This window comes from Streptomyces sp. NPDC008238 (assembly GCF_042956445.1).
In the GTDB taxonomy this organism is placed as follows: domain Bacteria; phylum Actinomycetota; class Actinomycetes; order Streptomycetales; family Streptomycetaceae; genus Actinacidiphila.
Genome location: NZ_JBIBGK010000025.1, coordinates 53,886 through 111,556, shown reverse-complemented (window position 1 = coordinate 111,556; position 57,671 = coordinate 53,886). Strand labels below are relative to the sequence as shown.

General features: G+C 74.7%; 41 protein-coding genes and 2 pseudogenes (2 of these 43 cut by a window edge). 15 read left to right on the top strand and 28 right to left on the bottom strand.

The genetic code is table 11. From position 1 onward, the window contains the following. Positions 1 to 210: the 5' portion of an MFS transporter gene (locus tag ACFZAU_RS33860; protein WP_500555348.1), read on the bottom strand. 1,140 nt of this gene lie to the left of the window's left edge; the window shows 210 of its 1,350 coding nt (coding positions 1-210); the start codon lies at positions 208 to 210; its stop codon lies beyond the left edge, outside the window. Between the two features lie 47 nt (positions 211 to 257). Between ACFZAU_RS33860 and ACFZAU_RS33855 the strand changes: the two genes are divergently transcribed. Next, positions 258 to 1,580: an aminotransferase class I/II-fold pyridoxal phosphate-dependent enzyme gene (locus tag ACFZAU_RS33855; protein WP_500555347.1), complete on the top strand. Its 1,323-nt coding sequence runs from the start codon at positions 258 to 260 to the stop codon at positions 1,578 to 1,580. Between the two features lie 30 nt (positions 1,581 to 1,610). Here the strand turns inward: ACFZAU_RS33855 and ACFZAU_RS33850 are convergent, their stop codons facing one another. Further along, positions 1,611 to 3,626, bottom strand: a complete 2,016-nt coding sequence (locus ACFZAU_RS33850) for an acetoacetate--CoA ligase (RefSeq protein WP_500555346.1) — start codon at positions 3,624 to 3,626, stop codon at positions 1,611 to 1,613. Between the two features lie 220 nt (positions 3,627 to 3,846). Between ACFZAU_RS33850 and ACFZAU_RS33845 the strand changes: the two genes are divergently transcribed. Next, on the top strand, positions 3,847 to 6,201 hold the full coding sequence (locus tag ACFZAU_RS33845; protein ID WP_500555345.1) for a glycoside hydrolase family 31 protein: 2,355 nt from the start codon (positions 3,847 to 3,849) through the stop codon (positions 6,199 to 6,201). 63 nt (positions 6,202 to 6,264) lie between these two features. Here the strand turns inward: ACFZAU_RS33845 and ACFZAU_RS33840 are convergent, their stop codons facing one another. Continuing rightward, entirely contained in the window at positions 6,265 to 6,774 is a 510-nt protein-coding gene (locus ACFZAU_RS33840) for an NUDIX domain-containing protein (protein ID WP_500555344.1), read from the bottom strand. A 117-nt stretch (positions 6,775 to 6,891) separates the two neighbouring features. Between ACFZAU_RS33840 and ACFZAU_RS33835 the strand changes: the two genes are divergently transcribed. Beyond that, positions 6,892 to 8,367, top strand: coding sequence for a VWA domain-containing protein (locus tag ACFZAU_RS33835; RefSeq protein WP_500555343.1), 1,476 nt, complete (start codon positions 6,892 to 6,894; stop codon positions 8,365 to 8,367). Here ACFZAU_RS33835 and ACFZAU_RS33830 read toward each other — a convergent pair. The 4 genes from ACFZAU_RS33830 to ACFZAU_RS33815 are packed head-to-tail and all read right to left on the bottom strand — an operon-like array spanning position 8,298 to position 12,623. Further along, positions 8,298 to 9,605 carry an adenylosuccinate synthetase gene (locus ACFZAU_RS33830; RefSeq protein WP_500555342.1) on the bottom strand — a complete coding sequence of 436 codons (1,308 nt, stop codon included), beginning with the start codon at positions 9,603 to 9,605 and terminating at the stop codon, positions 8,298 to 8,300. The two genes, ACFZAU_RS33835 and ACFZAU_RS33830, sit on opposite strands and share 70 nt — an antisense overlap. Positions 9,606 to 9,624: 19 nt before the next feature. Continuing rightward, on the bottom strand, positions 9,625 to 10,647 hold the full coding sequence (locus ACFZAU_RS33825) for a hypothetical protein (RefSeq protein ID WP_500555341.1): 1,023 nt from the start codon (positions 10,645 to 10,647) through the stop codon (positions 9,625 to 9,627). 54 nt (positions 10,648 to 10,701) lie between these two features. Continuing rightward, entirely contained in the window at positions 10,702 to 11,718 is a 1,017-nt protein-coding gene (locus ACFZAU_RS33820; protein ID WP_500555340.1) for a J domain-containing protein, read from the bottom strand. Next, complete coding sequence (locus ACFZAU_RS33815; RefSeq protein ID WP_500555339.1) at positions 11,715 to 12,623, bottom strand: NUDIX hydrolase; 909 nt, start codon at positions 12,621 to 12,623, stop codon at positions 11,715 to 11,717. Before ACFZAU_RS33815 ends, ACFZAU_RS33820 begins: the two co-directional genes overlap by 4 nt. A 168-nt stretch (positions 12,624 to 12,791) precedes the next feature. On the opposite strand from ACFZAU_RS33815, the gene ACFZAU_RS33810 reads away from it, so the two are divergent. The 4 genes from ACFZAU_RS33810 (at position 12,792) to glpK (ending at position 16,893) form a co-directional block, all read left to right on the top strand. Beyond that, entirely contained in the window at positions 12,792 to 13,259 is a 468-nt protein-coding gene (locus ACFZAU_RS33810; RefSeq protein WP_499607275.1) for a Zn-ribbon domain-containing OB-fold protein, read from the top strand. After that, on the top strand, positions 13,249 to 14,445 hold the full coding sequence (locus ACFZAU_RS33805) for a lipid-transfer protein (RefSeq protein ID WP_500555338.1): 1,197 nt from the start codon (positions 13,249 to 13,251) through the stop codon (positions 14,443 to 14,445). Before ACFZAU_RS33810 ends, ACFZAU_RS33805 begins: the two co-directional genes overlap by 11 nt. A 152-nt stretch (positions 14,446 to 14,597) precedes the next feature. Then, the gene (locus ACFZAU_RS33800; RefSeq protein ID WP_500555337.1) at positions 14,598 to 15,329 is read left to right on the top strand and encodes an MIP/aquaporin family protein; all 732 of its coding nucleotides are present in this window, start codon (positions 14,598 to 14,600) and stop codon (positions 15,327 to 15,329) included. 7 nt (positions 15,330 to 15,336) lie between these two features. Next, positions 15,337 to 16,893 carry a glycerol kinase GlpK gene (gene glpK, locus ACFZAU_RS33795; RefSeq protein WP_500555336.1) on the top strand — a complete coding sequence of 519 codons (1,557 nt, stop codon included), beginning with the start codon at positions 15,337 to 15,339 and terminating at the stop codon, positions 16,891 to 16,893. A gap of 28 nt (positions 16,894 to 16,921) precedes the next feature. On the opposite strand, the gene ACFZAU_RS33790 is transcribed toward glpK, so the two are convergent. From ACFZAU_RS33790 to ACFZAU_RS33775, 4 genes are all read right to left on the bottom strand, one after another. Then, positions 16,922 to 17,527 (bottom strand): GTP-binding protein, encoded by a 606-nt coding sequence (locus ACFZAU_RS33790; protein ID WP_499607284.1) that lies wholly within the window; start codon positions 17,525 to 17,527, stop codon positions 16,922 to 16,924. 245 nt (positions 17,528 to 17,772) lie between these two features. Further along, the gene (locus tag ACFZAU_RS33785; RefSeq protein ID WP_500462960.1) at positions 17,773 to 18,165 is read right to left on the bottom strand and encodes a DUF742 domain-containing protein; all 393 of its coding nucleotides are present in this window, start codon (positions 18,163 to 18,165) and stop codon (positions 17,773 to 17,775) included. 10 nt (positions 18,166 to 18,175) lie between these two features. Continuing rightward, positions 18,176 to 18,598: a roadblock/LC7 domain-containing protein gene (locus tag ACFZAU_RS33780; RefSeq protein WP_499607290.1), complete on the bottom strand. Its 423-nt coding sequence runs from the start codon at positions 18,596 to 18,598 to the stop codon at positions 18,176 to 18,178. Beyond that, a complete protein-coding gene (locus ACFZAU_RS33775) occupies positions 18,595 to 21,204 on the bottom strand; it encodes a sensor histidine kinase (RefSeq protein ID WP_500555335.1) in 2,610 nt (869 codons plus the stop codon). The genes ACFZAU_RS33780 and ACFZAU_RS33775 overlap by 4 nt, the downstream gene beginning before the upstream one ends. Positions 21,205 to 21,529: 325 nt before the next feature. On the opposite strand from ACFZAU_RS33775, the gene ACFZAU_RS33770 reads away from it, so the two are divergent. Next, entirely contained in the window at positions 21,530 to 21,970 is a 441-nt protein-coding gene (locus ACFZAU_RS33770; protein ID WP_499607294.1) for a hypothetical protein, read from the top strand. A gap of 65 nt (positions 21,971 to 22,035) precedes the next feature. On the opposite strand, the gene ACFZAU_RS33765 is transcribed toward ACFZAU_RS33770, so the two are convergent. From ACFZAU_RS33765 to ACFZAU_RS33730, 8 genes are all read right to left on the bottom strand, one after another. Beyond that, positions 22,036 to 26,754 (bottom strand): coiled-coil domain-containing protein, encoded by a 4,719-nt coding sequence (locus tag ACFZAU_RS33765; protein WP_500555334.1) that lies wholly within the window; start codon positions 26,752 to 26,754, stop codon positions 22,036 to 22,038. A gap of 80 nt (positions 26,755 to 26,834) precedes the next feature. Continuing rightward, a complete protein-coding gene (locus tag ACFZAU_RS33760; protein WP_500555333.1) occupies positions 26,835 to 27,716 on the bottom strand; it encodes a hypothetical protein in 882 nt (293 codons plus the stop codon). A gap of 40 nt (positions 27,717 to 27,756) precedes the next feature. Further along, on the bottom strand, positions 27,757 to 29,277 hold the full coding sequence (locus ACFZAU_RS33755; protein ID WP_500462965.1) for a hypothetical protein: 1,521 nt from the start codon (positions 29,275 to 29,277) through the stop codon (positions 27,757 to 27,759). Between the two features lie 74 nt (positions 29,278 to 29,351). After that, positions 29,352 to 32,954 (bottom strand): hydantoinase B/oxoprolinase family protein, encoded by a 3,603-nt coding sequence (locus ACFZAU_RS33750; RefSeq protein WP_500555332.1) that lies wholly within the window; start codon positions 32,952 to 32,954, stop codon positions 29,352 to 29,354. A gap of 4 nt (positions 32,955 to 32,958) precedes the next feature. After that, entirely contained in the window at positions 32,959 to 33,993 is a 1,035-nt protein-coding gene (locus ACFZAU_RS33745) for an SGNH/GDSL hydrolase family protein (RefSeq protein WP_500555331.1), read from the bottom strand. Beyond that, positions 33,990 to 35,144: a glycosyltransferase gene (locus ACFZAU_RS33740; protein ID WP_500462968.1), complete on the bottom strand. Its 1,155-nt coding sequence runs from the start codon at positions 35,142 to 35,144 to the stop codon at positions 33,990 to 33,992. Before ACFZAU_RS33740 ends, ACFZAU_RS33745 begins: the two co-directional genes overlap by 4 nt. Next, entirely contained in the window at positions 35,141 to 36,262 is a 1,122-nt protein-coding gene (locus ACFZAU_RS33735; RefSeq protein ID WP_500555330.1) for a glycosyltransferase family 4 protein, read from the bottom strand. The genes ACFZAU_RS33740 and ACFZAU_RS33735 overlap by 4 nt, the downstream gene beginning before the upstream one ends. Before the next feature lie 476 nt (positions 36,263 to 36,738). Next, positions 36,739 to 38,163: a HEAT repeat domain-containing protein gene (locus ACFZAU_RS33730; RefSeq protein ID WP_500555329.1), complete on the bottom strand. Its 1,425-nt coding sequence runs from the start codon at positions 38,161 to 38,163 to the stop codon at positions 36,739 to 36,741. A gap of 347 nt (positions 38,164 to 38,510) precedes the next feature. On the opposite strand from ACFZAU_RS33730, the gene ACFZAU_RS33725 reads away from it, so the two are divergent. Continuing rightward, positions 38,511 to 40,004 (top strand): PP2C family protein-serine/threonine phosphatase, encoded by a 1,494-nt coding sequence (locus tag ACFZAU_RS33725; protein ID WP_500555328.1) that lies wholly within the window; start codon positions 38,511 to 38,513, stop codon positions 40,002 to 40,004. Between the two features lie 252 nt (positions 40,005 to 40,256). On the opposite strand, the gene ACFZAU_RS33720 is transcribed toward ACFZAU_RS33725, so the two are convergent. Continuing rightward, positions 40,257 to 41,732 (bottom strand): DNA-binding protein NsdB, encoded by a 1,476-nt coding sequence (locus ACFZAU_RS33720; RefSeq protein WP_499607319.1) that lies wholly within the window; start codon positions 41,730 to 41,732, stop codon positions 40,257 to 40,259. A gap of 395 nt (positions 41,733 to 42,127) precedes the next feature. Between ACFZAU_RS33720 and ACFZAU_RS33715 the strand changes: the two genes are divergently transcribed. Together ACFZAU_RS33715 and ACFZAU_RS33710 are read left to right on the top strand one after the other, a co-directional pair. After that, positions 42,128 to 43,222: an aminoglycoside phosphotransferase family protein gene (locus ACFZAU_RS33715; protein WP_500555327.1), complete on the top strand. Its 1,095-nt coding sequence runs from the start codon at positions 42,128 to 42,130 to the stop codon at positions 43,220 to 43,222. Positions 43,223 to 43,540: 318 nt separating this feature from the next. Continuing rightward, a complete protein-coding gene (locus ACFZAU_RS33710; protein ID WP_500555326.1) occupies positions 43,541 to 45,550 on the top strand; it encodes an N-acetylmuramoyl-L-alanine amidase in 2,010 nt (669 codons plus the stop codon). On the opposite strand, the gene ACFZAU_RS33705 is transcribed toward ACFZAU_RS33710, so the two are convergent. From ACFZAU_RS33705 to ACFZAU_RS33675, 7 genes and pseudogenes are all read right to left on the bottom strand, one after another. Next, positions 45,513 to 46,013 carry a hypothetical protein gene (locus tag ACFZAU_RS33705; RefSeq protein WP_500555325.1) on the bottom strand — a complete coding sequence of 167 codons (501 nt, stop codon included), beginning with the start codon at positions 46,011 to 46,013 and terminating at the stop codon, positions 45,513 to 45,515. The genes ACFZAU_RS33710 and ACFZAU_RS33705 overlap by 38 nt on opposite strands. A gap of 168 nt (positions 46,014 to 46,181) precedes the next feature. Then, the gene (locus ACFZAU_RS33700) at positions 46,182 to 49,064 is read right to left on the bottom strand and encodes an ATP-binding protein (protein WP_500555324.1); all 2,883 of its coding nucleotides are present in this window, start codon (positions 49,062 to 49,064) and stop codon (positions 46,182 to 46,184) included. Positions 49,065 to 49,437: 373 nt separating this feature from the next. Next, positions 49,438 to 49,677: a DUF397 domain-containing protein gene (locus tag ACFZAU_RS33695; RefSeq protein ID WP_018561140.1), complete on the bottom strand. Its 240-nt coding sequence runs from the start codon at positions 49,675 to 49,677 to the stop codon at positions 49,438 to 49,440. A gap of 108 nt (positions 49,678 to 49,785) precedes the next feature. Further along, positions 49,786 to 50,964, bottom strand: coding sequence for a thiolase family protein (locus ACFZAU_RS33690; protein WP_500555323.1), 1,179 nt, complete (start codon positions 50,962 to 50,964; stop codon positions 49,786 to 49,788). Then, positions 50,961 to 52,034, bottom strand: a complete 1,074-nt coding sequence (locus ACFZAU_RS33685; protein WP_500555322.1) for a thiolase family protein — start codon at positions 52,032 to 52,034, stop codon at positions 50,961 to 50,963. Before ACFZAU_RS33685 ends, ACFZAU_RS33690 begins: the two co-directional genes overlap by 4 nt. After that, entirely contained in the window at positions 52,031 to 52,981 is a 951-nt protein-coding gene (locus ACFZAU_RS33680; protein WP_500555321.1) for a Zn-ribbon domain-containing OB-fold protein, read from the bottom strand. Before ACFZAU_RS33680 ends, ACFZAU_RS33685 begins: the two co-directional genes overlap by 4 nt. A gap of 19 nt (positions 52,982 to 53,000) precedes the next feature. Continuing rightward, a pseudogene (locus ACFZAU_RS33675) lies at positions 53,001 to 53,803 on the bottom strand (crotonase/enoyl-CoA hydratase family protein). A gap of 192 nt (positions 53,804 to 53,995) precedes the next feature. Between ACFZAU_RS33675 and ACFZAU_RS33670 the strand changes: the two are divergent. The 4 genes from ACFZAU_RS33670 to ACFZAU_RS33655 all read left to right on the top strand — a co-directional run bounded on the left by ACFZAU_RS33670 (position 53,996) and on the right by ACFZAU_RS33655 (position 57,552). Next, positions 53,996 to 55,627: an acyl-CoA synthetase gene (locus ACFZAU_RS33670; protein ID WP_500555320.1), complete on the top strand. Its 1,632-nt coding sequence runs from the start codon at positions 53,996 to 53,998 to the stop codon at positions 55,625 to 55,627. Between the two features lie 40 nt (positions 55,628 to 55,667). Next, positions 55,668 to 56,291 (top strand): hypothetical protein, encoded by a 624-nt coding sequence (locus ACFZAU_RS33665; RefSeq protein ID WP_500555319.1) that lies wholly within the window; start codon positions 55,668 to 55,670, stop codon positions 56,289 to 56,291. Positions 56,292 to 56,359: 68 nt separating this feature from the next. Further along, positions 56,360 to 56,881 (top strand): isochorismatase family protein, encoded by a 522-nt coding sequence (locus ACFZAU_RS33660; RefSeq protein ID WP_500462983.1) that lies wholly within the window; start codon positions 56,360 to 56,362, stop codon positions 56,879 to 56,881. Beyond that, on the top strand, positions 56,872 to 57,552 hold the full coding sequence (locus ACFZAU_RS33655) for a phosphotransferase (RefSeq protein ID WP_500555318.1): 681 nt from the start codon (positions 56,872 to 56,874) through the stop codon (positions 57,550 to 57,552). Before ACFZAU_RS33660 ends, ACFZAU_RS33655 begins: the two co-directional genes overlap by 10 nt. A gap of 24 nt (positions 57,553 to 57,576) precedes the next feature. Here the strand turns inward: ACFZAU_RS33655 and ACFZAU_RS33650 are convergent. Beyond that, positions 57,577 to 57,671 (bottom strand): annotated as a pseudogene (locus tag ACFZAU_RS33650) (MFS transporter) (its annotated part continues 142 nt past the right edge of the window); the annotation flags it as partial.

Genomic DNA, 57,671 nt, shown 5'->3' with positions numbered 1-57,671 from the left:
GCCCGCGACCCCGACGGCTCCGGCGACGCCGAGCAGGAGGCCGATCTCGTGCGGGGCGAGTCCGGCGACGTAGGTGTAGTAGAGCGCCGAAGTGCCGTACCAGAGGCCGGATCCTGCCTTGTCGGTGAGGCTGACCCAGAGCATGCGGCGGCCGTCGGGGCCGCCCGGTACGAGGTCCTCGATGTCGCTGCGGCTGCGAGGGAATCGCATGTACTGCCCCCTTGACCCGAAGTTTGTATCGATACATACTTATGAATGTGGCAGCACAATATGCGATCAGTGGTACGACCGCCAAGGGCATCGCCGCGTCCGTCGAACGGGGCGTGGCCGAAGGGGCGTTGTCCCCCGGGGCCGCGCTCCCGCCGGTGCGGGCGCTGGCCGAGCGTCTGGGGATCAGCCCCGGCACGGTGGCGACCGCCTACAAGGAGCTGCGGCGGCGCGGGATCGTCGTCACCCGCGGGCGGGGCGGCACCGTCGTCGCGGAGGCGCCGGCGGTGGCGTCCAGGAGGCCGCCGAAGGTGCCCGCGGGACTGCGGGACCTGGCGGGCGGCCATCCGGACCCGGCGTTCCTCCCGGAGCTGCCACGGTCGGTGCGCGTGACGCCCGGGGCGCGCTCGCACCGGTCGGCGCCGCGCCTTCCCGAACTGGAGGCGCTGACCCGGGCCTGGTTCGACCGCGACGGGGTGCCGGCGCGGGACGTGACCTTCGCGCACGGCGCCCTCGACTGCGTGGGTCGGCTGCTCTCCGTCGAACTGCGGCCGGGCGACGCCGTGGCGATGGAGGACCCGGGCTACCACCACCTGCTCGACCTGGTGCCCGCGCTGGGGCTGCGGATGGTGCCCGTCGCGGTGGACGACGAGGGCATGCGGCCCGACGCGCTGCGCGACGCGCTGCGGGCCGGGGCCCGTGCGGTGGTGTGCAGTCCGCGCTCCCAGAACCCGTACGGCGGGTGCTTCTCGCCCGAGCGACGGGACGCGCTGGTCGAGGTGCTGCGGGAGGCGCCCGACGTGCTCGTCGTGGAGAACGACCACGCCGCGGAGATCGCCGGTGTGCCGCTGAACAGCCTGACGTCGGGGGGTGCGCTGCCGCGCTGGGCGCAGGTGCGCACCGTCACCAAGTACCTGGGCACGGACCTGCGGTGGGCGGCCCTGGCCTGCGACCCGACGACGCTGGCGCGGCACGACGGGCGGCTGCTGCTCACCTCGGGGTGGGTCAGTCATGTGCTGCAGGGGATGGCCGCGCGGCTGATGACGGACGCGGCGGCGCGGCTGCTGGTGGACGCCGCGCGGGACGCGTACACGGAGCGGCGGGAGGCGCTCGTCGCGGAGCTCGGTGCGCACGGCATCGCCGCGCACGGGGCCAGCGGGCTGAACGTGTGGGTACCGGTGCGGGACGAGGCGGCGGTGGTGAACGGCCTGCGCTCGCGCGGGTGGTGGGTGGCGGCGGGGGCGAGGTTCCGGCTCGCGGCGGGGCCCGGGGTGCGGATCACGACCGCCGGGCTGCGGCCCGCCGAGGCGGAAGCCCTGGCCGCCGACTTCGCGGGCGTCCTCGGCGAGTTCGGCGCCACGTACGGGGGGTGAGGCAGGGCCCGCGCCACCCCCCGCGGGCGGTCAGCCTCGGGTGCGGGCCAGATCCTCGTAGAACCGCAGCAGCCGCACGTCGTCGACGGAGCCGGGGTTGACGGCCTTGTCCATCGGCGTGCCCTGCAGCAGCTTCTTCACCGGGACCTCGATGCGCTTGCCGGTGAGGGTGTGCGGGATGCCGGGGACCGGGATGATCTCGTCCGGGACGTGGCGCGGCGAGAGCTGTTCGCGGATCGTGCGCTTGACCTTGTCGCGCAGGGCGTCGTCGAGGACCGCGCCCTCGGCGAGCTGCACGAACAGCGGCATCCAGTAGCCGCCGTCGGCCTGCTCGACACCGATGACCAGCGACTCGCGGATCTCCGGGAGCCGTTCGACGGCCTCGTAGATGTCGGCGGAGCCCATGCGGACGCCCTGCCGGTTGAGGGTGGAGTCGGAACGGCCGTGGATGACGACGGTGCCGCGCGAGGTCAGGGTGATCCAGTCGCCGTGCCGCCAGACGCCGGGGAACATCTCGAAGTAGCTGTCGCGGTAGCGGCTGCCGTCGGGGTCGTTCCAGAAGTGGATCGGCATCGACGGCATGGGGTTGGTGACGACCAGTTCGCCGACCTCGTCGGTGACCGGCTTGCCGTACGGGTCCCAGGCCTGCAGGTCGGTGCCGAGGCAGGGGGCCTGGAGCTCGCCGATGTACACCGGGAGGGTCGGGACGCCGCCCGCGAAGCAGCTGCACACGTCGGTGCCGCCGCTGACGGAGGCGATCCAGAGGTCCTCCTTGACCTCGTCGTGGATCCAGCGGAAGCCGTCCGGCGGGAGGGGGGAGCCGGTGGTGGCCACGCAGGTGACCGCCGACAGGTCGTGGTCGCGGCCGGGCTGGACGCCGGCCTTGCGGCAGGCGATGACGTATGCGGCGGAGGTGCCGAAGACGGTGGTGCCGGTGCGTTCGGCCACGCCCCACTGGGCGCCGGTGTCGGGGAAGCCGGGGCTGCCGTCGTAGAGGACGATCGTGGAGCCCGCGAGCAGGCCGCCGACGAGGAAGTTCCACATCATCCAGCCGGTGGAGGTGTACCAGAAGAAACGGTCCCCGGGCCCGAGGTCGAGGTGCAGGCCGGTCTGCTTGAGGTGCTCCAGCAGGATGCCGCCCTGGGACTGGACGATGGCCTTGGGCAGGCCCGTCGTACCGGAGGAGTAGAGCACCCACAGCGGGTGGTCGAAGGGGACCTGCTCGTACACCGGCTCGGGGTCGCCGGAGACCAGGGACTCCCACTCCAGGGCGCCCTCGGGGGCGGGCGTGCCCAGCAGCGGGATGTGCACGACGGCCCGCAGCGAGGGCAGTTCGGCGCGCAGCTCGGCGACGACGCCGGTGCGGTCGTGCTCCTTGCCGCCGTAGCGGTAGCCGTCGACGGTGAACAGGACGACGGGCTCGACCTGCTGGAAGCGGTCCAGCACGCTGCGCGCGCCGAAGTCCGGGGCGCAGGACGTCCACACGCCGCCCACGGCGGCGGTGGCCAGCAGGGCGACCACGGCCTGGGGGACGTTGGGGAGGTAGCCGCTGACCCGGTCGCCGGGGCGGACGCCGAGGACGCGCAGCTCGTGGGCGAGGGAGGCGACCTGGCGGCGCAGTTCGCCCCAGCCGATGGCACCGATCTCGTGGCGTTCGTCGAGGTGGAGGAGGGCGGGCTCACCGGCCCTCGCCGCGTCGCCGGCGGGACGCAGGGCGTGCTCGGCGTAGTTGAGGGTGGCCCCGGGGAACCACTGCGCGCCGGGCATGGAGGCGTCGGCGAGGACGGTCTCGTACGGCGTGGAGAAGCGCACGTCGAACCACTCGACGACGGACCGCCAGAAGGTCTCGCTCTCGCGCACCGACCACGCGTGCAGCGCCTGGTAGCCGGCGACGGGGTCGGCGGGGTCGGGCGCGGGCGCCCCGTGGTGCTCGGCCGCCCAGGCCTGGAAGCGGGTCACCTGGGCACCGGATACCCGGTCCGGGCCGGGCTGCCAGAGGGGCTGCTCGGTCACCGGGTCGGCGGTGGGCTCAGGTGTGGTGCTCATGGGGCGGCTCCCGGACGGTACGCGACGCTGCGTGATGTGCGGCTGGACCCCGGCCGGGCGGAATGTCCCCGGTCGCGGCTGGGCAGGACGATGCCACGTGATCGTCTCCGGCGCCAGGGCACCCCCCACACATTCGGGGGTGCGAGCATGTGCCCGGCCGCCAGGTGGAAGGTGGCCGGCCGGCGGCGGGGCGGGCGGGAACGGTGAAAGGGTGGGGCTTATGGATGCTCGGGACCTGGTGCGACAGGTACGGCAGGTCGGATCGGCGAACGGGCTGAGGGCGGTGCGCGCGGCATGGCGCCGGCAGCGCACGGACGCGCGGGACCTCCCGCGGCGGGGACCGGAGCGGGCGCGGGTGCCGGGTCCCGCCGAGGGCGCGGACCCGCTGCCGGGCGGCGGGCTGGTGCGCTTCGCCCGCTCGACCCTGCGGGTGCGGGTCGCGGCGGGCGGCGCGGTGTTCTGCGGCTGGGACGGTGCCGAGCCCGAGCCCTCGTACGCGCTGGACGGCGGCTGCCCCGACGCCGACACACGGGCCGTCATCGAGCCCGACAAGGACGGCTGGCGGGTGGTGTCGGAGCGGATCAGGGTGCTGGTCTCCCGGCACGGCGCGGTGGAGTTCCGCACCCCTGGGGGCGTGCTGCTGCGGCGCGACCTGCCGCCGCGCTGGTGGGACCCGGTGAACCGGGCGGAGGGCACGGAACCGCGCTGGGTGCAGCGCTCGGAGACGGCGGCGGACGCGGCCGTGTTCGGGCTCGGCGGGCGGGCCTCGGGGCCGCGGCTGGGCGAGGGCACCTACCGGCTGTGGAACACCGACCCCGGCGGCGCCTTCGAGCCGGAGACCGATCCCCTCTACATCACCATGCCGCTGCAGCTGGTCGTCGCCGACGCGGGCAGCCACCTGGTCTTCCACGACAACACCTGGGACGGCCGGGTGACCCTGCGCGAGGGCGAGGAGGGCGCGGGCTCCGGCCACGACCGCCCGGGCGGCTGCGAGACGCGGATGGACGGCGGCCCGTTGCGCTACTGGGTGATCCCCGGCACACCCGCACGGATCCTGTCCTCCTGGACGGCGCTGACCGGCCGGCCGGCCCTGCCGCCGCGCTGGGCGCTGGGGTACCAGCACTCCCGCTGGGGCTTCGGCACGGCGGCGGAGGTGCGGCGGGTCGCGGCGGGCTACCGGGAGCGCGAACTGCCGCTGTCGGCGCTGCACCTGGACATCGACCACTACGACGGCCACCGGGTCTTCACCGTCGACCGGGAACGCTTCCCCGACCTGCCCGCGCTCGCCGAGGAGCTGCGGGGGCAGGGGGTGCGCCTGGTGTCGATCGTCGACCCGGCGGTGAAGCTGGAACCGGGCAATCCCGTCCACGACAGCGGGGCGGCCGCCGACGCCTTCGTACGGGACGCGCAGGGGCGCACGGTGCACGGGGTGGTGTGGCCGGGCGACGCGGTCTTCCCCGACTTCACCGACCCGCGGGTGCGCAAGTGGTGGGGCGGCCTCTACGCCGAACGCCTCACGCAGGGCTTCGCCGGGGTGTGGCACGACATGAACGAGCCGGTCTCCTTCGCGACGTTCGGGGACACCACCCTCCCCCGCTCCGCCCGGCACGCCCTGGAGGGCCGCGGCGGCGACCACCGCGAGGCGCACAACGTGTACGCGCTGGCCATGGCCCGGGCCGGCCACGAGGCGCTGCGCGAACTGCGGCCCGGCTCCCGGCCGTTCCTGTTCTCCCGCTCCGGCTGGGCGGGCATGCAGCGGTACGGCGGCACGTGGTCGGGCGACGTGTCGACCGGCTGGCCCGGGCTGCGCTCCTCGCTGGCACTGGTGCTGGGGCTGGGCCTGTGCGGGGTGCCCTACTCGGGTCCGGACGTCGGCGGCTTCACCGGGAGCCCGTCGCCGGAGCTGTACCTGCGCTGGTTCCAGATGGCCGCGTACTTCCCGTTCTTCCGCACGCACTCGGCGATCGACGCCGGGCACCGCGAGCCGTGGGAGTTCGGGCCGCAGGTGCTGGCGGCGGCCGGCGCGGCGATGCGCGGGCGCGAGCGGCTCATGCCGTACCTGTACACGCTGGCGCACATCGCGCGGAGTTCGGGCGCGCCCTATGTGCGGCCGCTGTGGTGGGGCGATCCGGAGGACCGCAAGCTCCGTGCCTGCTCGGACGCCTTCCTGCTGGGCGACGCGCTGCTGGTGGCGCCGGTGATGGAGCGGGGCGCGACGGAACGGGCGGTGCGGCTGCCCCGGGGCCTGTGGTACGACACCGCGACCGGGGAGGCGTACCAGGGGCCCGGGCAGGTGCTGTTGCCCGCGCCCTTGGAGCGCGTCCCGGTGCTGGCGAGGGCCGGCGCCGTGGTGCCGGTGGCGGAGGAGGACGGCACGGTGGCCCTGGAGGTGTGGGCGCCGCCGCCCGGGCGCGGCGGGGGCGGCACCTTGGTGACGGACGCCGGGGACGGCTGGGCGGACCCGCGCGTGGAGCGCTTCACCTCACGAGTGGTGGACGGTGAGGTGGTCGTCGTGCGCGAGGAGGGTGGCGACGTGGGGTACCGGGTGCGGGTGCGCGGTACCGCCGTCCGGTAGGCCGGTTCAGTAGCGGCGGCTCAGTAGCGGCGGGTTCAGTGGCGCCGGTTCATTAGCGGCGGTTCAGTAGCGGCCGCCGAACCAGTTGCGGGCCGCCTCGGTGTGCAGCGGGAACGCCAGTTCCGCGGGGGCGAGGAGGATCTCCCGGCCGTCGGTCTCGTCGGTGGCGACGGCGGACGGGAGCTCCTCGGCGGCGCGCTCCGGCAGGAGGCCGAAGACCAGCAGGTGCCCGGTGTCGCCGCTGAGGGCGTCCGCGAGCCGTACGTCGGCGGCGGCGGCCTTGATGCCGGTCTCCTCGTCGAGTTCGCGGACCACGGCCTCCTGCCACGTCTCGCCGAGGTCCACGAAGCCGCCGGGAAGGGCGAGCAGTCCGCGCCGCGGCTCGATGGACCGGCGGATGACGGTCAGGCCGGTGCCGTCACCGGTGCGGACCGGGAGCAGCGCGATGGCGACGGGGAGCGGATTGCGGTACGCGACGCCACCGCAGGCGGCGCAGGTGCGCGGCCATCCCGCGCCGGGGGCGAACTCCGTACCGCAGTAGGAGCAGTGGCTGTCCTTCTGACGAGTGGTCACGCGCGGACTGTAGCGGACGGTGCGCGGGGAGCCGGCCGGGCCGGCACGGGCCGCCCGGGCACGAGGGTCGTGCGGAGCCCTGTCCGTCGCGGCGGGTGAGGGGGCACACTGGCGTCCGTGACACCCGAATCCCTCGGAAAAGGCGCCAATCTGCCGGTTCCCGTGCCCGCCGTCCGGGCCGTGCTCGACTGGACCGCGGGTCCCGGCGTGCCCGACGTCGACGCTTCGGCGCTGCTGCTGACCGGCGACGGACGGGTCCGTTCGGACGCCGACTTCGTCTTCTACAACCAGCCCGCGCACGCCTCCGGCGCCGTGCGGCACGCCGGCAAGCAGGCGGCGGGCCCCGGGCAGGCCTCGGACGCGCTCGACGTCGACCTGGCCCGGGTCGAGCCGGCGGTCGAGCGGATCGTGCTGTGCGCCTCGGCGGACGGCGGCACCTTCGGGCAGGTTCCGGGGTTGCGGCTGCGGTTGCTGGACGCCCGCAACGGGGCCGAGATCGCGCGGTTCGACATGCAGGCGACCACGGAGACGGCGTTCCTGGGCGGCGAGCTGTACCGGCGCAACGGGGTCTGGAAGTTCCGCGCCGTCGGGCAGGGCTGGAACTCCGGACTGGCCGGGCTGGCCACGGACTTCGGGATCACCGTCGACGTGCCGCAGCCGCCGCCCGCGGCACCGGTCGCACCTCAGGCTCCGCCCGTCCAGCCCCGACCCCAGTACCCGCGGCCCGCGTTGCCCGTGACGGTGCCCCCGCCGCCGTTCCCGTTCCCGGCGGCGGCTCCCCAGCCCCAGGCCCAGCCGCAGCCGCAGCCCCAGCCGGCCCCACGGCTCACCAAGGGCGAGGAGCAACTGCCTCCCGACATGCGCCAACGGCTGAGCCTGCGCAAGGAGCAGGTCGCCGTCAGCCTGCGCAAACACGGGGCGGCGGGCGTCGTGGCGCGCGTGATCCTCGTCCTGGACGCCTCGGGCTCGATGAGCGGCCTGTACGCCCGCGGGGTCGTCGCCGACGTGGTCGAGCGCATGGCGGCGGTCGCGGCGCAACTGGACGACGACGGCGACATGCAGGCATGGACCTTCGCCTCGCACCCGGCGCGCCTGCCGGACCTGCGGATCGCGGAACTCCCGCTGTGGCTGCAGCTGCACGTCCGGGTCGGGGAGCTGAGCCTGTTCGGCCGCCCGAAGAAGCCCCGGCACGGACTAGCGCCGGGGCAGGTCGACATGCGGTTCGTCGGCATCCAGAACGAGGAGCAGAAGGTCATCGCCGAGGTCCGGGGGTTCGTGCGGGCGTACCCGACGGCGGTGCCGACGCTCGTGCTGTTCTTCTCCGACGGGGGCGTCTACCGCAACGCCCAGATCGAGCAGCAGTTGCGGGAGGCGGTGGAGGAACCGGTGTTCTGGCAGTTCGTCGGTCTGGGCCGGGCCAACTACGGGGTGCTGGAGCGCTTCGACACCCTGCCGGGCCGGCGCGTGGACAACGTCGGGTTCTTCGCCGTGGACGACATCGCCACCGTGCCGGACGCGGAGCTCTACGACCGGCTCCTCTCGGAGTTCCCCTCCTGGATCACGGCCGCGCGGCAGGCCGGGATCCTGCGCTGAACCTCCCGCTTGTCGGCGGCCGTCGGGCCGTGGGACTCCAGCACGACCGGAGCGCCCAGGGCCTCGCCGACCGCCTCCGTCCAGGCGGCCGGGTCGGGGCCCGGCACGTCCCAGCGGGCCGGACGGGCCTTCAGCAGGCTTCCGGTGAGGGCGGCCTGGCGGGCCAGGTCCCCGGGCAGGCCGGTGGGCAGCCGCGTCTCGCCGGTGTCGTACGCGCGGACCAGCCGCAGCCACGGGACGCGGCGGGGGGCGTCGAGGTGGGTGACGGCGAGGGCGTCCACGCCCCCGCAGACGTCGACGGCGTAGCGGTGGGCGACGGCGTCGAAGTGGCCGGTGCGGAAGGCGCCCTGCCAGCGGCCGTCGCCGTTGTGCGGTTCGGGCAGCAGCGGGGCGAGCTCCCGGTCCTCGGTGACGTGCGGTCCGGGGCCGTGCCGGGTGGTGTACGTCCGTACGACGCCGAGCCTGCGGGCCTCCTGCCCGGCCTCCGCCAGCAGGGCCTCGGCGCCCTCGAACGTGGTCGTGGACCAGGTGGTGTACGGGTGGAAGCCGTGCCACTCGTCCAGGAGCACGCCCTGGGCGCCCTCCAGGACGACGGCGCCCTCGCGCAGGACGCGGGCGAGGTGGCCGTCCGCGGTGAGGGTGACGGCACGGGCGAAGGCCGTGAAGGCGTCGGCGCAGTCCTCGGGCGGGGGTGCGGGCAGCCGTCGCCCGAACTCGTCCGCCAGGCGGTCGCGCAGCAGGCGGAGCTTGCGCAGCAGCCGGGGGCGTGAGGCGCAGTCCCCCGCGGTGGGGGCGTCCCCGGGGTGGGCGAGGGCGTAGGCGGCGGTCTCGCCGATGCCCATGCCGCACGAACCGTGGCGGGCCGCGCCCCGGGCCTGCTCCCGCAGCCGGTTGGCGGCGGCGTGGTACGGCGTCGTCAGGCGCGCCTCGCGGTCGACGCTGAGCAGCGCGAACGGCGCGGGGACCCCGAGGGCGGCGAGGTGGTCGGCCTCGGCGGCCAGCGCGAGCGGGTCCACCAGCATGGAGCGCGACAGGTGGGTGGGGACGCCCTGGAGGGTGCCGGAGCCGAACTGGGCGAAGGTGTGGTGGCGTCCGTCCGTGGTGACGACGTTGTGCGCCGCTTGGGCTCCGCCGTTGAAGCGGACGACCGCGCGGACCGGCCCGCTCGCGCAGAGCCGGTCCACGACGGTGCCCTTGCCGGCGTCGCCGTAGCCGAGGTCGACGACGATGGTGTGCACGGGGTCCTCCGGGAGGTGCCTACAGGCGGGTGGTGCCGGTGGCGGGACCGTCGCCGGGACCTGCACCGGTGGCGCCGCCGTCGCCGTCGATCAGGGGCGCGTCGGTCACCGCGACGCCCGCGCGGTCGCGGTCGAGGGCGGCGAGGGCCTTGCCCACCGTGCCCGCGGCGGTGGAGCCGAGGTCGGCGAGGTCGTCGAGGCCCTCGGCGAGGTCGATGGCCTCCTCGCCGAGTCCGATGGTGAGGGCGATGGTCTCGCAGACGGCGTCGAGGTCGTCGAGCTCGATGACGTTCTGGCCGAGGAGCCCCCGCCAGGTGCCGAGGACCTCGGTGTTGCCGACGTAGGACGAGCCCGCCGGGAGGATGTAGTAGACGTCGAACTTCTGCTTGAGCTCGGCGACGATCCGCGTGACGGGGATGTCCTCGGCGAGGTCGTCCCCGATGACCTCGCGCACCTCACGGGCCTTGACCTTGCCGTAGGGCAGCTCGTCGCCGATCAGGAAGAGGTAGCCGCGGCGGCCGCGCTTCTCGTGGCAGTCGATCGAGGTGTGCCGGGCCATCGCGTACAGGGCGAGCTCGTAGGACTCGGTCATCTGGCCGCCGCCACCGCCCTCGAGCAGGATGTTGCCGAGGTCGTCGTCCATGCGGTTGTCCGACTCGAACTGCCCGAGCTGCAGCGGGACCCGGTCGCAGGTGGCGTCGCCGACCGCGCCGAACAGGATCTGCGGGTGCTCGGTGTAGCCCTTGCGCAGGAGCAGGCCGAAGAGCTCGGGGAGCTTGGTCTGCAGGACCTGCGGGACGGTGCGCATGGAGCCGGTGACGTCGAACAGGACGGAGATGGCGAGCGAGGTGGGGTGCTCGTCGGAGTCCCGGCTCTCGCGGACGCCGATGTCCTTGGGGTCGAGCGAGGGGTGCGCGGTCCAGGAACCGCGTGGGGCGGACGAGGTGACGCGGTCGCTGTAGGCGAAGGCGCCGGTGCCGCTGGCTGCGCGGTAGCGCGAGGCGGCGTCGTAGACGTTGGTGGACCAGCTTCCGCTGCCCATGGTGGTTCCCCCTTGGTGTGTCAGGTGTGTCAGGTACGTCGGTTGTGCCGGGTGTCAGGTGCCGGTGCCCGGCATGGTGAACGGGCGGAAGGCGCGCGGGCCGTAGAGGCGTTCCAGGACGTCGTCGAGTTCCGCGAGCAGCCGCCAGGCGTCGTGCGGACGGCGGGCCTCGGAGGGGAGCGTGCAGCCGCGCAGGAAGGCGCTCAACGGGCGCGGCGCGCGGTCCCCCATCAGCTGCTCGACGCAGCGCGAGGCGAGGTGGATGTCGGTGGCCTCGGTGGCGGGGCGCCGGCCGGGGACCTCGGGCGGGTAGAGGGCGCGGTGCCGCTCCACGAGGGCGGGGACGGTCCCGCCGCGTTCGGTGGAGTGGCACCAGCCGACCAGGACGAGACCGTGCTCGGCGGGGTGGATCAGGACGTGCTCGGGCAGCACGGCGCCGTGGACGACCCCGGCCCGGTGTGCCCAGCCGACGGCCACCAGCAGACGGCGCCACATCCAGGCGGCGTCGCGCGGGTCGAGGCCGCCGGGATGGAGTGCCCGGACCGCGGCGAGGGTGTGGAATCCGCCCAACCGCTGGAGGGCGTTGACGCGGCGCTCGGTGCCGTGGGGGCCGCGGTGGCGGAAGGACTCGACGAGGCGCGGCGCGTAGGCGCGGTGCCGGGCGTCGGCGACGGTGTGCAGCCGGGTGAGGGCGTCGGCCTCACGCTCCATCAGGTCGTTGTCCGCGGGGCGGCGCGGGATCTTCAGTACGGTGCCGGGCCCCGCGGCGCGCAGCACGGCGAGGTCGCCCTCGGCGAGGACGGGCCCCAGCGGGTACGTGCCGCGGGCGGTGGTGAGGGTCGGGCCGTCGCCTGTGTGCCGCCGCCACAGGGCGGTGAGGCGGACGAAGGCGGCCTCGGCCTCGTCCGCGCGGCCAGGCGGTGCGGTGTCGGGGTGCAGGAGGCGGGCGAGCCGGCGGTAGTGGCGGGCGGCTTCGGTGGTGCCGGCCGGGAAGGGCCGGCCGAGGGCGGCCAGGGCGTCGTCGAAGGTACGGACCCGGTGGGCGGACGCGGAGGGCGTCGTGGCGGTCATCGGACACTGTCCTCACGGTCGGGACGGAGCAGTGCGGGGTGCAGGAGGCGGGCGTCGCCGGCGCGGTAGAGCCGGGCCCGGGGGCCGCCCTTGGAGCCGCCGCGGCCCGCGGTGGTGCCGGTGGACTCGACGAAGCCCGGCACCGACAGGACCTTGCGGTGGAAGTTCCCGGCGTGCAGGGTGCGGCCCCAGACCGCCTCGTAGACCGAGCGGAGCTCGGTGACGGTGAACTCCTCGCCGAGGAAGGCGGTGGCCAGCGGGGTGTACTCGATCTTGGCGCGGGCCCGGTCGAGGCCTTCGGCGAGGATCGTGCCGTGGTCGAAGGCGAGACCGGCGCCGGGGCCGGACGCCCGACCGGACCTCAGGCCGGGCGGGCCGGACAGGTCGGACCGGCGGCCGGAACCACCCCCGTGGATCCCGGCCGGCCGGTCCTGCTCCTTGGGACGCACAGGGGCGGCGTCAGGGTTCCCCCACGGCGCGACCGCCTCGACGGGCACCCACTCGGCCGCCGCGGCGTCGCTGCCCGCCTGCGCCTCGGGCAGGTCCGGGGCGAAGGCGAGGTAGGCGACGGAGACGACGTGCATGCGCGGGTCGCGGTCGGGACGGCCGTAGGTGCCGAGCTGTTCGAGGTGGACGCGGCCGAGGCCGTGCGCCGCGTCGAGCCCGGTCTCCTCGGCCAGTTCGCGGGCCGCCGCCTCGTCCAGGGACTCACGGCCGGCCCGTACGAAGCCGCCGGGCAGCGCCCAGGCTCCCTCGTACGGCGGTCCGCCGCGACGCACCAGCAGCACGTGCAGCCCGCCTTGACGCAGCGTCAGGGCGACGACGTCCACGGTCACGGCGATGGGCTCGAAGGCGCGCGGGTCATAGGCGGCGAGGAACGCGTCCTCACCCTGCCGGTCTGCCATCGTGCGCCACCCCTCGCCAGTTGTTCTCACTTCGAGTATTTCTCGTTTCGAGAATAACTTAGCAGCCGGCACCGACACCGTCCACCCCGTTCCGCGGTACGGCCCACCCGTGACAGACTTCTGACGAATCGTCAGATTGCGGCAGGGGTCGATGGGGAGGGGCCGGACGTGGGGCGCTCACGGAAGCCCGTGGTGGCGGGCTGGTTCACGCAGGACACGGCGGACGGCGCCGGCTTCCGGCTGCTCGGCACCCGTTGCCGCGGCTGCGGCGCGGTGTTCTTCCCGCGCGAGGACGACGCCTGCCGCAACCCGGCCTGCGACGGCGGCGCGGCGGAGCTGGAGGAGGTACCGCTGTCCCGGCGGGGCAGGGTCTGGTCGTACACCGACGCCCGCTACCGCCCGCCCGCCCCGTACGTCTCCGACCCCGCGCGCCCCTGGGAGCCGTACGCCCTGGTGGCGGTGGAGCTGACGGCGGAACGGATGATCGTGCTCGGGCAGGCCGCGCCCGGGACGGGCGTGGCCGACCTGGCCGTCGGCATGGAGGTCGAGCTGGTCCCCGGCGTGCTGCACGAGGACGCGGAGCACCTCTGGACCACCTGGCACTGGCGCCCCGTGGAGGCGGACGATGAACCGTGACGTGGCCGTCCTCGGCGTCGGCATGCACCCATGGGGCAAGTGGGGCCACCCCTTCACGCGGTACGGGGTCGCGGCTGCGCACGCCGCGCTCGCCGACGCCGGACTGGACTGGCGCGACGTCGGTCTGGTCGTCGGCGCGGACACCGTACGCGGCGGCTACCCCGGCTACGTCGCGGGCGCCGCCTTCGCGCAGGCGCTGGGCTGGCAGGGCGCCCGGGTGGCCAGCGTGTACGCCGCCTGCGCCTCCGGGGCGCAGGCCCTGGACACCGCCCGGGCGCGGATCCTGGCCGGCCTGGTGGACACCGCGCTGGTCGTCGGCGCGGACGCGGCCCCCAAGGGCTTCTTCGCGCCCGCCGGCGGCGACCGGCCCGACGACCCGGACTGGCTGCGCTTCCGCGTCCTGGGCGCCACCAACCCGGCGTACTTCGGGCTGTACGCGCGCCGCCGGATGGCGCTGCACGGCGACACGCCGGAGGACTTCGCCCGGGTGAAGGTGAAGAACGCCGCCGCCGGGGCCGCCAACCCGCTCGCCCGCTACCGGGCACCGGTCACGGCCGCCGAGGTGGCGGCCTCCCCCGTCGTCGCCGACCCCCTGCGGCTGCTCGACGTCTGCGCCACCTCGGACGGGGGCGCCGCCGTCGTCCTGTCCAGCCTGGACTTCGCCCGGCGCCGCGCGACGGCGGACCCGGTGCGGATCCGCGCGGTCTCCACCGTCACGCCGGTCTACCCGCGCACGGTGCCGGACCTCCCGGACATCGCCACCGACTCCGCCCTCGCCGCCGCGCCCGGGGAGCCGGCCGCGGGCTTCCGGGCGGCCGTCGTCCGCGCGGCCTACGAGGAGGCGGGCATCGGCCCCGAGGACCTGGACCTGGCGGAGGTCTACGACCTGTCGACGGCGCTGGAACTGGACTGGTACGAGGACCTGGGCCTGTGCCCGCCGGGCGGGGCGGTGAAGCTGCTGCGCGACGGGGCCACGGCGATCGGGGGGGGGATCCCGGTCAACCCGAGCGGCGGCCTCGCCTCCTTCGGCGAGGCCGTGCCCGCTCAGGCGCTCGCCCAGGTGTGCGAACTGACCTGGCAGTTGCGCGGCCGGTCGGGGCAGCGGCAGACCGCGGGGGCCCGCGTCGGGGTGACGGCGAACCAGGGCCTGTTCGGGCACGGCTCGTCGGTGGTCGTAATCAGGTGATCTGTCCGATACCTTGACGCTCCATCACCCCGGGACAACACTTCCGGGTGGCGCGGAGGCCGGGCGGGAGGCGGGACCTCCGTACCCGCGTCCGCGTGCGCCATTCTCTGGCGGCGCATGCCCGACACGTGCGCCCGCACGAAGGAGCCGTCATGTATTCCAACGGAGACGTCTTTGTCGGCGAGATCATCGGAACGGCGATCCTGATCCTGTTCGGCGCCGGCGTGGTGGCCGGGGTCCTCCTGCACCACTCGAAGGCGCGGGCATCCGGGTGGATCGTGATCTCCTTCGGGTGGGGCCTCGCGGTCCTGGCCGGCGCGTACACCGCGGGTCCCCTGTCGGGCGGGCAACTGAACCCCGCCGTCACGCTCGGGGTCGCCATCAGCAGCGGCAAGTGGAGCCAGGTGCCGGTCTACCTCGCCGGGCAGATCATCGGCGCGATGCTGGGCGCCGTCCTGTGCTGGCTGGTGTACTACGGCCAGTTCGCGGCGAACCGCGCCGAGGAGACCCGCCAGCCCACGCTCGCCGTCTTCTCCACCGTCCCCGAGATCCGCGTCTGGTGGCAGAACCTGATCACCGAGGCGATCGCCACCATGGGCCTGGTCCTGCCGATCCTGGCCTTCGGCCTCAGCAAGGGCCTCGGCGAGACCGGCACCGGCACCCTGATCGTGGCGCTGCTCGTGACCGGCATCGGGCTCTCCCTGGGCGGCCCCACCGGCTACGCCATCAACCCGGCGCGCGACCTCGGGCCGCGCATCGTCCACTCCGTGCTGCCGATCCCCTTCAAGGGCACCTCCGACTGGGCGTACGCCTGGATCCCGGTGGCCGGTCCGCTGCTCGGCGGCGCCCTGTCCGGTCTCATCTACAACGTCGCGTTCAAGTGAGGCGGTCATGACCGAAACGTCCGGTACGGCGACCCGCTACGTGGCCGCCATCGACCAGGGAACGACCTCCAGCCGCTGCATCGTCTTCGACTCCGACGGGTCGATCGTGGCGCTCGACCAGCGCGAGCACCGCCAGATCTTCCCCAAGCCGGGCTGGGTGGAGCACGACGCCACCGAGATCTGGTCCAAGGTGCAGGCCGTGGTGGCGGGCGCGCTCGCCAAGGCCCGGCTCCACCCGGACCAGCTCAGTGCGCTCGGCATCACCAACCAGCGCGAGACCACCGTGCTGTGGGACCGCACCACCGGCCGCCCGGTGCACAACGCGATCGTGTGGCAGGACACCCGTACCGCCGCGCTGTGCGACCGGCTCGGCGGCCAGGACGGCCAGGACCGCTTCCGCGAGTCCACGGGACTGCCGCTCGCCAGCTACTTCTCCGGCCCCAAGGTGGCGTGGCTGCTGGACAACGTACCGGGTCTGCGCCGCCGCGCGGAGAACGGCGAGATCGCCTTCGGCACCATCGACTCCTGGCTGATCTGGAACCTGACGGGCGGTACGGAGGGCGGCGTCCACGTCACGGACGTCACCAATGCGAGCCGCACGATGCTGATGAACCTGGAGTCGCTGGAGTGGGACCCGGCGATCCTCGCCGCGATGAACGTCCCCGAGGCGCTGCTCCCGGAGATCCGCTCCTCCTCCGAGGTGTACGGCACGGCGGTCGGCCAGCTCGGCGGGGTGCCCGTGGCCTCGGCCCTCGGCGACCAGCAGGCCGCGATCTTCGGCCAGGCCTGCTACGGGACGGGAGACGCCAAGAACACCTACGGGACGGGCAGCTTCCTGCTGCTCAACACCGGGAACCGGCCGGTGCCGTCGAAGAACGGCCTGCTCACGACCATGGGCTACCGGCTGGGCGGGCAGGCCCCGGTCTACTGCCTGGAGGGGTCGATCGCCATCACCGGCGCCCTGGTGCAGTGGTTCCGCGACAGCCTCGGCATCATCACCGCCGCGGACGAGATCGAGGCCCTCGCGGCGAGCGTCCCGGACAACGGGGGCGCCTACATCGTCCCCGCCTTCTCCGGGCTCTTCGCCCCGTACTGGCGCTCCGACGCGCGCGGGGTGATCACCGGCCTCACCCGGTACGTCACCAAGGCGCACCTGGCGCGGGCGGTGCTGGAGGCGACCAGCTGGCAGACCCGCGAGGTCGTCGACGCGATGTACCAGGACTCCGGGGTGCACATCACCGGGCTCAAGGTCGACGGCGGCATGACGGCGAACGGCCTGCTGATGCAGCACCAGGCGGACGTGCTGGGCGTCCCGGTGGTGCGGCCGCGGATCTCGGAGACCACGGCGCTGGGGGCGGCCTACGCCGCCGGCCTCGCCACCGGGGTGTGGGACGGCCTGGACACGCTCAAGGCGCACTGGCAGAAGGACGCCGAGTGGCAGCCCCGGATGGACGCCAATACCCGTGAGAAGGAGTACCGCCGCTGGAAGAAGGCGGTCGAGCGCAGCTTCGGCTGGCAGGACGACGACGAGGACGAGGGCCCCGCGCCGGCCGCCGGGGGCTGACCGGCCCGCACCGTACGTGCCGTGCGGCTCAGTTGGCGGCGGCGGCCCTGCGGTCGCCGGCCACCTGGGCCGCGTGCTCGACCACCGTGATCAGCACCTTCTTCGCGGAGGCGCGGTCCCGGGCGTCGCACATCACCAGCGGCACCTCGGGGTCGAGGTCGAGCGCGTCGCGCACGGTGTCGGCGGGGTGCCGCTCGGCGTCGTCGAAGACGTTGACGGCCACGGCGAAGGGGATGCCGCGGCGCTCGAAGTAGTCGACCGCGGAGAAGCAGTCCTCCAGGCGCCGGGTGTCGGCGAGGACGACCGCGCCGAGGGCGCCCTGCGCCAGCTCGTCCCACAGGAACCAGAAGCGGTCCTGGCCCGGCGTGCCGAACAGGTAGAGCACCAGGTCGTCGCGGAGGGTGATCCGGCCGAAGTCCATGGCCACGGTGGTGGTGCGCTTGGCCTCGACGCCCGCGGTGTCGTCGACGGGCCGCCCGGCCTCGCTGAGCGTCTCCTCGGTACGCAGCGGGCGGATCTCGCTGACCGCGCCGACGAGCGTGGTCTTGCCGACGCCGAAGCCGCCGGCCACCAGGATCTTCAGCGTGACGGGCTCGACGGGGGAAAGACGGCTCTCAGAGCGTCCGAAGGCCATGGCTCACTCCTCCGGTCGTGCCGTTTACACAGGTCAGAGGCATCCTGGGTCCTAGGGACTGCGTCGGGCGATCAGCTGTGGCAGTGGAACATTACTACGGTACGACCGGACAACTACCAGCGGTCCCGGGGCCGTTACCGGTCCGACGCCCCACCCGTCCGGCCGGGAGCGGCCCTGACGGCCCCTCGGGCGCGCATGAGGGGGCACCAGGGGCCACGGCGGGCCCACGGTGCCCCCGGGGTGGCTCAGAGCGCGCGCAGGCCGTCGATGACGTCACGGAGCAGCCCGGCGTCGGGCAGCTCCGCCGGCGGGACGGGCCGGCTGATGTGGACCAGGCCGGCCTCCAGGACGTCGCCGATGAGCACCCGCACGACGCCCACGGGCAGGTCGAGGTCGGCCGCCAGCTCGGCGACCGACATCGGCTGCTCCCGGCAGAGCCCGACGATGTCGAGGTGCTCGGGCGACAGGGTGCGGTCGACGTCGGCGTCGTCGTCCTCGCTGCGGGACTCGGCGATCACCAGGGCGATCAGGTCGAGCCGGGCTTCGGCGGCGTGGCTGGTACGGCCGCGCGTCATGGCGTAGGGCCGCACCACGGGCCCGGCGTCGTCGTCGTACCAGCGGTCCGCTTCGGAGCTCATGGCGTCCTCGTCACACCGCCCGCGCCGCGTCGTCGTCGGTGCGCGGGGCGGTGGCGAGGTGCACGCCGACCCGCTTCACCAGCAGCGCCATCTCGTAGGCGACCTGCCCGACGTCGGAGTCGGAGTCGGCGAGCACGGCGAGGCAGCTGCCGTCGCCCGCGGCGGTGACGAACAGGAAGGCCTCGTCCAGCTCCACGAGGGTCTGCCGGACCTTGCCGGCCTCGAAGTGCCGTCCGACGCCCTTGGCGAGGCTGTGGAAGCCGGAGGCGACGGCTGCGAGGTGCTCCGCGTCCTCACGGGTGAGGCCCTCGGACGCGCCGGTGGCCAGGCCGTCGCTGGAGAGCACCAGCGCCTTGCGGATGCTGGCCACGCGACCGACCAGTTCGTCGAGAAGCCAGCTGAGCTCGCGGGACGCGCTCGATGGTGCCGTCATGGACCGTTCCCCTCCGTGGTGGTTCTGGTTGTGCTGTCGCCGCCGCGCTCCGCCGGGGTGGTTCCCGGACGGTCGGCGGGGCGGACGTCATCGGTGCCGTCGGTGCCGAGGTCGTCGGCGACCGCGCGGCCGCGCAGCCATCCTCGCTGCAGCGAGGCCATGCGGTCGCGCACCTCTTCGGGCGAGCGCTCGGGCCCGTCGTCCCCGTCCGCGCCGGCGGCGGCGGTACGGGTCCCGGTGGTGGATTCCCCGCGCAACTGCGGGGCGAGGCTGGCCTGGCGCACCCGGCGGGGCAGTCCGGCGCCCACGGGCTCCTCCTGCGGCTCGGGCACGGCGGGCTCCTCCTGCGGCGCGGGGTCGGCGGTCGGGGGCGCTTCGCCAACGGGGCGGCCGTTCTCGGCGACCAGGACCGGCGTGCGGCGGCGGCGCGGCAGCACGGTGAGGCCGTCGCCCGGCGCCAGAGAGGGCTTCGCCCCCGGGGCCGCGTCGCCCGCGCCGACCGGCGCCCCCTCGGTCCCGGTGAGGTGCGGCCGGTGCTCGCGGGGCTCGTCGTCCGGCTCGGGGACCAGACCCCACTGGCGGAAGCTGTGCTCGGTGGCGGCCGACATCGGCCGGACCCGCGGCTCGTCCGGCGCGTCCGGGACCGCCGTCACGTCCGGCGCGTCCTGCTCCGCGGCCTCGTCGGCCGGGGGCTCCGGCTGCTGTTCCTCGCCGGGCTCGGTCAGCAGCGTCGCCGGCACCAGCACCACGGCCGTGGTGCCGCCGTAGGGGGACGGGCGCAGCGACACCCGGACGCCCTGGCGCTGGGCCAGCCGGCTGACGACGAAGAGGCCGAGCCGGTCGGTGTCGGAGAGCTCGAACTCGGGCGTCTCGGCGAGACGGAGGTTCGCCTCCAGCATGGCGTCGGGGGTGAGGCCGAGGCCGCGGTCGTCGATCTCCAGGACGAAGCCGTTGGCGACGGACTCGCCGTGCACCTGGACGCTGGTGTGCGGCGGCGAGAAGACGGTGGCGTTCTCGATGAGTTCGGCGACGAGGTGGGTGAGGTCGGCGACGGCGTGGCCGGTGACGGCGAGCCGCGGCAGCCGGCGCACGTCGACCCGCTCGTAGTCCTCGACCTCGGCGACGGCCGCCCGCACCACGTCCATCAGCTGCACCGGCTTGCGCCACTGCCGGGACGGCACGGCGCCCGAGAGGATCACCAGTCCCTCGGCGTGGCGGCGCATGCGGGTGGTCATGTGGTCGAGGCGGAAGAGGTCCGCGAGTTCCTGCGGGTCCTCGGTGCGCCGCTCCATGGCGTCCAGCAGGGTGAGCTGGCGGTGCAGCAGCACCTGGCTGCGGCGGGCGAGGTTGACGAAGACCTCGGAGACGCCGCGGCGCAACTCGGACTGGCGCACGGCGGCCTCGACGGCCGCGCGCTGCAGGGTGTTGACGGCCTTGCCGACCTGGCCGACCTCGTCGTCGGGGTAGTCCAGGCGCGGCGCCTCGGTCTCGACGTCGACCTCCTCGCCCGCGGCGAGCCGGCGCATGACGCGCGGCAGCCGGGTGCCGGAGACCTCCTGGGCCTCCTTGCGGAGCCGGGACAGGTCGCGGATGAGGCTGCGGCCGATGCGTATGGAGACGATGACGGAGGCGACGACGGCGATCAGGCCGAGGCCGCCGGCTATCGCGGCGATCGCGACCAGCCGCATGCCGATCGGTTCGGCGCGCTTCTTGTGCAGGTCCCCGGCCTCGACGCCCATCCGGTCCAGGTCGCTCAGCGCGGTGGAGGCCGTGCTCTGCCAGGACACGCGGTCCGCGGCCCGGGGCGCGCCGGAAGCGCCCGCGGAGATGACGGTGTCCTCGGCGGCGCGCAGGGCGCGGCCGGAGGGCCCGGCCCAGTAGGCGTCGTAAAGGGCACGCTCTTCGCCGGTCAGCAGGTGGAGGTTGTCGGCGTAGTAGGCGCGCTGCTCGGCGACGGCGAAGGTGAAGGAGCGCATCTCCGCCGCGCTCATGCGGCCGGCCGCGATGGCCGCCACCATGAGGGCGTCCTCCTGGCTGATCGCCTCGCGGGCCCGGGTGACCTGGATGAGGGCGCGGCCCTGCTTGTCGATGGTGACGTTGTTGATCGGGTTCAGCGAGTCCAGGAAGGCGTAGGCCGGGTCGAAGAGGCCGCTGTAGGCACGGAAGGCGTCGTTGCGGCTGATGCCGCCCTTGGCGACCTTGCCGCGCAGCGTCTCCAGGCCGCCGAACCCGCGGACGACGAGGTCGAGGCGGCGCCGCGAGTCGGGGGTCAGCCGTTCCCGGTTGCCGGCGTCGCGCGCGTTGTCGCGCAGCCGGGCGATCACCGTGTCCGTCGCGCGTTCCCGCGCCAGCAGTGTGCCGCGGGCGTCGGACCGTCGAGGATCGGCCAAGTAGAGCATGGCGGAACGGCGTTCCTGCTGGAGTGCCTGGATGCCGTCCTCGACCGGGTAGCCGAGCGCGTTGACGGTCTGCTCGACGCCGAAGAGGCCCCAGACCTGACGTCCGGTCAGGGTCGCGGCGAAGGCCCAGATGGCCGTGAGGGACACCAGCGGAATGAGCAGCAGTGCCACGATCTTCCGCCGGATCGTCGTACCGCGAAAGCGCATGGCCTCCCCAACGTCAAACCCGGTCAAGGGCTGTCGTGTTCCGACTGCAAACGGCGCGAGCCTACTACTGCCGGATGACCAAACCGAAAGCCCTGCTTCCGCCCTTGCCCCGGGACGACCCGATTCGTACGGATGAACAGCCGGCACGCCTGGCCGAAATGCACCGCACAGGGAACCCGGGGGGCCCGTCCGGCGTATGGGAGGTGGGGAGGGGGTGCTCCGGAATGCGGAGGGCATTCATCGGCGGAAACCGGGCAGCCACTCTGGAGTCGGACATCGGGGATCCGGCACCACAGCACCGGTATGCCGCAGGGGAGCAGATTTCATGGACGACCTCGTCGAGGACGCACTGGATCGCGACATTCCGCCGCGGAAGGCCCGGCGGCAGTTGTGGGTGGAGGAGCCCGTCGGGCGGCCGCGCCTGCCCGACCCGGTGCGCCGGGCGGCCGTGCGGGCCTGGCTCGTCGTGTCGCTGACCTTGATCGCCGCGGTGATCGCCGCACTGGGGACGGCCGGTGAGTCCTGGCTCGCGGCGCCCGCGATGCTCACCGCGATAGCCTTCACCGTCCTCGCCACCTGGGCGGTGCTGGACGTGTGGATCACCCGCCAGGTCTGGAACCAGCGCAACGGCGTGGTGTCCAGCCCCAGCAGCGCGGCCCGCAGGCTGCGCCGCGAGCGCAGGCGGGAGCGGCGGCGGGCCCGGTCCGAGGCCCGCGACGCGGAACGGCGCCGGCACGTGTCCGGCACCGGCGCCCGTACCGCCTGAGCGAGCCGCGACGACTCGGGGCGGCCCGGGGCGGCCCAGGGGCGCGACGGCGCCCGGCCGCGGGGTCAGCCGCCCTGCGGGGCCGGCTGCTCGGCCGGGCGGCGGAACATCCGCGTCGCCGTGATCTCGCCGTGCACCGGCTCGGACTCCGGGTCCCGGACGGGCAGTCCGGGCCGCAGGTGCTCCTCGACACTGATGTACTTCAGGCCCGCGCGCAGGTCCGCGTCATTGCGCAGCCGTACGACCAGCGGGAACTCGGCGAGCGCCGTGGTGTCGAACAGCCCCGTGGTGTAGATCAGCTGGACGCCCAGCGCGTCGGCGACCGCCCGCTGCAGCTCCAGCAGGTAGGTGGCGTTGGCGCGGCCGATGGGGTTGTCGAGGAAGAGCGTGCCCGCGTGCCGGTGCCGGTCCCTGCCGCGGTCGTTGCTGCGCAGCGCGGCCATCGTGCAGTACAGCGCGATGGCGGCGGTGAGCAGCTGGCCGCCGGAGAAGACGTCGCCCATCTGCCCGACGGGCACGCGCTCGGCCCGCAGCACCGCGTCCGGCTTGAGGATCTCGACGGCCACGCCCTTGGGCTCGAGGGCCGCCGCGACCCCGCGCAGCAGCAGCGACATGCCGTCCCGGCGCAGGTCGGAGTTCTTGCGGACGGCCGCCCGGGTCGCCTCGTCGATCACGGCGCCGAGCCGGTCGTTGAGCTCCGCGTGGTCCGGGTCGTCGAAGCGGATCCGCAGGAACTCCTGGCCCGACCACTCCCCCAGCCCCTCCGGCAGGCGGGACAGCCGCTGCGCGGACCGCAGGGTCGCCAGCGAGGACTCCACCATGCCGCGCAGCCGGTCGACGATGCTGTCGCGGTTGCGCTCCAGCTGCTCCAGTTCGTCGGTCAGGACACGTAGCCGCGGCGCGAAGGCGGCGTGCCAGGCTGCCGCGTGATCGGGCAGCGCGGAGCCGGGCAGTTCGCGGATCTGCTGGCGGGCCGGGGTGCGCACCTGCTCGTAGCGGGCCGCGTTGGCGTGCCGCACGAGGACGTCGCAGGCCTCGCGCAGCTGCGATTCGGCCGCCGACAGATCGGCGGCGCAGCCGCGCAGGCTGCGGCGGGTCTCGGCGACGGCGGCCCTGGCCTCCTCCAGGGAGCCGGAGTACGGCTCGGGCTCCTCCTCCGCCTCCTCGGGCTGGCGGTCGCCGTCGCGGAGCAGGTCCCGCAGCAGGGCGGCGAGTTCGTCGAAGCCGGTCGCGGCGTCCTCGGCGGCGCGGTGGGCGCGCACCAGGTCCCCGTGGCCGTCCCGGGCGTGGGCCAGCGCCTCGGTGCGGGCGGCCAGTTCGCCGTTGGCGCCGCGCAGCAGCTCCTGGGCGTGCCCGGCGTCGCGGGGCAGCAGTTCCTCGGGGAGCTCGGTGTGCGCCTCGCCGTCCGCCGGGGCGTGCCGCTCGGCCTCGCCGCGCAGCCGGCCCAGCTGCTCGCTGGCCGTGGAGGCGCGGGAGTCCAGGGTCGCCACGAGCTGTTCGGCGCGCGCGGCCGCGGCCTGCCGGGCGGGGCCGTCGGCGCCGTCCGTGCCTTCCAGCAGCTGGGCGGCGCGGGTGCGCACCTTGTTGGTGAGGCGCTCCAGTTCGGTGAGGGCGGACTGCTCGGTGCTCTCGGCGCGGGCCTGCTCGGCCCGCAGGTCGGCGCCGACGCCCACCTTCTCGTACACCTGGGACGCGGCCCGGTAGGCCTCGCGCAGGGCGGGCAGCGAGCCGGACTGCTCTGCCGCGCCGTCCTCGTCGTCGAGGGCCTCGTCGGGGGCGCCGGTGATCTCCGAGCGCTCGGCGCGGAGCACCCGCGCGGTGCGGCGGGCGTCGTCCGCGGCACGCTGGGCGGCGCGGCGGTCCTCGTCGGCGGCGCGCGCCAGGGTCAGGCAGGCGTCAGCCCGGGTCTCGGCCTCGGCCGCGTCCTCGGCCAGCTCCCGGGTCCTGCGCTGCCAGTTGGCCCGCTCCCGCAGCCGGAAGGCGAGTCCGGCGAGCGCGTCGGCGGCCCGGCGGGCCTGCTGTGCCGTCTCCTGGCGCTCGTCGCGCAGGGCGGTCGCCTCGGCGGCGGCCTCGTCGGCCTCCCTCCGTACGGAGCGCGCCTCGGCCAGTTCCTCGCGGGCGGTGCCCGCGGTCTCCCGGGCGGTCCCGACGGCCGCGGCGAGCTCGGCGAGCCGGCCGCTCGGGCAGCCGGAGCGCCACGAGGAGAGCCGGGCGGCCAGCGTGCGGTCCTCGGCCAGCCGGGCGGCGAGGTGACGGATGTCCTCCTCGCGGGCGGTCGCGCGGGCGCGCAGCGCCTGCCGCTCGCCGTCGGCGGCCAGTTCGTCGTGCATGGCCGGGTTGGGCGGGACGAGGAAGAGCTCATGCTCGGCGCCCACCGGGGGCGGCGGGGCGAGCAGGGCCGCCGCCGTGCCGACCGTGACGGTCGACCGCGGCAGCAGGGCCGCCTGCGCGAGCACCTCACGGGCCCTGGCGTAGCTCTGCGGGTCGGTGACGACCACGCCGTCCACCAGCTCCGGGCGTGCGGCGAGCACGGCGGCGTGGTCGGCCGGGTCGACGGCCTGGGCGAGGTAACGCCAGCCGGGGAGCGCGGGGATGCCGTGCTCACCCAGGTACTCGACGGTGGCGAGCACGTCGGGGCCCGGCGGCAGCAGCCCGCCGTCACCGAGCGCGGCCAGGATGCGGGCGTCGTCGGCGGCGGCGGTGCGCAGGTCGAACAGCTGCCGCTCGGCGGAGGCCACCGCGCCGTCCAGCATCTCCCGCAGCGGCTCCGCGAAGGTGTCGAGTTCGGCCGCGGTCAGCGGGCCCTGCTCGGCCAGGCGCCGACCGGACGCGGGGACGCCGCGACGGGCGGCGGAGGCCTGCGCGGGGATGGCGGGGGCCCGGTCCGCGGCGGTGTCGTCCTCCGAGCCGGCCGCCGGGACGGTCCCCGGGACCTCCGCGGGCGGGAGGCTGAGCAGTGCGGCCAGCCGGGGTTCGGCCGCGAGGGCGTCGGCGACGCGCGACTCGGCGGCGTGCGCGGCCTCGGCCGCGGCGAGGGCGTCGGCCGCGCGGGCGGCGGACAGCTCGGCGCGCGCGTCGGCGGCGGCGGCCTCCCGGGCCCGCTCCCCGGCCCGGCGGGCGGCGTCGCGGGCCGCCTCGGCCAGGGTCGAGGCCGCCTTCTCGGCGTCCGAGGCCTCCAGGGCCGCACGGGCCGGGTCGGCGTCCGGGGCGGAGTCGTCCAGCCAGCCGGCCCGGACCGCCTCCGCGGTCTCCTGCTCGACCTCCGCGAGCCGCTGCACCAGGTGCCCGGCCTCGCTGCGGGCGCGCTGCCCCTCCGTCGCGGCGGCGGTGGCGTCGCGATGCGCCGCCTCGGACTGCGCCTGGAGCCCCGCGGAGCGTTCCTCCTCCGCGTCCGCCCGCTCGTCGGCGGCGTCCGCGGCGGCGCGCAGGGCGCGGACAAGGTCGCCGGCGGCCTTCGTACGGGCGGCGAGCGCGGGTGCGGCGTCCCGTTCCGCCTCGCGGATGGCGGCGGTGACCCGGGCCAGGCGGTCGGCGGCGGCGCGGTGCCGCAGCACGGTCTCCGCGGCCTGCCAGGCGGACTGCAGCGTCCTGGCGTCGTTGAGCTCGCGGCGCAGCGCGGTGGCGCTCTTCTCGCCGGCGGCCAGGGCCAGCGAGGCGTGCCGGTAGGCGAGTTCGGCCGCGACGAGGGCGCCGCGGCCGCGGGCGGCCTCGGCGTCGGTGACGGTGTGCGCGGCCCGGGCCGTCTCCTCGGCCAGTTCCGCGGCACGGCCCCGCTCCTCGCGGGCGCGCGCGGACAGCCGGCGGGCCAGGGCGCGGGTGCGGCGCTCGGACTGTGCGTGCACACCGCGCGCCTGGTCGCGGGCGGCGGTGGTCTCGACGATGCGGCCGAGCAGTTCGAGGGAGCCGGCCGTGAAGTCGCGTTCCGCGGTGAGCTCGGCCCGGCGGCCCAACTTGCCGGCGAAGCCGTGCACGAGGTCGGCGAGGCCGTCGGTGTCCCGGGGGTCGGTGACGGCGCGCAGCAGCAGGTCGGTGAAGTCGGAGTCCTTCTTCACCGCGAAGAGACCGGCCGCCTCGCCCTCGTCGGCGTTCATCTCCCGTTGGTAGCGGAAGAGTTCGGGGTCGAGGCCGAGCTCGCCGAGGTGCTCGTTCCACCGGTCGTGGATCTCCTCCCACACCACCTCCAGGTGCGGGTAGTAGCGTCCGGCGTCGGTCAGCGCGTCGCGGAAGCCCTTCATGGTGCGGCGGCGGCCGCGGGCGCCCGAGGCGCCCTCGGCGGACGGGCGGACCGCGGTGGACTCAGCGACCGGCAGCGAGTCCAGTCCGAGTCCGGGACCGGGCCGGAAGGAGTACCAGGCCTCGGCGAACTTGCGCGGGTCCGAGGAGACCTGGCGTCCGCGCCACTCGCTGACCTTGCCGACGACGACCAGTTCGCCGGTGACCGTGTGCTGCCACTCCAGGGCGACGTGGCCGCAGTCGTCGGCCAGCAGGAACTTGCGGAGCACGCCGGAGCTGGCGCCGCCCAGGGTGTTGCGGTGACCGGGCAGCATGACCGAGAAGATCAGCTTGAGCAGGACGGACTTGCCGCCGCCGTTCTCCAGGAACAGCACCCCGGCCGGGGCCGGACGGCGCGGCGGCCCGGTCGGCTCGTCCTCGAAGAACTCCGCCTGGGCGGGTGCGGGTTGCGGTACGGGCTCGCCGACTCCGCGCAGGTCCAGCACCGTGTCGGCGTAGCGCGCACCGGCGGGCCCGATGGAGTAGAGGCGGACCCGGGACAGCTCGTACATGGGGGGCTCTCGTCGTGGTGGTCTGTGGTCGGCGGTTACGGGTGGATCGGCTGGATCCCGGTGGCGGGGCGGGCCTCTTGTCAGGAGTGGAAGGGCAGGCCGGCTCCGGCCGCGAGGCCGAGGTCGTCGCCCTCCTCGGCCGGCATCAGGGCCGCCGCCTCCCCGGCCCGGGGCACGATGCCGAGGTCGAGGAGCTCGGCCATGGCGGCGCTGCCCGCCATGTCGCGCACCTGGAGCTGGTAGCGGGCGGTGGTGCGGTAGGTGCCGCCCGACTCGTCACCCGTGCGCTGCAGGAACCCCGAGTCGACGAGGAAGGAGACCGCCTTGCCCACGATGCCGGTGGTGGAGCCCGCCAGGCGGCGCGCGTCCTTGGTGGCCCCGGTGGAGCTGCGGCGCACGTAGACCCGCCAGGCCGACTCGAGGCCCGGGGCGTCGGTGGCCGGGTCGGTGTTCTCGCCCTGCTCCTCGGCCCGTTCCTCCAGCCGGCGGCAGGCCTGGCGCAGGAAGCCGTCGATGCCGTTGACGGTGACGCGGCCGATGTACGCGTCGTCGGCGAGGTCCTCCGGGCGCGGGAAGGCCATGGCGGCGGCGGCGAGGTGGGCGAGGCCGTGCAGGAAGCGGTCGCCGGCGTCGGAGGCGGCGCGGCGCGAGTAGTCGCCCATGCGGACGGCGAAGACGGAGTCCTCACCGGCGGCCAGTGCCATGCCGGCCCGCGGCGAGACCTCCAGCACGACCAGGCCGAGGCCGGCGGCCACGGCGTCGGCCAGCCGGGAGAACAGCGGCTCCTCGCGGTAGCGGCGGATCAGTTCGGCGTACTCGGCGTCGCGCGCGGGCAGCAGCTTCGGCTGCAGGCCGAAGGCGACGAGGCGGGCGGCGTCCGCGGCGTCCCCCGGGGTGACGGCCGCCGCCGCGGGGGCCGCTGCGGGCGGCTGCGTGCTCTCGCAGTCGCGGTGGTCGCTCACGGGGTCGTCTCCTCGGTACGGATGGTCGGTTCGCTCATCGTCACGCCACCTCGGACCGCTCGGCGGCCATTCCGGCGGCGTCCAGCCGGGCCGTGCCCACGACCAGGTCGGCGCCGCCGAACTCGGGGTCGTCCAGCCGGGTGCCGTCGTCCACGGCGAACAGCAGCCGCTCCTCGCCCTGGCGGTAGGCGGTGCCGACCGGCGGGCTGGCGGCGTGCACCGCCAGCAGTGCCACCAGGTAGGGCAGTTCGGGGTCGAGACGACGGGCCTCGGCGAGCAGCCCGGAGAGCCGGCGGGGGGCGTCGTGGGGCAGGTCGAGGAGCTCCAGGGCGGTCTCGAGCTGCTCCTCGCTGAACCGGCTGTCGTCGGGCGTGGCGACGAGGTCGGGCTCGGGCATCTCGGCGCCGAGGTGCTCGCGCTCCAGCGGCGGGGTGAGCAGCGCCTCCACGAGGTCCGTGACGCGTACCGAAGCGGGGGTGCGGTAGCCCGTGCCGCGGGCGAACCAGGCGTCGGTGACGCGGGTGGCCTGCTCCACCGGGAGCGGCAGCACGGGCGCGACCAGCTGCCCGTACAGGTCGAGCATGCCGACGAGGGCGCCGCCGCGGGGCGCGGCGAAGGCCTGCCGGTCCTGCTCGGCGCGGAAGATCGGCCCGGCCTCCAGCAGCCGCGACTGCAGCTGGGTGTGGCGGCGGATGCAGTCCTTGACGATGTCGACGAGTTCGGCGGCGCGGCGCTTGTGCTCCGGGTCCTCCGACTCGTCCCTGGCCTTGCGGATGTTGGTCAGGATGGCGTTCTCGTGCCGGTAGCGGTCGGCGACGTGGTCGAGCGCCTCGGCGATCATGTCGGGGACGGCCGCGACCCAGTCGACGGCCCGCACGTTGCGGCGGGTGGCGTCCAGGGCGCGGCGCAGCGTCTCGGCGTACTGCACCGTGCGGTAGCGGGCCTGCTCGGCGGCGAGCTGGGCGTCGGCGAGGCGGCCCCGGTTGATCAGCACCTCGAGCTTGACCTCGGCGGCGATCTGGGCGCTGGTGACGTCGGTGTCGAGGGCGCCGACGAGCACGTTGACGGCCTCGTCGGTGGTGCGCAGGTAGACGGTGCCGTCGCGGCCCGCGACCTCCTCGATCAGCTTGAAGTCGTAGTCGCGGCGGACGTACGCGCCGTCGGCGCCGAAGGTGCCGTAGACGGCGCGGAAGCCGCGGTCGACGCTGCCGACGTTGATCAGGTTCTCCAGGACCCAGCGGCCCACCCGTTCGTGCTCGGGGGCGGGACGGCCGGGGGCCTGGGCGGCGATGCGGGGCAGCAGCCGGGAGATTATCTGGTCGTGGTCGGCGCCGGTGTCGAAGTCCATGTTGAGCGTGACCAGGTCGATGGCGGCCAGGGCGACCTCCGCCATCGCGTACACCGAGTACTCGCCCGCGAGGTTGGCCTTGCGCACGTCGAGGTCGTGCAGCGGCGCCGTGCAGGCCAGGGCCTTGAGGCGGCGGGCCAGGCCCTCGTCGGCGGCCGGGCCCGGCGCGGGCCGGACACCGCCGCTGAGCTGGTGCGGAACGGTCGTGGTCACGACGCACAGACTAGGCGCTCCGACCGACAACGGCCCAAACGGCGCGGTCCGGGCACCGCCGCGTCCGGGACCTTTCAGGCGCCGGCGGCCCCGTAGCCGCCGCCGCCGGGCGTGGCGACGACCAGGACGTCACCGGGCCCCACCTCGGCCGAGTCGACCCCGCCGAGCGGGGTGACGGTGCCGTCGGCGCGCTCGATCCGGTTCTCGCCGAGCGCGCCGGGCCCGCCGCCCGCCATGCCGTACGGGGCGACCCGCCGGTGGCCGGACAACACGGCGACCGTCATGGGCTCCAGGAAGCGGATGCGGCGCACCGCGCCGCGGCCCCCGTGCCAGCGGCCCTCTCCCCCGCTGCCGTCGCGCAGGGCGAAGCCCTCGACACGGATGGGGTAGCGCCATTCCAGGATCTCGGGGTCGGTGAGCCGGGAGTTGGTCATGTGGGTCTGGACGGCGTCGGCGCCGTCGAAGCCCTCGCCCGCCCCGGCGCCGGAGGCCACCGTCTCGTAGTACTGCACCCGGTCGTTGCCGAAGGTGACGTTGTTCATCGTGCCGGAGCCCTCGGCCTGCACGCCGAGCGCCGCGTACAGGGCTCCCGTGACGGCCTGGGACGTCTCCACGTTGCCGGCGACGGTGGCCGCCGGGTACTCCGGGGCGAGCATCGACCCCTCGGGGACGCGGACGTCCAGGGGCTTGAGGCAGCCGCTGTTGAGCGGGATGTCGTCGGCGACGAGGGTGCGGAAGACGTAGAGCACGGCGGCCATGACCACGGAGCGCGGGGCGTTGAGGTTGCCTTCCTGCTGCGGCGAGGTGCCGGTGAAGTCCAGGACGGCGGTGCGTGCACCGCGGTCGACGCGGACGGCGACGCGGATGACCGCCCCGTTGTCCGTCTCGTATGCGCGGTCGCCGTCGTGGAGGCCGGCGACGATGCGCCGCACGGACTCCTCGGCGTTGTCCTGCACGTGCCGCATGTAGGCGTGCACGACGTCGAGGCCGAACTCGGCGGTCGTGCGCCGCAGCTCGGAGATGCCCTTCTCGTTGGCGGCGATCTGGGCGCGCAGGTCGGCGATGTTGGTGTCCGGGTCGCGCGAGGGGTACGGGGCGTCCGCGAGCAGGGCGCGGGTCTCCTCCTCGCGCAGCCGGCCGTCGCGCACCAGGAGCCAGTTGTCGAAGAGGACGCCCTCCTCGTGCACGGTGCGGCTGAAGGCGGGCATCGAACCGGGGGTGAGCCCGCCGATCTCGGCGTGGTGGCCGCGCGAGGCGACCAGGAAGAGCAGTGAGCGCCCCTCCTCGTCGAAGACGGGGGTGATCACGGTGACGTCCGGCAGATGGGTGCCGCCGTGGTACGGGTCGTTGACGGCGTAGGCGTCGCCAGGGCGCATGGTGCCCCGGTTGCGTCGCAGCACCTCCTTGATGGACTCGCCCATGGAGCCGAGGTGGACGGGGATGTGGGGCGCGTTGGCGATGAGGTTGCCCTCGGGGTCGAACAGGGCGCAGGAGAAGTCCAGGCGTTCCTTGATGTTGACGGAGTGGGCGGTGTTCTCCAGGCGGACCCCCATCTGCTCGGCGATCGCCATGAAGAGGTTGTTGAAGACCTCCAGCATCACGGGGTCGACCTCGGTGCCGACGGCCGTCCTGCGGGGCCGTGGCCGCACCCGGGTGAGCAGGAGATGGCCGTGCTCGCCCACCGCGGCCCGCCAGCCGGGGTCGAGAACCGTCGTCGCGTCGGCCTCGGCGATGACCGCGGGCCCGTCCACGGTGTCGCCCGGGCGCATCCCGTCCCTGCGGAACAGGGGGCTGTCCTGCCGCCGGCCCTCCGCGTACAGCGACACCTCGGCGGCCGGCCGCAGCGGGCCCTCGCGGGCCGGTTGCTCCACGAAGTGCCGGCCCGGCGGGCCGGCGGAGCCGACCGCCTCCACCGAGACCGCCTCGACGACCAGCGGCTTGTCCATGGTGAAGGCGTAACGGGTGCGGTGCTCGGCGGTGAACGCCTCGCGCATGGCGTCGACCGTCCCCATGGGGACGGGCAGCGCCGCGTCGGTGCCCGCGTAGCGGACGTGGACGCGGGTGACGGTTCCCACGGTGGCGTCGGGGACCCCGTCCTCGCGCAACTGGGCGCGGGCGAGGCCGTCGAGCCGGTCGCGGACCTCCGCCAGGGCGGGCAGCCCCTCCTCGGTGAGGTCGCTCTCCACGGACTGTTCCCGCATCGCGGTGGCGTCGGCCAGGCCGATCCCGTACGCGGAGAGCACACCGGCCAGCGGCGGCACGACGACGGTGTCGACGGACAGGGCGTCGGCGACCGCGCAGGCGTGCTGGCCACCGGCTCCGCCGAAGCTGGTGAGGGCGTAGCGGGTGATGTCGTGGCCGCGCTGCACGGAGATCTTCTTGACGGCGTTGGCCATGTTCAGGACGGCGATCTCCAGGAAGCCCGCGGCGACCTCCTCCGGGGTGCGGCGGTCGCCGGTCGCGGCGGTGGCCTCGTCGGCGAGCCGCGCGAAGCCGTCGCGTACGGCCTCGGTGTCCAGTGGCAGGTCGCCGTCCGGGCCGAAGACGGCCGGGAAGTGCGCCGCCTGGACGCGGCCGAGCATCACGTTGGCGTCGGTGACGGTCAGCGGGCCGCCGCGGCGGTAGCAGGCGGGTCCGGGGTCAGCGCCGGCGGAGTCGGGGCCGACGCGGTAGCGCTGCCCGTCGAAGTGGAGGACGGAGCCGCCGCCCGCCGCGACCGTGTGGATGTTCATCATGGGCGCGCGCATGCGTACGCCCGCCACCTGGGTGCCAAGGACGCGTTCCAGCTCGCCCGCCCAGTGGGAGACGTCGGTGGACGTACCGCCCATGTCGAAGCCGACGACGCGGTCGAACCCGGCCTGCCGGGAGGTGCGGACCATGCCGACCACTCCCCCGGCGGGACCGGAGAGCACGGCGTCCTTGCCCCGGAAGTGGCCGGCCTCGCGGAGCCCGCCGTTGGACTGCATGAACATCAGGCGGACGCCCCGCAGTTCGGCGGCCACCTCGTCCACGTAGCGGCGCAGGATCGGCGACAGGTAGGCGTCGACCACGGTGGTGTCGCCGCGCGGGACCAGCTTGATCAGCGGGCTGACCTCATGCGAGCAGCTGACCTGGTCGAATCCGGCCTCGCGGGCCGCCCGCGCGACGGCCTGCTCGTGGGCGGGATGGCGGTAGCCGTGCAGCAGCACCACGGCGACGCTCTTGAGGCCGTCCCGGCGTGCCCCGCGCAGGGCCGCGCCGGTGGCGGCCGCGTCGAGGGGACGGACGACGTCACCGTGCGCGTCGATGCGTTCGGGCACCTCGACGACGCGCTCGTAGAGCGCCTCGGGAAGCACGATCTCGCGGTCGAAGAGCCGGGGCCGGTTCTGGTACGCGATGCGCAGCGCGTCCCGGAAGCCCTCGGTGACGAGCAGGACGGTCGGCTCGCCCCTGCGCTCCAGGAGGGCGTTGGTGGCGACCGTGGTGCCCATCTTGACGGCGGAGATCCGGTCGGCGGGCACGGGTTCGCCGGGCTCGAGGCCCAGCATGCGCCGGATGCCCTCGACGGGGGCGTCCCGGTAGCGGCCGGGGTCGTGGGAGAGCAGCTTGCACGTCTGCAGGCCGCCGTCGGGCCGTCTGGCGACGACGTCGGTGAAGGTGCCGCCCCGGTCGATCCAGAACTCCCAGCGTCCGGTCACGCCCTCATTGTCCCAGGGACGTCCCTCCCAGGCGGGCCAGCGCAGCAGCCGTGGCGTCGCGGGAGCGCAGGTCCAGCAGGCCGTCGGTGCCGGCCAGCCGGTGGCGGGTCTCCCGCCCGGCGAGCCGCAGCAGGTCGGGCAGCAGATCGGTGCAGCGGTCGGCGACCCAGCGGGTGCCCTTGGTCGCCATCCACCAGACGCTCGCCGCAGCGCCGGGTCCGGGGCCGCCGGGGGTCGTGGAGGGCAGTTCGCCGTCCGACAGGCCGCGCGCCGCCAGGAGGTCGTGGAACTCCCGGGCCAGCAGCCGGTGGCCGAGTTCGCTGGGGTGCAGCCGGTCCGCGCTCCAGGAGGCGCGGTCGGCCACCCACGGGTGGCGGGCGGCGTGCAGGTGCACGGCTCCGTGGCGTTCGGACAGGACGTGCACGACCTGGTTCAGCGCGGCCATCCGGCGGCCCAGCGGGCGGGCGAGCGGCCACGGCAGGCCCAGCATGCGGCCGGGGTCCGGCAGGCAGGCGGTGAGCACCTCGGTGCCGTGGGCGCGCAGTTGGGCCAGCATGGTGTCCAGGCGGTGGGCGACGGTCTCGATGTCGAAGCTGCCGCGGAGCGTGTCGTTGGCGCCGATCACCACGGAGGCCAGGTGCGGCCGGTGGTCCAGGGCGCGGGGCAGCTGCTCCTCGACGGCGTCCTTGGTGAGGGCGCCGCTGCGGGAGCAGTTGAGCAGGCGCACGGCCGAGGGTTCGGCGGACAGCCCCTGCGCCAGGAGCGGCACCCAGCCGCGCCATCCGCCGGCGACGGGGTCGCCGAGGCCCTCGGTGAGCGAGTCGCCGAGGGCGGCGAAACGTATCTCCTTGATGCCGGCGAACACACCGCCCGCCTCGGTGGAGGCAGGCGTCCGGGCGGCGGCCCGGGGCGGGACGGTGACCTGGGCCTGGGCGGCGACCGTGGGGGGCACGGTGGCCGCGGCCTCGGTCCCGGTGGGCGGAGGGGGCGCGGGTCTGGGACGTCCGGGGACGGTGGGCGTCTCCGTGCCCGTCGTCATGGCGTGACCTCCGGGGCGGTGAGCCGGGGCGCGGCGTCGTGGGCGGCGAGGAAGGCGCTGACCGCGGTCGGCCAGCCGTAGCGCTCGGCCTGGGCGCGGGCGATGGCCCGGCGCATGGACTCGGGACGGGACAGCAGGTGGCCGACGGCGTCGGCGAAGGCGGGACCGTCGTCGGTGGCGGCGGCACCGGCGGGGCCCAGGATGTCGGGCAGCGCCGACAGCGCGCTGGCGACGACCGGGGTGCCGCAGGCGAGGGCCTCGAGGGCGGACAGGCCGAACGTCTCCACCGGGCCCGGGGCCAGGACCACGTCGGCGGTGGCCTGGAGCGCGGACAGGGCGCGGCGGGTGGGAACGTGCCCGAGGAAGGTGACCGGCAGCCGGGACTCCCGGGCCCGCGCCTCCAGACGGGCGCGCATCGGCCCGTCCCCGGCGACGACGAGGACGGCGTCGACACCCTGGTGACGCATGTGGGCGAGCGCCTCCAGGGCGCGGCCCGGCCGCTTCTCGGGCGACAGGCGGGAGCACATCACCAGCAGCACCTCGGCGTTGCCGGCGTACCGGGCGCGCAACTCCGGGTCGTGGTGCGCCGGGTGGCACGCCTCGAGGTCGACGCCGAGCGGCGCCCGCACGACGTTGCGGGCCCCGATCCGCTCGAACTCCGCGGCCGCCCAGGCGGTGGTGCAGACGATACGCGAGTACACGTGCGCGCTGCGGCGGTTGAGCCGGTCGGCGGCACCCTGGGCGAGGCCGCTGGGCAGGCCCCAGGTGCGCAGCACCCCGTCGACGCTCTCGTGGGACACCATGACGGACGGCACCCTGCGGCGGCGCGCCCACTCCCCGGTCCAGCGCAGCGTCGTACGGTCGGAGACCTCCAGCCGGTCCGGACGGAGGCCGTCCAGCACCGCCTCCAGGCGGGCCCTGCCGGTCAGCACGCGGTAGCCGCCGGTGCCCGCGACCAAAGGGCCGGGCAGGGTGATGACACGGCCCTGCGAGGTGGTCTCGTCCTTGGCGGCGGGACCCGGGACGACCAGGACCGGGTCGTGGCCGGCCGCGAGGTAGCCCTCGCCGAGGTGGCGCAGCGCGGTGCGCAGGCCCCCTGAGGTGGGCGTGACGAAGTTCGCCAGCCTGACGATGCGCAGCCGTCCGGTCATGCCGCCACCGCCGTACGGGCCTCGATCACCTGCGCGTAGTGCTCCAGGAGCAGGTCGCCGACGGCCTCCCAGGTACGTGCGGCCACGTCGGCGCGCCCCTCGGCGCCGAATTGGTCGCGCATGGCGGGAGCGCTCGCCAGCAGGCGTACGGCGCCGGTGACGGCGTCCAGGTCGCCGGGCGGCACGAGCAGCCCGGTGCGGCCGTGGTCCACGAGGTCGAGCGGACCGCCGGCGGCGGGGGCGACCACGGGCAGCCCGCTGGCCATCGCCTCCTGGACGGTCTGGCAGAAGGTCTCGAACGGCCCGGTGTGGACGAACACGTCCAGGGAGGCGTAGATCCGCGCCAGGTCGTGCCCGGTGCGGCGGCCCAGGAACACCGCGCCCGGCAGCGCCTCGTGCAGCCCCGGGGCGCTCGGGCCGTCGCCGACGACGACCACCTTGACCCCTTGCAGGCGGCAGACGCCGGCCAGCAGTTCCACGTGCTTCTCCGGGGCCAGACGTCCGATGTAGCCGACCAGGACCTCGCCGTTCGGAGCGAGTTCACGACGCAGCGCCTCGTCGCGGTGCGCCGGGTCGAAGCGCGAGGAGTCCACGCCGCGCGGCCACAGGTGCACCCGCGGGACGCCGTGCTCCTCCAGGTCGCGCTGGGACGCGCTGGAGGGCGCGAGCGTGCGGTCGGCGGCCGTGTGCACGGCGCGGATACGGCGCCAGGCGGTGCTCTCGCCGCGGCTCAGGTAGGTGCGGGCGTAGCCCGCCAGGTCGGTCTGGTAGACCGCGACCGCGGGGATGTGCTGCCGGGTGGCCGCGGCCATGCCGCGCACCCCGAGGATGAACGGGCTGGCCAGGTGGACGAGTTCGGCGCGGTGCGCGGCGATCGCCGCTGCGGTCCTGCGGCCGGGCAGCGCCACCCGGACCTGCGGGTAGCCGGGCAGGGGCAGCGACGGCACGCGCACGACGGGGCACGGCTCGTCGCCCGGGGTGGACTCGTGCGGGCCGGCGGGCGCGATCACCAGCGGCTCGTGGCCCCTGCGGACCAGGTGCTCGGCCGTGCGCAGCGCGCAGTGGGCCACTCCGTTGACGTCGGGTGGGAAGGATTCTGTGACGATGGCTACTCGCATACGGACGTTGTCGGCTCCCCGGGCGTTGTCCGGGTCACGTGGATCTTTCACCTTGGGGAACGTGCCGTGAGCGTTGGCCCCGGATCGGGCCTTCCGGCCGCCGCGGCGCCCCTGGGCCTCCTCCGGACGCCGCGTCCGGCGGCGTCAGGCGCCGCTCGCCGGTCCGGGCGGGAGTTCGGCGACGGGCACGGGGACGGCGGTCGGGTCGGCGCGCGGGAGGCCGGCGCCGAGTCCCTCGGCGAGGCGGTGGAACGGGGCGCGCGGTGCGGGGGGTGAACCGCCGGGTGGCGCGGTCTGCCTGTCGTCGGCGTGGCGGAACCGGCCGAGGTCGGGCCCGGGCCCAGCAGCGGCAGGTCGACCCGTCCATCCGGTCCGGTCCCGGTATGTGCCGTCCTCCCGCTCCCTGTTGCGGCCACGGGGAGACGGCGGGCACGGGCGCCGGCAGCCGGGACCGGGGCAGGGGCTGTGACCAGGGCCTATCGCGCGGGGTCGCCGGAGCTGAGGCGGCCGCGGACGGCGGTCTGGACCTCGGCCTCCTCGGCGGGATCCGCGGCGAGGCTGCGCAGCCTCGCCAGGACCCGGACGTCCGAGGTCGTGGCGGTGCGGGCGGCGAGTTCGCGGGTGGTCTCCTCGCAGTCCCACAGGCACTCGACGGCGAGTCCGGCGCCGAAGCAGGGATCGGTACGGCCGAGGGCGTGGGCGGCGACGCCGCGCACCTGTGAGGAACTGGTCTCGCGGTAGACGTGGCGCAGCACGGGGGCGGCGCACTCGATGGAGAGCCGTCCTGCCCCCTCGACGAGGGTGGCCAGGCCCTCCGCGTCGGCGCCCTCGCGCTGGACGAGGCGGCGCAGCGCGCCGAGGACGCGGTCCGCGTCCTGTTCGCCGCCGCGACAGGCGAGCATGCGGGCGGCGGCCGCGCCGAGCACGTCGTCGCGGTGCGTCCAGGCGCGGGCCCGGGTGAGGGCGGCGACGCTGCGCATCCGTTCGAAGGACTCGACGGCGGCACGGGAGACGAGCTCCGACCCGCTGAGGGCGGCGGCCTCGATGAGGTCGAGGGCCTCGCGGTCCTGGCGGTCGGAGAGGTGGCGCAGGGCGGCCGCGCGGGCGGCCTCGGGACCGCCGCGGGCCGCCTGGACGAGCTCCTCGCGGTCCTCGGGACCGGCGACGGCGGCCAGGCAGCGGGCAGCCGGGGCGTCACGGTATTGCGCCGGGAAAGCGGCCAGGCCCTCCTGGGCCCATTCGAGCACGGCGCGCACGCTCCAGCCCGGGGTGGGCCCGGCGGGCCGCATCTGCCGCTGCCACCGGTCGAAGGCGGTCTGTTCCGACGCCTTGCGCACGCGTTCGGAGACGGCGGGGTCGGGATCCTCCGCCCACAACCGCCAGGGCCGCGGCTCGTACGCCTCACGGAGCGCGGCGGCGAGCTGGGCGTCACCCTCCGTGGTCAGCGGGAAGCGGGCGAGCACGGCCGGGCCGAGCGCACGCAGCGCGTCGTCGTCGTCACGCACGGCGAGCTCGTCCAGGGCCCACTCCCAGTTGCCGCCGGTGGCGGCGTAGCGGCGCAGCAGCAGGACGGCGTCCCGGCGGCCGTAGCCGGCGAGGTGGCCGAGGACGGACAGGGCCAGGCCGCAGCGGTGCTCGTCGGGGCTGACGATGTCGTCGGGGTGGAAGAGGTGCTGTTCGATCCCGTCGAGCGGGCCCTCGAGCTCCGAGTAGAGGCGCGCGTAATAAAGGGAGCGGGACTCCACGCGCCAGTCGTGACGGGGGTCGCGCAGGACGCACTGCTCCAGCGCGGCGAGCGCGTCGGCTCGCTGCGCCGCGAGGGCGTGCAGGGTCCCGTCTCCGCGTCCTCTCTGGAGGAGGCCGAGAAGGGTACCGCTGGGCGCTATGTCGGGGTCGAACATGAGGTCAGCATCCGGTGCGGGGGGTTGGTTGGCAACGGGATTTCCCGTTACCGGCTGCGAGGTATCTTCGCAGATCGTCCCGGGTTCAAACCCTTTGCACAGCACCCGGGCGGCCCGTGAGCGCGCTCACGGGCGGAGTCCCGCAGCTTACCCGGACCGAGGCATTCCGCCGAGTCCCCCGAGCGTGCGGGCACCGCAGGCTTCTGGCATATGCCGTCAGCACCACCGGATCGGGTATTGCAGAAACCCTTACGGGCCATCACTCCTTGTGCAAGAGTCGTGACTGGCCCATCCGTACGGCCCCGTTGAGGCCGGCGCCCGGTTCGGAGACATGTTCGGAGAGCGTCATGCCGCCCCATTTGCATGAGGATCGCGCCACCGCGAAGCCTGAGCCCGGCACCGTGGACGCGCTCATCTCCCAGACCCGCCAGCTGCGCGGCAAGGTCGACGCCGTCCGCCGCGACGCCGCGGCCGAGGACGAGGAGGACCCGCAGCTGCGCTGGCAGCGCGCGCTGTGCGACCTGGCCGTCCACCAGCTCGACGACCTGGGCGCGCACCTCGGGCAGCTGCGGGACGGGCTCCCCGTCCTCGGCGACCGCGAGGCGGACGCCGGGCCCGCGGCCGCGGCCGCCGCCTGGACGGCGCCCCGGGCCCCGGAGGCCCCCGTCGCCGCACCGGTCCCCGGAGCCGTGCAGGCCCTGGGTCGGGCCGGCAGCGCGGAGTGGAACCTGGTCACGGACGGTGTCCAGTGGTCGGAGGAGCTCTACCGCATCTTCGGGCGCACCCGCGAGGACGGGCCGCTGACCCTGGACGAACTGCCCTCCTGGCTCTTCGCCGAGGACCAGCAGACCCTCACCGCGGCCGTCACCGGCTGCCTGGTGGACGCCCGGCCGATCGACTGCGAGTTCCGCATCGTCCGCCCGGACGGTCCGGTGCGTACCGTGCACATGGTGGGCGAACCGGTGCTGGACGCCGCGGGCGCCACCTCCTCGATGTGGGCGGTGCTCCGCGACGTCAGCGAACTGCGCCGCAGCCAGCGGACGCTGCGCGAGACCCGTGACTCGTTGCAGCGCGAGCGGCAGATCGCGCAGACCGAGCGCCGCCTGGCGGTCGAGCTGCAGGAAGCCGTGCTGCCGCCGTGGCGCGGTTCCCTGCGGTTCCCGCAGGACGGCGGCCCCACCACGGTCGACCTCGCCGCCCACTACCTCCCCTCCTCGACCGGCGCCCTGGTCGGCGGCGACTGGTACGACGCCCTGCAACTGCCCGACGGCTCGGCCCTGCTCACCGTGGGCGACCTGACGGGGCACGGGGTCTCCGCCACCTCCGGCATGGCCATGCTGCTCGGCGCGCTGCGCGGGATGGCGATGACAGGGCTGGACCCGGCACCGCTGCTGGGCGGGCTCAACCGGTTGCTGGACGGCTCGGCCCAGCCGGCGCTGGGCAGCGCCCTGTGCTGCCGCTACCGCCCGGAGGACCGCTCCCTGGTGTGGGCGCAGGCCGGGCACCCCGCCCCGCTGCTGTTCCGCGACGGGACGGGGCGGCTGCTCGAGGCGCCCGAGGGGGTCCTGCTGGGAGCCACCTCCGGCGCCCGGTACGGCCAGGCCGCCGAGGTGTTGCACCCCGGCGACCTTCTGGTGCTGCACACCGACGGCCTGCTGCCGCGCCGCACCGGTTCCGCGACGGCCTCGGACACGGCCGCCGCGGTCCGGCACCTGCTGGAGCTCGGCCCGAGGTTCGCCCGGGCCCGTACCCCTCAGGAGTGCGTGCGCATCGTGGTGGAGGAACTCGGCGCCCCCGAGCGCGAGGACGACGCCTGCGTGCTCGTCGCCAGGTTCCACTGAGCGTCTGACCCCGTCGACCGCCGCGCGACGACCGCACCGCACCGGGGTGCGGCGCCGGCGGTCGACGTATCGGCATGTCGATGTGTCGATACGAGGAGGACATCCGGGAGAGCCGGCTCGTTCGGCGTCGAGTCGGCTGGTCCCGCTCGGCTCCCGCTCGGCGATGTCCGCTTCGTGTGCGCGTCCGCGACGTCCGCGTCATGCGCCCTTCCGCGACGTGCGCACCTCCACGTGCCCCGTACGGGGCTCCGCTCAGATCGCGGGTCCCCTGCGCTTCGGGCCGCTGGGCAGCGCGGTCTCGATCTCCTCGCGCAGGTCCTGGATCCTGGTGAAGTCGGAGTAGCGGGCCGTCAGCCGGTACATCTCGCGCAGCCGGTCCCAGGTACGCAGCGACGAGTTCTGCCTTATGGTCAGCAGCGCCAGTCGTGCGTAGCGGTCGGCCTGCTCCGGGTCGTCGGCGATGAAGCAGGCCGAGGCCAGTGAGATGTAGTCGAAGATGTTGGACCGGTCCCGGCCCTTGCCACGCAGTTCCAGCGCCTGCTTGGCGTGCTGCTGGGCCGTCCGCGCGGCCAGCGGCTCGTACTCGGCGAGGGTGCGGTACGCGAGCGCCTGCATGCCGTGCAGGTCGGCCTCGTCGAACATCTGCATCCAGCTCGGCGGGGGGACGTCCCCGCGGTCGGTGGCGAAGAGGTCCTCGGCCTTGCCCAGCGTGCGGCGCATCGCCTGGCCGTACCCCATGGAGGCCTGTGCCCAGGCCTCGATGGTGCAGAGCATGGCGCGGGTACGCGGCAGGGTCTCCTGCCCGGAGCCGGACTGCGCCAGCTTCATGAGGTCCAGGGCGTCGTCCGGCCGGCCCAGGTGGACCATCTGCCGGGCGGCGCGGGACAGCGCCTCGCCGGCCCTGGGCCGGTCGCCGCCCTCGCGGGCAGCGTGCGCCGCGATGACGAAGTACTTCTGCGCAGTGGGCTCCAGGCCCACGTCGTGGGACATCCACCCCGCCAGGACGGCGAGGTTGGCCGCCACGCCCCAGAGCCTGCGCTTGAGGTGCGGGGGGTGGTGGTAGGCGAGCATGCCGCCCACCTCGTTGAGCTGCCCGACGACCGCCTTGCGCTGCAGCCCGCCGCCGCGGGACGCGTCCCAGGCGCGGAACACCTCGACCGAGCGCTCGAGCGCCTCGATCTCCTGGGAGCCGACCGGGGCCGCCTCGTAACGGTCGTAGGAGGCGGCGTCGACGGCGAAGGGGTCGTGGGTGGTGGGGGCGTCGGCCGCGAGCGCCGGATCGGTGTGCAGCCAGTCGTACATGGCGCTGCTGATTGCGGAACCCGCGGCAAGCGCGGCTCCCGCGCCCACCAGACCGCGTCGGTTGAGCATGAGGTCCATTCCCGTGAATTCGGTGAGGACCGCGGCTGTTCGCTCCGGTGGCCAGGGCAGTCCGTCGGCGCTGACGGACTGCTTCCTTCCCGTACGCCGATGCCGGCCGAACCCGAGATCCTCGATGGTTACGACACGGCCGAGACGCTCGGTGAACAGGGCCGCCAGCACGGTGGGCACGGGTTCGCGGGGAGATTCACCGGTGTCGATCCAGCGGCGCACGCGCGAGGTGTCCGTCGCCAGCTGCGGGTGGCCCATGGCCGCCGCCTGCCGGTTGACGAGTCGCGCGAGCTCTCCCTTGGACCATCCGGTGAGTGCGAACAGGTCCGCTAGCCGTGTGTTGGCTTCCTTGTCCATCCAAGCCCCCAGGTTCCTCGGCACTGTTGACACTAACGGCCGGTCAGCGCCGCCGCGAGCATTCGCCATGGTTCGCCAGGGTGCGCCAGATGGTCTGCCACCCGCACGCGGTGGTCAAGTAAGAACGCGCCACCCGGCCCGGCGCTCGCCGGCTCGCGAACGGTCGCATATGAGCAACTTTCGAAAAACGCCGATCAGCGTTGAACAACTCGAGAGGCATGTGCGTACTGGTACGCGAGGGGCGTACGGCGCGTGGACAGTTCGGACCGCCGGCCCGGACCCGCATTCCCCAGGGTGCGGGACCGGACGCCGACTCCGGCTCCGGATCCGTCCACGCGCCGGCCCCGCCACCTCGTCAAGAGCTCGTTGGCACACGAAGGGATCTGTCTCCCCATATGTATTCAGCATCGTCCTCCGTGTCCGCACCGCCCCGGCCGACCCAGATCCCGGGGTTCTCCGGGACCGGGACCGCCATACGTCCTCGCCCGGTGCTGCCCGCTCCGCGCAGGGGCGCGCCGGGGACCTCCCACCCGCTCAGCGGGAGGCTCGACTTGACCGGTCCGCAAGGCGCGCAGCTGCGTTCGGCCATCGCCTCGGTGCAGCGCATCTGTCCCGAGTTCACGCCCGTCCAGATGCTGCGCCGCAGCGGCCGCTCGGTGCTGCTGGTCGGCACCTCGGGCCGTGCCCCCGCGGTCGCCAAGTGCCTGCTGGACCACTCCCCCGCCTGGGTGGAGCGGTACCGGCACGAGATCGCCGCGTACCGGGCGTTCGTACGGCACCGGCCGCCGGTCAGGGCGCCGCGGCTGATCGCCGCCGACCCCGAGAGCTGCACGCTCGTCCTGGAGCGGATGCCCGGACGGGTCGCGGCCCTGCAGCGGCACCCGTCGGAGGCCCCGCCGCGGGCGGACGTGCGGATGGCGCTCAGCGCGATCTCCCGGGTCAACATGTGGCGTCCGCCGGCCGGGGTCTTCGACGCGCCGGTCGACTACGCGGCACGGCTGTCCCGCTACCACGAGCTGGGCCTGCTCACCGACCGCGACATGGGCGACCTGCAGAAGCTGCTGCACGGACTGGCGCACGCGCAGGGCCAGTTCAACCACGGCGACGCCCTGCTCTCCAACATCCTGCTCTCCCCGGCCGGCCCGGTGCTGGTCGACTGGGAGCACGCCGGCTGGTACCTGCCCGGTTACGACCTGGCGGTGCTCTGGATGATCCTGGGCGACGACCCGGTCACCCGGCGGCAGATCAGCCAGATGGCACAGGCCGCGGGCCCGATCGCGCGGGACGCCTTCCTGGTCAACCTGATGCTGGTGGTCACCCGCGAGATCCGCACCTACGAGACGGCCGTGCAGCGCACGATGCGCAGCACCGTCCCGGCGGGTCCGGGCGCGGCCGACGCCGGCGAGGAGCAGCGGCTGCTGCTGCGCCGGCTGCACGACGACGCGGGCCTCGCCCGGCGGGCCGTCAGGGCCGCAGTCGGAACGAGGTGATCCTCCGGCCGGTTCCCGGAGGCAGGAGGAGGAACCGGTGCGTGGTGGACGACGGAGCACCGCGGTCGCGGACCCGGGGGCCAGGGGAGAGTCCTCCGGTCACGTCGCGGTGCCGCCCGGACGGCCGCAGGGCCGGGGCGGCACCGCCGGTGGTCCGGTCCTCTGACGCACCGCAGGCCACGGCGCCCGTGCGGCGAAAGTTCCCGCACGGGCGCTGACATGCGTAAACGGCGCTCCGGACGCACAGTTGACGGGACGTCGGACAGGGGATACCTCTGTGGTGCCGAACGGCCCCGTGCGTCACCACAGGAGGCTGCAGTGCGAGGATCCCCCCACAACGCGAGACGCCCGCGCAAGGTCGTCACCGCCGCGACGGTCAGCGTGGCCGTCGGCGCCCTGCTCTCCGCGCTGTCGCCGCTCCCCGCGGCCGGCGCGGCCCCGGAGGAGCGGGACACGACGCTCCGGCAGGCTTTCGAGGACGCCGCCGAGCGCCAACACGTGCCGCAGAGCGTGCTGATGGGCCTGGCCTACCTGGAGTCGCGCTGGGACACCCACCGCGGGCTGCCCAGCGTCACCGGCGGATACGGCCCCATGCACCTCACGGACGCCCGGACGGCGCTCAGCGACTTCCCTCGAAGGGGTGATGGTGGTGACGACCCGCGCGGCGACGTAGGACGTCCCCTCACCGACGTCGGACTGCCCGCCGCGGACACCCGTGCGCTGCCCCCGTCGCTCAGCACGCTGGACCGCGCCGCCGGGCTGACCGGGCTGAGCGCCGAGGCGCTGCGGGAGGACCCGGCGGCCAACGTCGAGGGCGGCGCGGCACTGCTGGCCCAGGCCCAGAAGTCGCTGGGCGCGCCGCTGAGTTCCGATCCCGCGCGCTGGTACGGCGCGGTCGCCCGTTACTCGGGCGCCGACGACGCCGCCACGGCCGCGGTCTTCGCCGACGACGTCTTCCAGGTGATCCGGGACGGCGCCACGCGCACCACGGAGGACGGGGAGACCCTCGTCCTGGCCGCGCACCCCGGTCTCACGCCGGACACCGGCCGGCTCCGCTCGCTGGGCCTGCGCACCGTCGCCGCGGACCGGACGGAGTGCCCGCGCACGATCGCCTGCGAGTGGATCCCGGCTCCGTACGAGGAGTACGGCACGGGCGACTACGGCAACCACGACCTCGCCGACCGTCCGCACGACCAGAAGATCGACTACATCGTGGTGCACGACACCGAGGCCACCTGGGACACCACCCTCCAACTGGTGCGGAAGCCGGACTACCTGGCGTGGCACTACTCGATCCGCTCCTCCGACGGCCACGTCGCGCAGCACGTGCGGACCAAGGACGTCGGCTGGCACGCGGGCAACTGGTACGTCAACGCCAAGTCGGTCGGCATCGAGCACGAGGGCTTCCTCACCGATCCGGGCACCTGGTACACGGAGGCGATGTACCGGGCGTCGGCCCGCCTGGTCCGCTACCTGGCGCTGCGCTACGGCGTCCCGCTGGACCGGCAGCACGTCCTGGGCCACGACGACGTCCCGGGGCCGACCCCCGCGAACATCCCGGGGATGCACACCGACCCGGGCCCGTACTGGGACTGGGCGCACTACTTCCAGCTGCTGGGGGCGCCCTTCCGGCAGACCGCCGGGCCGGGGAGCGCGCTGCTGACGATCGCCCCGGACTACGTCTCCAACCGGCCCGTCTACACGGGGTGCACGACCGCCGGCGACACCTGCCCCTCCCGCGGTTCCACGGCCGTACGGCTGTACACCGAGCCGCGCGAGGACGCCCCGCTCGTCAGGGACGCCGGCCTGCACGGGGAGGCCCCCTCGACGACCGGGGTGAACGACACCGGGGCCCGCGCCTCGACCGGCCAGCAGTTCGCGGTGGCCGGACGGCGGGGGGACTGGACGGCGATCTGGTACCTCGGCACGAAGGCCTGGTTCCACGACCCCCGGGGGCACCGGACCGCCCTGCCCGCCACGGGCCTGCTGGTCACGCCGAAGGAGGGCCGCGCGGAGGTCCCCGTCTACGGGCGCGCCTACCCGGAGGCGTCGGCCTACCCGGCGGGCGTCCCGGTGCAGCCGGAGTCCCCGCTGCCGTACCGGCTGCTCGCGGGGCAGAGCTACGCCGTGGGCCAGGCCACGCGCGGCGAGTACTACCGGGCGGTCACCTTCGACGCGTCGCAGCACGTGGTGGTGCGGGGCGAGGAGCTCTACTTCGAGATCCAGTTCGGCCACCGGGTGGCCTGGGTCAAGGCCGCGGACGTCGACCTGCGGCCTTCCTGGGCCCCGGTCAGCCCTGCTGGAACATCTCCGCGGGGAGGGGCTTGAGCAACTGGTAGAGGTCGTCCGTGATCGGGCGGTCCCACGTCGCGATGGTGACCAGGACGCCGTCGCTGCGGTCGAACTGCGTGCAGGCGATGCGCCCCTCGGACAGCTTCACCTTGCGCACGATCAGCAGGTTGTCACCGTGCATGACCGGGGTGTCCTCGCTGCCGACGACCTCCACCGGCTCGTCATTGCCGAGGGCCAGCAGCAGCTGCGCGACCTCGAAGGGGACCTGGCCCTCTTCGAGGTCGCGGGCGGGCGAGCCCTCGGGGAGGTTGCCGATCAGCATGGCGGGACCGCGGCCGCCGAAGAGGTCGTAGCGCAGGAAGATGCCCTGGCAGCTGCCGTCCTCACCGGGCAGCAGCCCGGCGCCGAGTTCGCCCGGCCAGTCGCCCGGGTCCATGGCCAGGACGTCGAATTCCGGCCCTGTGGGCGTTGCGGCGTTGCGGCGGCGGAGGAACGACATGCGCCCATCGTACGGTCCCCGGACGGCCCGCGTGCCCGGGGTCGGCCGCCCGGCCCCGTCGCCGAAGTCTCGCCCGCACCGCGGCGCCGGAGCGGTCGAGTGCCCTGGCAGGAGGACGCCCGGGCGCCTCGCAGCGGCGGCGGGTGAAGCCGCTCGGACGGGAGGGCCTCAGGGCGCCAGGGCCCTGGCGAGGCCCGCCCGGTCGGTGCCGATCTTGCGGTAGACGGCGGAGAGCAAGCGGGTGACGCCCTCCACGTCGGTGTCCAGACCCGCGGCGATCTGCTCGTCGTCCTCGCCGCGCGCGGCCCGTGAGGCGGCCGCCCGTTCCTGGGCGGTGAGGGCGTCCGTCTCGGTCGTGCGGAGCCTTCGGGGGCGCAGTCCGGCGGCCGCGAGTTCGTCGCGGGCGCGTTCGGCGAGTGTGTCGGCGCCGCAGTGGACGGCGGTCTCCAGGCCCCGGTAGAGCTGCTCGGCCGCCTCCTGGAGCCGGGCCTCGCGGCGCAGTGCGGCGCCGTGGTCGACCAGGGCCCGGGCCAGCTCATAACCGGCGGGCGAGCGCTCCAGGTGCGCGACGGCCTCGTGCAGCAGCTTGAGCCGGTCGGGCTCCGCGGCCACCTCGGCGGAGACCCGCAGCGCCTGGCCGATCGCGGACGCCGTGCCGTACTGGCGGGCGCGCTCGACCGCGTCGGCCGCGGTGGCACGGGCCCGCTGCGGGGTCTCCCGGGCCTCGGCGAGGGCGAGGTGGAGCTGCCACGGGGACCATGCGGGGTTGCGCATGCCCCGGGGGTCGAGCCGCCGGCCGCACGCCTCGAGCTGGGCGATGGCGTCGTTGACCAGGCCCCGGGCGAGCAGCAGCTCGCCGTAGACCGTCTGGGCGTCCGGGAAGGTGACGGCCGCCGGGAACGGCTCGCAGAAGTCGTACTCCTCGGCGAGGGCCGCGGCCTCGCGGACCCGGCCGCGGGCGAGCAGGATCTCGACGAGGATCGCCACCGTGTACCAGACGACGGGGGTGCCGCGGCCGACGCGGTCGGCGAGGCGCAGGCCGTCGCGGGCGAAGTCCTCGGCCTCGGCGAGCCGGCCGCGGCGGTAACGGACGTAGCCGAGCAGGGAGTAGCCGAAGGCGAGATGGGCGCCGCGCCATCCCTGGCGCTCGTAGTCGCCGATGCCGGCGGCGAAGAGCTCCTCGGCGCGGCCGGGCCGGTCGGCGTACATGTACGTCATCGCGACCAGCACCGGGACCTCGAAGCCGAAGTCCTCGCTGGCCCAGGGCAGGCCGCCGACGAGGGCGCGGTCGGAGTGCCGCAGCGCGGTCTCGGCGGTCTCGCCGCGGAGGGTGGCGTCCCAGGCGCGCAGGCCGATGATGTAGCGCTCGGTCAGGTCGCGTCCGGACAGCCGGTCGGCGAGGCGGGCCAGCCGGCGGGAGCGGGCCGGGGAGTCGGGTTCGTCGGAGCGGAAGGCGTCCCACATGAACTGCTCTTCCTGCATCCGCAGCCGGGCCCGCGCGTTGGTGGCGGTACGGGCGGCCTGACCCACGGTGTCGGCGGCCTCGCCGAGCCGGTCGGAGTGGGCCAGTGCCTGGGAGAGCCGGTAGGTGATCGCGTCGCGCAGCGCCGGGTCGACGATCGGTTCCTCGAGCGCGGCGCGCAGGTGGTTGACGGTGGTGGCCGGCTCGGTGAGCAGGGAGGAGCAGCCCAGCTCGAAGAGCACGGACGCCCGGTCCTCGAACGGCGGCGGCTCGCGCAGCGCGCGGGCGAGGTAGCGGCGGGCCGCGTCGGGGGCGCCGGCCCGGGCGGTGTCCCGGGCGGCCTGGCGCAGCTGGGCGACGACCCAGGGGTCGCCCTCGGGGTGGGTCTCCAGCAGGTGGCGTGCGGCGGCGGAGGGGCCGAGCCCCGCGTCCACGACGGACCAGGCGGCCTGGCCGTGCAGGGCGACCCGGACGGCGTCGGGGATCGCCCGGTACACGGCGGTGGCGATGAGGGGGTGGACGAACTCCAGGACGTCGCTGCCGGTGAGGATGCGGGCCTTGCGCAGCCGGTCCGCGGCGTCGGCGGCCTCCTCGCCGCCCAGGCCCGCCACGCTCGCCGCGATGGCCGGCGAGATGGACGTGCCGAGGACGGCGGAGGCCCACGCCATGCGGACGGTGGAGGTGCCCAGGCGCTCCAGGCGGGCGATGAGTCCGCTGCCCTTGGCGGCGGCGGCGAGGTCGCGCAGGAGGTGCGCGCTGGTCTCGTCGGGCCGCAGCGCGCGGTCGAGGACCTTGGCGGTGAGCTCCACGGCCTCGAAGGGGTTGCCGGCGGTGACGGCCCAGGCCTCGCGGCAGAAGGCCTCGTCGGCGTGCTCGCCCACGGCGTCGCGGACGAGCCGGCCGATGGCGGCGGCACTGAGCGGTTCCAGGCCGAGCGGGCGGGTCCCGGAGCGGTCCGGCAGCCCGCGGAACGCCTCCGCGTGGGCGGGGAGTTCGTCGGGGCGGTAGGCCACGACGACGAGCATCGGGAGTTCCTCGGCGCGGGGCGCGAAGGCGGCCAGCCAGCCCAGGGACTCGGGGTCGGCCCAGTGGGCGTCGTCGAGCACGAGGACCACGGGGGCGCGGCGGACGGCGATGTGGGTCAGGACCCAGTCGAGTCCGTCCGCGAGGCCCTGCGGGTCGGGGGGCGCGCCCTCGCCGTCGGTGCACAGCCCCAGGGCGGGGCCGACGATGCCGTACCAGCTGCCGAGGGTGGAGCGGAGCACCTCGTCGCCGGCTCCGGCGAGCTGGGGCTGGAGCAGCTGGCGGGCCACGTGGAAGGCGACGCCCTGCTCCTGGTCGCCGCCGCGGGCGTACAGGACGGTGCAGCCGAGGGCGGAGGCCCGGCGCCGGGTCTCCGCGAGCAGGGTGGTCTTGCCGAGGCCCGCGGGGGCCGCGAAGGCGAGGACGCCACCGCGCCGGGTGCCGCTGCGGGGGTGGTCCCCCTGGGTCCGTACGCCCGTGAGTTCCGCCAGCGCCTCGTCGACGGCCACGAGTTCGGCCTCGCGTTCGAGGAGCGGTCGCCGGGACTTCGGTGTGCGCCGCGCCATAGTGCACCCCCTGCCCCTGATCCGGCGCGCGCCGGGGGCGCACCGGTGATGCCCGGACGCCTGTCCGGTGGCTCCTCAGCGTACGCCACCAGGGACCGAGCGTGAGTGGATAAGTGCGAACTGGTGACGGCTGTTCACAACCGTCCGGGGAATGATCGACCCTGCTCGATCAGGTACGCCCACATGCGGGAACGCACCACCCGCGATGCCTCCGGCACATGCCGGGGCGACGGCGTCATGACGAGCCGTCGGGTGCATGCGCCGGGGAGGCGACGGGGGCGGGCGCACGGGTGGCGCCCCGCGCGCCGGGGGTGCGCCGGCGGCTCGCCTCCGCGTGCGAGGGCGGGCCGCCGGACGCGCCCGTGGGGGTCCGTCAGGTGAGGTCGAACTCGCCGTCGCGGGCCCCGAGGACGAAGGCCCGCCACTCCGCCGGGGTGAAGATCAGCGAGGGCCCCTCGGGGCTCCGGCCGTCCCTCATGGCGATGTAGCCCTCGACGAAGGCGATCTGGACGTCTCCTGTGCCCTGGCTGCTCGACTGCCATGTTGCGTTGGCCAGATCAAGCTGCGGCTTCTTCCCGTTGGCCAACGGCGATCCGATCGTGCTCTCGGCCACGTCCGCTCTCCTCCCGACTCCGTCGTCCGGGCCAGCCTAGCGACCGTGCCGGGGCCCGGACAGGTCATGGGAGAACCTGCCCGGACCGGGTACCGGTTCATGCCCGCTTCACTCTCCGGGGTGCCCGGATCCGACCATCCACAGGGCGAAGAACTGCGAACCGCCGCCATATGCGTGCCCGAGCGCCCGGCGTGCGCCGTCCACTTGGTGCCCGCCCGCGGTGCCGCGCACCTGGAGGGCGGCCTCGGCGAAGCGGATCATCCCCGAGGCGCCGATCGGGTTGGTGGACAGCACACCACCCGAAGGGTTGACGGGCAGGTCGCCGTCGGACTCCGTCACCCCCGCCTCGGTGAGCTTCCAGCCCTCGCCCTCCTCCGCGAAGCCGAGGTTCTCCAGCCACATCGGCTCGTACCAGGAGAACGGCACGTACATCTCGACGACGTCGATCTGCCGCCGCGGATCGGTGACGCCCGCCTGCCGGTAGACGTCGGCCGCGCAGTCGCGCCCGGCCCGCGGGCTGACGAAGTCCTTGCCCGCGAACATCGTGGGCTCGCTGCGCATCGCCCCGCCGTGCACCCAGGCCACCGGTCCCGGGGCGCGGCGCCCGCCCGCCTCGTCGGTGAGCACCATCGCGCAGGCCCCGTCGGAGGACGGGCAGGTCTCGGAGTAGCGGATCGGGTCCCAGAGCATGGGCGAGGAGCGCACCTTCTCCAGCGTGATGTCCTCCTCGTGCAGATGGGCGTACGGGTTCCGCAGCGCGTTGCGCCGGTCCTTGTACGCGACGAGCGCGCCGACGGTGTCGGGAGCGCCCGTGCGGCGCATGTAGGCGCGCACGTGCGGCGCGAAGAAGCCGCCCGCCCCGGCCAGCAGGGGCTGCTGGAAGGGAACGGGCAGGGACAGCCCCCACATCGCGTTGGACTCGGACTGCTTCTCGAAGGCGAGGGTGAGGACCGTGCGGTGGACCCGTGCCGCGACCAGGCTCGTGGCGACCAGCGCGGTGGAGCCCCCGACCGAACCCGCGGTGTGCACCCGCATCATCGGCTTGCCCACCGCGCCGAGGGCGTCGGCGAGGTACAGCTCGGGCATCATCACGCCCTCGAAGAAGTCCGGGGCCTTGCCGATGACGACGGCGTCGACGTCCGCCCAGGTCATCGACGCGTCCACCAGGGCGCGGTGGGCGGCCTCGCGGACCAGTCCCGCGATGGAGACGTCGTGCCGCGCCGAGGTGTGGTGGGTCTGGCCGACGCCGACGACCGCGACGGGCTCCCTGCCGGTCAGCGTGCTCATCGGTCCTCTCCTTCCAGGACGGCGACCAGGTTCTGCTGCAGGCAGGGCCCGGACGTGGCGTGGGCGAGCGCCCGGCGGGACGCTCCGCGGTGGATGCGGGCGGCGGCCTCGCCGAGCCGGACCAGGCCGGCGGCCATCACGGGGTTCGCGGCGAGCGGTCCGCCCGAGGGGTTGACCACGACGTCGTCCCCCAGGCGGAGTGCCTTGCGGAGCACGACCTCCTGGGAGGTGAAGGGGGCGTGGAGCTCGGCGGTGTCCACGGGCGCGTCGAAGGCCCCCGCGCGTTCCGCGGCCAGCCGGGTGGAGGGCGAGTCGGTGAGGTCCCGGACCCCGAGCGAATGGGCCTCGATGCGGTGGTCCATGCCGCGGATCCAGGCGGGGCGCGCGCACAGCCGCCGTGCGGTGTCCCCGGCGGCCAGCACGACCGCGGCCGCGCCGTCGCCGACCGGCGGGCAGTCGCCCCGGCGCAGCGGCCGCACCACGTACTCCCCCTGCGGCCGGTCGCCGGACTCCTGCGCATACGGGTTGGCGACGGCCGCCGTCCGGTTGCGGCCGGCGACGGCGGCGAGCGCGGCCTCGTCGGTGTCGCCGGCGTCGATCAGCGCCTGTGCCTGGAGCGCGGCCAGGGCGACGGAGTCGGGCCACAGCGGTGCCAGGTAGTAGGGGTCGAGCTGGCGGGTCAGCACGTCCCGCAGCCGTCCCGGTGAGGACTTGCCGTAGGAGTAGACCAGTGCGGTGTCGGCCTCACCGGTGAGCAGCTTGACCCAGGCCTCGTACAGCGCCCAAGCACCGTCGGTCTCCACGTGGGACTCGGAGATCGGCGGCCAGGCCCCGACCCCGTCGAGCGCCATGGTGAAGGAGAAGGCCCGGCCCGCCAGGTAGTCGCAGGAGCCCGAGCAGGTGAAGCCGATCTCGCCCGCGGTCAGGCCGACCCGGTCCAGCACCTCGTGCAGCACCGGCATCAGCATCTCGACCTCGGAGAGCGCGGCGCTGTCGCGCACGTGCCGGGTCTGGGCGAACGCCACGACGGCCACCTCCCGGCGCGCCTCCCGCCTCGTCCGCGTGGTCACAGCAGCTCCTTGTAGGTGTCGTAGTCGGCGTCGGGCTCTCCGGTCGGCCGGTAGTGGTCGGGGTAGCCCCCGTCGTCGCTCCAGACGGGTTCGACGCGCAGGCCCATGCGCACCCGGTCGTACGGGATGCCGCCGATGCGGCCGTGCAGGGCGAGTCCGGCGCCGTCGAGGGCGATGTGGGCGTAGACGTACGGCACCTCGATGTCGAGGCCCCTGGCCTTGATGTTGACGATGCAGTAGGTGGTGACGGTGCCGCGCGGGCCGACCTCGACCTGTTCGTCGGTGGCGACGCCGCAGGTGGGGCAGGCGCCCCGGGGCGGGACGTAGACCTTGCGGCAGGAGGGGCAGCGCTCGCCGAGGGTGCGGCGCTCGGCCAGGCCCGCCAGGTAGCGGCTCTGGGCCCGGCCGGGGGCGTAGGTGTACTCCAGGCGGGCGGGCACGGTGATGCCGGTGACGGGTTCGGCGAAGGCGCCGGTGTGCGCCGTCGCGACGGTCTCGCCGCCGGCGTCGTCCCCGGCGGGTTCGAAGCACGCGATGTCGGTGACGGCGCCGGTACGCAGGTCGGCCCAGCGGACGCGGACGCGCATGCCGGTGCGCACCGCCTCCGGGCCGGGTGCGTCCAGGACGTGCAGCAGCGCGGTGTCGGCGCCGTCGAGCCGGACCAGGACCCAGGCGAAGGGGGTGGCCAGCGGCTGCTGGGGGCGCGGGGACGGGTTCCAGGCCCAGGTGGTCACGGTGCCGGTGATGCCGACCTCGACGAGGTCGCGCAACTCCTCGGCGGTGACCGGGTCGTACTCGACGGGCGGGACGAGGACGCGGCCGTCACCGGTGCGCACGCCGAGGACGGTCCGCTCGCGCAGGCCGGTGAGGAAGGCGCTCTGCACCGGCCCGAGGGAGCGGGTGAAGGGGAACTCGACGACGAGGGGCGCGGTGAGCGGTTCGGGCATGGCGTGGTGACCTCTCGTGTCAGGCGCGGCGGTAGACGGGCGGGCGCTTCTCCCCGAAGGCCCTGGCGCCCTCCTTGGCGTCGGCGGTGGCGAAGACGGGCCAGCCGCGCTCCAGTTCGGACCTCAGTCCCTCGGCCTCGGTCATCTCCGCGGTCTCGTAGACGGAGGCCTTGACGGCCTCGACGGCCAGCGGGCCGTTGGCGTTGACCAGTGCGGCGATCTCCAGGGCCTTGTCCAGGGCGGTGCCGTCGGGAACCACGTGGCCGACCAGCCCGATCCGCTCGGCCTCGGCCGCGGTGTAGGGGCGGCCGGTGAGCAGCATCTCCAGCGCGTGCGTGCGCGGGATCTGGCGGGCGAGGCGGACGGTGGAGCCGCCGATGGGGAAGAGGCCGCGGCGTACCTCGAACAGGCCGAAGACCGCGCTCTCCGCGGCGACGCGGATGTCGGTGCCCTGGAGGATCTCGGTGCCGCCTGACCGGCGACCCCGTCGACGGCGGCGATCACCGGCTTGCGGGGGCGGTGGTGGCGCAGCAGGGCCTTCCAGTGCAGGTCGGGGTCGGCGGTGAGCCGTTCCCGGTACGGCCGGCCGTCCGTCCCGCCGTCGGCGGCGAGGGCCTTGAGGTCCATGCCGGAGCAGAAGGCCCCGCCGGCGCCGGTCAGCACCACGGAGCGGATCGCGTCGTCCCGGTCGGCCTCCATCCAGCCGTCGTGGAGGCCCACGAGCATGGGCAGGGAGAGCGCGTTGCGCGCCTCAGGCCGGTCCAGGGTCAGTACGAGTGTCGCGCCGACGCGCTCCACCGTGAGGTGTTCGGTGCCGCCCATCGCCGTCCTCCCGCGTCGCGTACCGGACCTAGAACAGGTTGCAGTAGGCGCAGGTCGAGTTCAATACTTTTCTGACTGTCAGTCAGATTCTTGCCGTGGGACCCCTTCACAGCCCCCTCGCGGGGTGCTCTGATGACCGGCTGGGAGCCGGTCGTGCAGCCGGTCCCCCGGCCCCCGGTCAGGAGGAGCGCCGTGGAGTACAACCTTGCCGACCTCTTCGAATCGGTCGCCGACACCGTGCCCGGCCGCGAGGCGCTGGTCCACCTCGACCACCCCGGCACGGGGGCCGAGCGGCGGCTGACGTACGCGCAGCTCGACGCCGCGGCCAACCGCCTCGCGCACCACCTGGCGGCGCAGGGCATCGCCCCCGGCAAGCACGTGGGCCTGCACCTCCTCAACGGTGTCGAGTACCTGCAGACCGCGCCGGCCTGCATGAAGATCCGCGCCGTCCCGGTCAACGTCAACTACCGCTACGTCGCGGACGAGCTGGCCTACCTCTACCGCGACGCCGACCTCACCGCGCTCGTCTTCGACGCCGGGTTCACCGGCCGCGTCGCGGCCGCCCTCCCCCGCACCGAACGGCTGCGCCACCTGATACGGGTGGGCGCCGCGCCCCCAGACGCGCCCGAACCCGCCGTCGCACCCGTCGGCTTCGCCGAGGCCGAGGCCTCCGGCTCCCCCGAACGCGACTTCCCGGCCCGCGCCGCGGGCGACCGCTTCGTCATCTACACCGGCGGCACGACGGGGATGCCCAAGGGCGTCATGTGGCGCCACGAGGACCTGTTCTTCTCCGGCATGGGCGGCGGCGCCCCCACCGGAGTCCCCGTCTCGCGCCCCGAAGAGCTCGCCGAACGGGTCGCGGCCGGCGGGGAGGGACTGGTCTTCTTCCCCACCGCGCCGCTGATGCACGGCACCTCCACGCTGACCGCCTTCATCGGCTTCCACTACGGCCAGAAGGTCGTCGTCCACAGCAAGTACGTCCCCGAGGAGGTGCTGCGCACCATCGAGCGCGAGAGGGTCACCAGCGTCTCCCTGGTGGGCGACGCCATGCTGCGGCCGCTCGCCGACGCCCTGGCCGGGCCGCTGGCGGACACCGACGTCTCCTCGCTGCTCAGCCTCTCCAGTTCCGGCGCGATCCTCTCCGAGACCGTGCGCGCGCAGTTCCAGGCACTGGCCCCGGACTGCATGATCCTCAACAACTTCGGCTCGTCCGAGTCCGGTTTCAACGGCACCGCAACGGAGGACTCCGGCCCGCGCAGGGGCTTCCGGCTGCGCGTCAGCGCGCACATCGCGGTGGTCGACCCCGGCTCCCTCAAGCCGGCCGCCCCGGGCGAACCGGGCCGCATCGCGCTGCGCGGCCACGTGCCGCTGGGCTACTACAACGACCCCGGCAAGACCGCCCGGACCTTCTTCGAACGCGACGGGGAACGGTGGGTGCTGCTGGGCGACATGGCCACCGTCGACGACGAGGGCATCGTCACCGTGCTCGGACGCGGCTCGCAGTGCATCAACACCGGTGGCGAGAAGGTCTACCCGGAGGAGGTCGAGGAGGCGCTGAAGGCCCACCCCGACGTGTACGACGCCCTGGTCGCCGGCGTGCCCGACGCGAAGTGGGGGCACCACGTCTCGGCCGTCTTCCAGCTCCGCGAGGGCGCCCCCGCGCTCTCCCTGGAGGACCTGCAGACCCACTGCCGGGCCCGCCTCGCGGGCTACAAGGTGCCGCGCAGCCTCGTCCTCACCCGCCTGATCCAGCGCTCGCCCAGCGGCAAGGCCGACTACCGCTGGGCCCGCACGGTGGCCGCGCGGGGCGCGGCCGGGGGCTGAACACCGGGCGGCACACCGGCCCGTGGCACCATGGACGGCCATGCGGCGGAGCATGGCGGACATCGCGACGGCGGCCCTGGAACGGGGCCCGTACGCCCCCAGTGGCACGCCCGGGGGCGCACGGAGCGTGGACCTGGACGCCGGCCCCGTCGTGGCCGACCTCTGGACCGACGACGACCTCGGGTTCGTCCTTCTCCTGCACCGCAGGAGGGACGGGTTCCCCGCGACCGAGCTGTACTGGTCCACGCCGGGTCCGGACGGGCGGTGGACGCGGGCCGAGCACCTGTCCGGAGGCGCGTACGCCTGGGACCCCGCGCGCGGCCCCCGGTGGGAACCGGTCCCGGACGGCGCGGCGTTCACCGTGCTCTCCTCGTCCGAATCCCTGCTGTTCACGGGTCGCGGCGGCTTCGAGGGCGAGGAGGAGGGGGCGGAACTCGTGGGCTTCAGCGAGCTGCTGGTGGGCGCGCGCGTCGACCGCCTCCGGGTCGAGAGGTACGGCCTCGGGCGGGCGTCGTCGTACACGGCACATTCGGTGCTGGAGAAGCCCCTGCTCTCGCCCCTCGTGCTGGTGGCCGTCCGGCCCGGCGAACGGGTGCGCCTGTCCGCGGTGGACCGGGACGGCACGGCCGGCGAGGGCCTCGAACTGCTCCCGCCGGAGGGCTGAGCGCGGTGCGGACACCTGATCGACGGGCGGCCCTGCGCGCGGGCGGTCCCGGTCCTTAAGGTGTGCCCATGACGCGTCTCGAACCCCAGCGCACCGCACTTGTCGTGATCGACCTGATGGAACGCATCGTGGAACTGCCGTTGGCGCCGCGGTCCGGTGAGGAGGTCGTGCTCGCCTCGCTCGGACTCGCGACGGCGTTCCGGGAGGCGGGCGCGCCGGTCGTGCTGGTGCGGGTGGAGCGCCCTGGCGTCGACGAGCAGCCGCCGGGCAGCGAGTTGGTCGACGGGCTGGAACGGGAGGGCGACCTCGTGGTCGTCAAGCGCACCGTGGGCGCCTTCCACGGCACCGGCCTGGACGGGCAGTTGCGGGAGCGCGGCGTCGACACCCTCGTCGTCGCCGGCATCGCGACGAACATGGGCGTCGAGTCCACGGCCCGCGCCGCGGCCGACCACGGGTACGCGCTGCACTTCGCCGAGGACGCCATGACGGCGCTCAGCGCCGCGGAGCACGAGGCCGCGGTCACGCAATCCCTCCCGCGCTTCGGGACGGTGGCCCCGGCCGCGGAGCTGGCGAAGGCACTGTGGAGCTGATCGGCGCGGGCCGTGACGCCGACGTCTTCGCCCTCGACGCCGCACGGGTCCTGCGCCGCAACCGGCACGGCGGTTCCGCCCAGGAGGAGGCCCGGGTGATGGCACACCTGGCCGGGGTGGGGTTCGCCGTGCCGCGGGTGCACGACGCGGACGGCACCGACCTCGTCATGGACCGCCTCACCGGGCCCACCATGGCACAGGACCTGGCCCGCAGGCCCTGGCGGGCCCGCGCCCACGGCCGCCTGCTCGCCGGGCTGCAGGCGTCCCTGCACGACGTCCCGGCACCCGGCTGGCTCCGCCGCCGCTTCGCCACCGGGGAGCCCGCCGCGGACCGCGTCCTCCACCTCGACCTGCACCCGGAGAACGTGATCCTCACCGCGGACGGCCCGGTGCTGATCGACTGGAGCAACGCCGCCGGCGGCGACCCCGCCGCCGACACCGCGCTGACCCTCGCCATCCTGCGCGGCGTCAGCCTGGGGCCGGCCCGCGACGCGGGGCTGCGCCTGTTCGTCGCCGGCTTCCTGCGCGCCGCCGTCACCGACCCCGCCCCACGCATGGCCGAGGCGATCGCCGCCCGCCTCGGTGACCCGAACCTGCTGCCCGCCGAGGCACACCGGCTGCGGCGCCTCGCCCGCCGCGCCCGGGACAGCCCGCCGGGGACCCGGCCCTGACCGACCCCGGTCGCCCCGCGCCACTCCGTGGAGGTAGCGGTCCCCGGTCACGAAGACCATCGCCGTCGTCGCGGCCGCGCCGATGTACGCGAACGTCCCGAGCAGCGCCTTCTTGCGGC

What these genes read in the sequence shown, in the direction of transcription:
- ACFZAU_RS33775 (WP_500555335.1), bottom strand. Translation starts at nt 21,204, where the DNA reads ATGCGCTTTCGCGGTACGACGATCCGGCGGAAGATCGTGGCACTGCTG.
- ACFZAU_RS33845 (WP_500555345.1), top strand. Translation starts at nt 3,847, where the DNA reads ATGGATGCTCGGGACCTGGTGCGACAGGTACGGCAGGTCGGATCGGCG.
- ACFZAU_RS33820 (WP_500555340.1), bottom strand. Translation starts at nt 11,718, where the DNA reads ATGACCGCCACGACGCCCTCCGCGTCCGCCCACCGGGTCCGTACCTTC.
- ACFZAU_RS33785 (WP_500462960.1), bottom strand. Translation starts at nt 18,165, where the DNA reads ATGAGCTCCGAAGCGGACCGCTGGTACGACGACGACGCCGGGCCCGTG.
- ACFZAU_RS33765 (WP_500555334.1), bottom strand. Translation starts at nt 26,754, where the DNA reads ATGTACGAGCTGTCCCGGGTCCGCCTCTACTCCATCGGGCCCGCCGGT.
- ACFZAU_RS33705 (WP_500555325.1), bottom strand. Translation starts at nt 46,013, where the DNA reads ATGTCGTTCCTCCGCCGCCGCAACGCCGCAACGCCCACAGGGCCGGAA.
- ACFZAU_RS33735 (WP_500555330.1), bottom strand. Translation starts at nt 36,262, where the DNA reads ATGCGAGTAGCCATCGTCACAGAATCCTTCCCACCCGACGTCAACGGA.
- ACFZAU_RS33770 (WP_499607294.1), top strand. Translation starts at nt 21,530, where the DNA reads ATGGACGACCTCGTCGAGGACGCACTGGATCGCGACATTCCGCCGCGG.
- ACFZAU_RS33740 (WP_500462968.1), bottom strand. Translation starts at nt 35,144, where the DNA reads ATGACCGGACGGCTGCGCATCGTCAGGCTGGCGAACTTCGTCACGCCC.
- ACFZAU_RS33730 (WP_500555329.1), bottom strand. Translation starts at nt 38,163, where the DNA reads ATGTTCGACCCCGACATAGCGCCCAGCGGTACCCTTCTCGGCCTCCTC.
- ACFZAU_RS33800 (WP_500555337.1), top strand. Translation starts at nt 14,598, where the DNA reads ATGTATTCCAACGGAGACGTCTTTGTCGGCGAGATCATCGGAACGGCG.
- glpK (WP_500555336.1), top strand. Translation starts at nt 15,337, where the DNA reads ATGACCGAAACGTCCGGTACGGCGACCCGCTACGTGGCCGCCATCGAC.
- ACFZAU_RS33680 (WP_500555321.1), bottom strand. Translation starts at nt 52,981, where the DNA reads ATGCCCGAACCGCTCACCGCGCCCCTCGTCGTCGAGTTCCCCTTCACC.
- ACFZAU_RS33745 (WP_500555331.1), bottom strand. Translation starts at nt 33,993, where the DNA reads ATGACGACGGGCACGGAGACGCCCACCGTCCCCGGACGTCCCAGACCC.
- ACFZAU_RS33715 (WP_500555327.1), top strand. Translation starts at nt 42,128, where the DNA reads ATGTATTCAGCATCGTCCTCCGTGTCCGCACCGCCCCGGCCGACCCAG.
- ACFZAU_RS33815 (WP_500555339.1), bottom strand. Translation starts at nt 12,623, where the DNA reads ATGGCAGACCGGCAGGGTGAGGACGCGTTCCTCGCCGCCTATGACCCG.
- ACFZAU_RS33700 (WP_500555324.1), bottom strand. Translation starts at nt 49,064, where the DNA reads ATGGCGCGGCGCACACCGAAGTCCCGGCGACCGCTCCTCGAACGCGAG.
- ACFZAU_RS33825 (WP_500555341.1), bottom strand. Translation starts at nt 10,647, where the DNA reads ATGGGCAGCGGAAGCTGGTCCACCAACGTCTACGACGCCGCCTCGCGC.
- ACFZAU_RS33720 (WP_499607319.1), bottom strand. Translation starts at nt 41,732, where the DNA reads ATGGACAAGGAAGCCAACACACGGCTAGCGGACCTGTTCGCACTCACC.
- ACFZAU_RS33665 (WP_500555319.1), top strand. Translation starts at nt 55,668, where the DNA reads ATGCGGCGGAGCATGGCGGACATCGCGACGGCGGCCCTGGAACGGGGC.
- ACFZAU_RS33725 (WP_500555328.1), top strand. Translation starts at nt 38,511, where the DNA reads ATGCCGCCCCATTTGCATGAGGATCGCGCCACCGCGAAGCCTGAGCCC.
- ACFZAU_RS33790 (WP_499607284.1), bottom strand. Translation starts at nt 17,527, where the DNA reads ATGGCCTTCGGACGCTCTGAGAGCCGTCTTTCCCCCGTCGAGCCCGTC.
- ACFZAU_RS33690 (WP_500555323.1), bottom strand. Translation starts at nt 50,964, where the DNA reads ATGAGCACGCTGACCGGCAGGGAGCCCGTCGCGGTCGTCGGCGTCGGC.
- ACFZAU_RS33780 (WP_499607290.1), bottom strand. Translation starts at nt 18,598, where the DNA reads ATGACGGCACCATCGAGCGCGTCCCGCGAGCTCAGCTGGCTTCTCGAC.
- ACFZAU_RS33805 (WP_500555338.1), top strand. Translation starts at nt 13,249, where the DNA reads ATGAACCGTGACGTGGCCGTCCTCGGCGTCGGCATGCACCCATGGGGC.
- ACFZAU_RS33660 (WP_500462983.1), top strand. Translation starts at nt 56,360, where the DNA reads ATGACGCGTCTCGAACCCCAGCGCACCGCACTTGTCGTGATCGACCTG.
- ACFZAU_RS33850 (WP_500555346.1), bottom strand. Translation starts at nt 3,626, where the DNA reads ATGAGCACCACACCTGAGCCCACCGCCGACCCGGTGACCGAGCAGCCC.